The following is a 56345-nucleotide window of genomic DNA, read 5'->3' as shown; positions in this document are numbered from 1 at the left end:
GCGCGGTTCACTGTTTCTTGACCGATTGTCGGCATAAGGGATGTGCGATTATTGGGCCGCACTGACGGGTGTTTGATGGTTCCCTCCATGCTATTTAGAATCTGGTCCGCAGTTGCCGTGTTGACGGCTCTTGTTGCCATCAACCCTTTTGGCAGAGACGTCGCCGATCCGATCACGACTGGCACCATTGGGGTTGAGCAGCGATAGCGGTCGCTCGAGGCATCGAAAGCGCGTGTCTGCCGTTACCCCGCGCGTAAAAAGTTGTCCGCGCGCGGCTCAAAACCCGGTGCGATGCTCATTTACCGTCTTGCTTAAAATACTGACCACCGATCCTTTCATCATCCAGCGATCGCGATATATTTGTCGTTGGGGGGATCGAAACTTGGACAGATACACCATTCAACAGCAGGAAGACGGCAACTGGGCGGTCCTGGATCAGCAGAAGGGCGCGCTGATTGTTGACCCGATGATGACACAGACCACAACTCGTCTGAGCGCTCAGGCTCTCGCCGATCTCAAGAACGGCCTTCAGCCGCGCCGACAAGAGAAGATCCGGACACGGCTTGGCGCGATTGCGGACATCGTGAGAAGACTTCGCGCCCGCAGTGCCTAGCATTCCGGCCTGCCGCTCAGCCTGTGCCGCTTATCTTGTCACCCATGAGCGTGAACGCCCGTGCAGGCTTTGCCGATGGCGGCGATAACCCCAACCTCGGGCGCCCTAACGTCTCTCCCAGCCAAAGACACTGCGTCCGCCGAAATGCTCCGAATCGCGAAACTCGCCGGCAATGATCTCCTTAAGGTCGGGTCCGGTGACGTACTGCTCCATCTGTCGTGACTGGATATCCAGGCGTTTTAAAGCAGCCAGTTCCTCCTCGCGTCCGAGCTTGCCTTTGGAGATCGCCGATTTCATCACGCGGATGGTTTCGTCATATACCTTCAACGGCACGGGAAACGGATGACGATCCTTGCCGCCGTGGGCAAGCGAAAACCTGGCTGGATCGGAGAAGCGGCAGGGCGCACCGTGTACCACCTCCGCCACCATGGCCAGCGCCTTTACCGTGCGTGCCCCAACGCCCGGCACGAGCAGCAGATCCTGATAGTCTTTCGGGCCGCAATCGGCAGCAGCGGCCAGACTTCCATGCAGGCGCTTCATGACGATGTCGCCAGCGCGCACGTCGTGATGAGCCGGCATGACAAGATGCGGCAAGACCAGCTGATCGGCCACGACGGCTTCCCGCTCGGCGCTTTGGGCGAGTGCGCTTGCCTCCCGCGCGATGCCGTCGGGTCCGAGTGTTGCGAGGATGTCAAGTTGACCAAGCCGCGATCGATCTGCCCTCCGATCAGCGAGATTGATGATATTGCCCTGCCCACGCCCCTCGATCGCACGGTGGGGTGAATCGAGGAAATTCTCCAGGCCCTCCGACAGCCAATGATACCGCCTGGCCTGGCGCCTTTCATCATTCATCCCCTGCTGCACGACGACCCATTTGCCGTCATCGGCAACGATGAACCCATGCAGGTAAAGATCAAATCCGTCCTGAACGGCAGCGCTGTCCACCTTGGCGACCAAACGGCTGACGCCGGCAAGGCGAGTCCCATCGATCCCGACGCGATATCCGATATCGACCAGCTCTTCCGGCGTCTTGCGGGACTGGGCGCCTCGACCACCGCAAACATGCAGTCCCAATTCGCCCGACAGCGGTTTCAGGCCGCGCTTGAGAGCCCCGATCACGCTGGTGGTGATACCAGAGGAGTGCCAGTCCATTCCCATGACTGAACCGAAGGACTGGAACCAGAATGGGTGCGACAGGCGGCGGAGAAACTCGTCGCGGCCGTAGTGATGGACGATTGCCTCGGCGATGAGCGCGCCGAGCCTGGTCATTCGATCGCTGAGCCAAGGAGGAACCCGTCCGCCATGAAGCGGTAAGTCAGCACTGCCTGATCGTTTGGACATCTATTCGGTTACTCGTCTCGGTTCAGCTCGTTGCCTTGCGGCAGAGATTTGATTGCCAAGCCAGTTGTTTTTTCCGGGTCCGCACTTCCAGCATGTCGATCCGATGGGCACTATCGCCAGCATATTGCGGATTTTCCCGAAGGCGCGCAAGCAGGCGGCCCTACACGTTCGACTGCAGGAACATCCAATTTTCGGAGCAACCCACGCGTGTTCGTATGCCCTTTAGGGCAATATTAGAATTGCTACACATGTGGTAGCATCCAACGCTCGGGAGGGATTTAAACCTGATCTTTGCTTGGGGGCGCAACGGAACGGCCGTGAGGCTCCCGCAATTTGCATATTTGCCAAATCTTCATGTCAGGAGCCGCTCGTTCCTGTCGAACGTAACAATCATTCGAATGTAAGCGCACGCACCATTGCGTCATGCAGCCACCTCATACCCGCAGTCATAGGGAGGGGCACCTTTATGCCCTGAATGCTGTTCAAGAACGGAGGCAAGCATCATGAGTAGCATGAGAAACCTTTGCTTTGGTCTGTTGGCTTCGGCGCTGACGAGCGCACTGGCTGCGCCAGCAGTTGCACAGCAACAGCAGCCAAAACCCAACATCCTTGTCATCATGGGTGACGATGTCGGCTGGTTCAATATCGGGGCCTATCACCGGGGCATCATGTCGGGGAAGACGCCCAATCTCGACAAGCTGGCAGCCGACGGCATGATGTTTACCGACTATTACGCGGAGGCGAGTTGCACCGCCGGCCGGGCGAGTTTCATCACCGGCGAAATTCCGTTGCGCACCGGCCTGACGACCGTCGGTCAGGCGGGCGCAGACGTCGGCATGCCTGACAAGGCGGCAACGATTGCTGCCGCTCTCAAAACCGAGGGATACGCGACGGGGCAATTCGGCAAGAACCATCTCGGCGATTTGAACAAGTTTCTGCCGACACTGCATGGCTTCGACGAGTTCTTTGGCTACCTTTATCACCTCGATGCGATGTCAGACCCCTACTGGTATTCGTTTCCGAACGACCAATCGTACCGTGACAAAGTCGGGCCGCGCAACCTGGTCCACAGCTTTGCATCAGACACGGACGACACGAGCGAGCAACCGCGTTGGGGCAAGGTCGGCAAGCAGCGGATCGTAGACGAAGGTCCCTTAGCACCGTTCCCCGACATGTCCAACGTGCCGAACATGCACGATATTGCCCCCAAGGCCAAATACGACATGGGTACGTTCGACGAAGTGCTGGTCAAGGCTTCGTGCGATTTCATGGACAAGGCCAAGACTGACGGAAAACCGTTTTTCGTCTGGCACAACACGACGCGCATGCACGTCTGGACTTTTCTGTCGCCCAAATACCAAGCCCTCATGAACAGCGAGAGCAACTACGGGCTCGAAGAAGCTGGAATGGCGCAGCTCGATGACAGCGTCGGTGCGATCCTGAAATGCGTGGAGGACGCGGGAGAGACCGACAACACCATCGTCGTTTTCACCACCGACAATGGGGCGGAGGTGTTCACCTGGCCCGATGGCGGCATGACCCCGTTCAAGGGCACCAAGGGTACCGTGATGGAGGGTGGCTTCCGCGCACCGGCCATCATCCGCTGGCCGGGCAAGGTCAAGCCGGGTACGGTCGAGAACGGCATATTTTCGGCTCTGGATTGGTTCCCCACACTGGTGGCGGCTGCTGGCAATCCAAACATCACCGATGAACTTCTGAAGGGCACGAAGTTGGGTGATCAGACCTACAAGAACCATCTTGACGGCTACAACCAGTTGGACCTGTTGCAGGGCAATTCGCCATCCGCACGTCATGAATTCTTCTACTTCGGCGGCCCTTCTCTGGGGGCAGTTCGCATCGATGACTTCAAATTCCAGTTCTTGCAGCAGCCACAGGGCTGGCCCGGCGCAAAGGTCACGACGGACATGCCCACCATGGTCAATATCCGTCAGGACCCATTCGAGCGGACACCGTCGATTGGCCAGCAAAGCCTCAATGACCTTGGTGGAGGCTACATGAATGACTTCTTCGCTCGTGAGTTCTGGCGCTTCGTCAGTGTTCAGCAGGAAGTCGGCAAACTTGCGCTCACGGCAATAGACTATCCGCCGATGCAGGACCCGGCCTCGTTCAACCTCGAGGCCGTAAAGCGGCAGATCGAAGCAGCCATTAAGAACAAGCCGGGCAATTAGTCGAGCGCGCTCAAGACGACGGGTGGTCCGACGGCTGCCCGTCTTTTTTTGAAATGTCCGTCAAATCACGCGCGGCATTTATGGGTCCGCTAGGGCCAAAAGTGATCCGTCTATTCGTTCGTTATCAATGTAGCTCATCGTCAGCCACGTCTGCCCTCAGTAGCTGATCCATGCGAGACGTGACGTTTCATGACTCGTTCTGGAACATATGGCCTCTGGGAGAGTTCTCGCACGGCATAAACCGCCAAAGGAGGACGATATGGCAACCCAAAAGACGCTGGACGATCTTTTCCTCGATACGCTCAAAGATATCTACTACGCCGAGAAGCAAATTCTTCGAGCTCTTCCAAAGATGGCGCGCGCCGCGCAATCAGAGGAAGGAAAAGCCGGCTTCCAGAAGCATCGCGATGAGACACAAGGCCAGGTCGAGCGTCTGGAGCAGGTGTTCGACATGCTTGGCAAACCCGCCCGTGGCAAGACTTGCGAGGCTATTCAGGGCATTATCGCGGAAGGCGAGGATATTATGGAAGAGTTCAAAGGCTCTCCGGCGCTCGACGCGGGCCTCATCTCTTCCGCACAGGCCGTCGAGCACTATGAAATCGCCCGCTATGGCACGCTGATTGCCTGGGCCAATCAGCTCGGGCTCAAGAATGCGATCCCGCTCCTCAAGCAAAGCCTCGCCGAAGAGGAGGCGACCGACAAGAAGCTGACGCAGCTTGCCGTTACCGTCGCCAATGCGAAGGCGGCGTAGCGTTCGCAATGACAAGCGGCGGCCGCCAGCCCGGCGGCCGCCGCTCCCTCAACCGTTGGTAGCCTTCACCCGATACAATCGACTGTGGCGAGCCCCGATGCGCCGAAGACGCGTCACGGCCGCGACGCGTCTTCGAATACTCCATCACCTGACCGGCTCGCTTCTGCAGCAAATACGATCGTCAACGCATGTCCAAGCGTCAGCGTCGAGCTACACGCATGACAAGCGAAACAACAAAGAGGACGAGGAACACGAAAAACAGCACCTGGGCGATCGAAGCGGATGCTCCTGCTATTCCGCCAAATCCCAGAACGCCGGCAATCAGAGCTATCACCAGGAACACCAACGCATAGTAAAGCATTTTCACCTCCATCATTGCGTGGAATGACAACGATGGACCGCCTAATTGGTTCCAGATGCATCCTGCCGCGTCCGGTCGACATTGCGACAGAGACCAAGTTCGGCGACGGGTTGCATGTCTATTGTCCCCGGGGCCGAACACATGGCGCAACGCGACGGCCAGCTCTCGCATCAACCTCTGACCTCGCCGACAAGCTTCAGCGTATCGAGGCGATCGATGATCTGCTTTGCTCGCTCCTCCCCGAGCAGGTCGGGCACCGCTGACGGCCATAATTCAAGTGCGCGTTTTACGACCGTCGTCACCTCGCGGGTGATCCATTTGGAGTCGAGCCGGAGAAAACTTGCGACGCGTTCGAAACGATGGAGGTCCACGTTTTCGAAGTTTTGTGTTTTGACAAACCTGAGAGCCATTTTGTCTGCCGGCATGTAGAAGATTGTCGGCACGATATCGTAGGCCGGCGAGAGCCGGACCTCGCCTGGCTGCGGAAAGCAAAAAGACCAGTTTTTCAGATGATTGTCGCCGTTTCCAAGCAGGACATCGGCAACGACACGGCGAACAGCCTCCATGATGTCGTCGCGATGATCGGAGCTGAAGCGCCGAACCATATTTATGACGGTTTCTGTGGTTGCCAGCGTGTACTTCCGATCACCGATTGCGCCGAGGATCTGTCCCGCATCCTCGATGTGAATACGACCGCGGCCATCCTCAGTGCGATCAAAGCGATCGACGACGAGTACATTCTTACCATGCGCCAAGAGTTCAACCGGAACGCCTTGAATTGCCTCGCGAGGAACGAGACGGCAGTTGGCTGTCCTGACCCCGATCATTCCAGCCAGTTGCATAGCCGCATGTTCGGCTTCGGGGAGGCCAGGGAACCTGTCGCTCCCCACTTTTATGATGCAACGACCGGTATCGCCGCGACCGGGAACCGTCAGCCGCTCGCCCTGTGGGTTGGCCGTGAACTTCAGCTGAACGCCGGCGAGCGAGAATTTTATGGTCCCGTCTGGCAACGGTGCCTTAAAGCCGTGGACATTCTGGAGCGTGAGTGGGCCCGCAGAGGGCGGCACGCCGGTTTCCGGAACAATCAGGACGGCACCTGGCAGATCAGCGCCCAGTCGGGTCAGGACATCGAACTCGTCGTGGTCACCCGGCCCCATCTCGCTCAGGACCAGTTCTCGCAAAGCGCCTTCAGGCAATAATCCGGAAAACCACGGGGGCAAGGTGCCACGCAGTCCGATTTTATCTGCTCTGCTTGCGAGCCGATCGCGCGTGCGTTCATCATCATCAGGGTCGTACCAACCGAGGCTTAGAATCGGCCGCTTTGCGTCACGCAAATAGGTCTCGGCTACAACGAACGCGACGCCGCCGTCGGCATCGCGCGTCAAGGTCCCTGCCCTGATCGTACCGAGCGCGTGATCGAGAACATAGACACCGAGTATTGCTGGAACCTTCGCCATCACCTCTCCTCTTCATCGTCTTCACCAAGATCGACGAAAAGCTCATCGAATGCCGTTGTGACCTGTCGGGAGTGCCGGCTCTCCAAGGTCTGTTCGTCGATTAGCTGGCGCACTTCGTTCACGCGCGACCTTGGCACCAGCACCGGCACGAGGTCGAGGGCATCGCAAATTTCCGCAAAAAGGGTTAAGCGATCGCGTCCCAAGCGATTGTTTATTAGGTCACGTTCGAGCTCGGATATACGGGCTCGGTCGCGCCCGGTTCGCGTTCCGAGGTCAGGCTGAGTGATGCCGCGTCGCTTGCGAACTGAACGAAGTTGCGTGCCCAGAGTTGTGAAAATCGTGTCTATCATGCTGAATTCCGCTCATAGGAATAATCCGTGCGGAATATCGCACTTCCAGCACTGTAGGTGTCCAAACGGAATTCCGCAATAGTGCAGTTGTATGTGCGGAATTCCGCTTTTCGATGACGTGAACGGTGCAGGATTGCGACGAGAAGGCACGCTTATCCTGTCTTTCATCCAGTCGAGACGGTGCGTCGCCGATTGAGACGAATTGGGTTTGGGAGGATTGGAAATTGCGGCTCGGTTTTCGGCTGCTTTGTGCCGGTGCGGCGCTATTTGATGGTGTCGCGTTTGACCTCGCGGGCAGCCGGATATGACCTCGAATAAACGGACGCGCTACGCGCCATTTACGAGCCGAATTGCAACGATCGCTCTGATCTGAAGCTGGGCTCCCCATCGCTTGGCTGTGGAGGCTCGGCGGCCTGCAGATATGTGTTTGCTGGCGCGGTCAGGACGAACCAAAGGCTGGCGCCGATGAGAAACAAGCTGCCCGCAGGGTCATCGGATCGGCTAAGAATTGGCAGGCAGGCGGAGATCAGAAGGATCATCAAGCGTAGGGCCCACTCGGTTTCGCGTTTTCTCAATGCCAGTGTGGCAAGCGCAAGATAGGCGCGTGCGTTGTAAAGTTGGCCGCGGCGATTGGACATGAGTTTAAACGCTGAAGGCAGGGATAGCATGACCAAAGTGGCAGCACCCAGCACCAACCCGGTGCCAGAAAGAAATCGGACGCTCAGTGCCAGCAGCACAAACAGCACGGCAAGATTCCAGCTAGGACCAAGTCTCTCCGGGGATTGACCGGTGCGGACATGCCAAGCGCGCAGCGCGCTCGACGCTCCGTCAAGCAACGGTCGATCAACGTAGCGATTGATGAATTCCATGCGGCGCCCCCGTGGTTCAGGAAAGAAGCCAACAGCAGTAAATTTCGGCACGAGCGTGGCAGACCCAGAAAGAGATGAAATCGGCAGTCTCTGCACAGGTGGATTTTTCCAGCCTTGTCCCTCACTTCCGCTGCGCGCACCCTGGGTCACGGCATGCGCTACGGGCCTGAAACGCTCTGTCGTGTGGCTGTGTCCATTCCTTTGCTTTGAGGGCATCGTTCAAGCATGGAACCTTAGCGCTGCTTGTCGGTTTTTTCATCAAAGACTGAGGATCGAACGATGACAACACTCATTTTGGCTGCGCTGTTATTGGTCGTCGCCATCAACGGCAAGAGGTTGCTTTATATTTGCGTCGGTTATCTCGACTACTGGCTGGAAGCGCGACGCAACCTGGATGTTTTAAGGAGCGCTACAAGGCGCCGCCGAGATGGCCCTTAAGCGACGGACAGTGCATTGTCGCAACGGATTGACGCCGGCACGGGGAACCGTTGGCGTTCGTGTGAAACAAATTCTCTCGCTTCCGACACCGCGTGACTGAATTCTGTCGCTCGGGTCCTCCGCCGTGCCCGAACGCTCAGGAGGAATAGCCTCTCGGAACAAACACAGAAGAATTGTGTTCCTGTCGCGCCGATTAAATGCGGGGCTCTCATGGCACACGAACCTGTACACGACGTTGATCCCGGTGACTTCACGATGCTTGGCGCAACGCCGACTGAAGGCGGCGTTAACTTTGCGTTGTTTTCCGCCCATGCCGAGCGGGTGGAGCTTTGCCTCTTCGACGCAGACGGGCGCAAAGAAACGCGAATCTTGCTTCCCGAATACACCCATGAGATCTGGCATGGCCATATTCCAGGTTTGAAGCCGGGCGTGCTTTATGGCTACCGGGTCCACGGGCCCTACGAACCCGAAAACGGCCATCGCTTTAATCCCAACAAGCTGCTGCTCGATCCCTACGCGCGGGAGATCGTCGGCGAGGTGAATTGGGGCCAGACGACCTTCGCTTACGATCTGGAGAGCGAAGAGAAGGACCTGTCCTTCAACGACACAGACAGCGCTCCTGACATGCCGAAGTGTCGGGTCGTGGATGCGGCCGACTTCAGTGAAAAGGACACCAGACCGGGAACGCCCTGGTCACGCACCATTTTCTACGAGGCCCATGTCAACGGGATGACCAGGCTTCATCCGGCCATTCCGGAGGAACTGCGTGGAACATTCGAGGGCCTCGCGGAACGGGAGATCGTGCAGTATGTGAAGAGCCTTGGCGTGAGCTCGATCGAACTGTTGCCTGTCCACTATTTTCCAGACGACCCTCACCTCCTCGACAAGGGCCTGAGAAATTACTGGGGCTACAACACTATTGGTTTCTTCGCACCCGCGTCGAGATATTATGGTCCGCGCGGGCTTGCCGGATTTCGTGATATGGTCCGCTCCTTTCACGACGCCGGCATCGAAGTCATCCTCGACGTCGTCTACAATCACACTGCCGAGGGCAACGAACTTGGCCCGACCCTCTCCTTCAAGGGCATCGACAACTTCTCCTATTATCGGACTATGCCCGGCGAGCCGCGCTACTACATCAATGACACTGGCACCGGCAATACCGTGAATACGTCGCATCCGCGCGTTTTGCAGATGATCACGGACTCGCTTCGCTATTGGGCGGAGGTGATGAATGTTGATGGCTTTCGTTTCGACCTCGGCACCATACTCGGGCGCGAACCCGAGGGATTTGATCAGCGCGGCGGCTTCTTTGACGCTGTTGGTCAAGATCCCGTCCTTTCCCGCCTCAAGCTCATAGGCGAGCCCTGGGATATCGGTCCGGGCGGCTATCAGGTTGGAGGCTTCCCACCCGGCTGGTCGGAATGGAACGATAAATATCGTGACACGATGCGTGACTATTGGAAGGACGAGGACGGCATGGCCCGCGACTTTGCTGCCCGAATTCTTGGCTCCGGCGATATTTACGACTTTCGCGGGCGCAGGCCGTGGGCGAGCGTCAACTTCGTGACCGCACATGATGGCTTTACGTTGAATGACCTGGTTTCATATAACGACAAACACAACGAGGCGAACGGCGAGGACAATCAGGACGGCCATGACCACAATCGGAGCTTCAATTATGGCGCCGAGGGACCAACCGACGACGCTGGCATAAATATGGTCCGTGAGCGCCAGAAACGGAACTTTCTTGCCACGCTCCTTTTCTCCCATGGCGTGCCCATGCTGCTGGCCGGAGACGAGTTCGGCCGCAGCCAGATGGGCAACAACAACGGCTACTGCCAGGATAGCGAGGTCAGCTGGTTTCACTGGCAAGGCCTCCCAGACAGTGCAACCGAACTTCGGGAATTCACCGGCAGGCTGATCGCACTTCGCCAAAGCCAACCACTCCTGCGTCGAGAAAGCTGGCGCAATGGCATCGCCATTACCTGGCTGAACCCCACCGGCGGGGAGCAGACCGACGAGCACTGGGATGACGAGGGAAGCACGACACTCGGACTGCGGCTGTCGTGTGACGAACTGGTTGATGAGGAGGGATGGAATGACGTGCTATTCCTATTCAACCCACACGATGGCCAGGTGATCTTCCATCTGCCGCCTGTTGGAACCGGCTGGGTTCTTGAACTGACGACGTCCAATCCGGCCGTTGAGGCTGCCGACCTATCCCAAGCAGAGGACTATCCATTGGAGCCCCGCAGTCTCGCCCTGCTAAGGCCGAAGTGAGCGCTGCCCGCCGCAGTGAGTGATGCACCTCCGTTTCGCTTGCTTCGAGTAGAGCCTTTCTCGCCTTGCTGGTTTACAAGGCGATGTTGGCCGAGATTTCCCCGGCCGCCGACGTCCTGGTCATGGCAGGCGATCTGACGGATCTCGGCAAGCCGAAGGAAGCCGAACTGCTGGCGGCAAAATTGCGAAGCTGCACAATCCCCATCGTCGCCGTTCTCGGAAATCACGACCGCGAAAGCGGCATGGTCGACGAGGTATCGGCAGTGCTCATCGACGCATGCGTCAAACTCCTGAATGGCCAGCCCGTGGAGATCGACGGCGCGGCTTTCGTCGGGGTCAAGGGCTTTGCCGGCGGCCTTGGCCGCCATATGCTCGGATCATCCGGGGGAGCTGCCATCAAGGCCATGGTTGCCGAAAGCGTCGAGGAATCCATGCGGCTCAAAACGCCATGCGTCGCGTCAGATCAGACCGCGCGATGGTGGTTCTGCAGTATGCCCCGATTGTCGGGACCGTGGAGGGCGAACCCCAGGAAATCTATCCCTTTCTGGGCTCGTCCAGGCTGGCCGAAACCATTGACCGCCTCCATGTCGCGGCCGTCAGGACCGCAGCCTCTGCAAAGCAATGCGTACTGTAGCCGTGAAATGTTCGTTGACGGCAGCTTCGAGGAATTCTCTTTGGGAAAGCGCCTGCGTCTGTCGGCGAAGGCCAGACAATTTCGAAGCCTTTCATCGTCGCCTCATGATTGAAACCGATAGACGCCAGTGACAAGGTGCTCGAAGTCGCAGCCGGCCGCCGCGCTTGGCGCGATTTGAGCGGATGGACATTGAAGGGCGGTAATCGACCAGACTTTCCCCTTCGGCCTCGCGCTGAGCGAACGCTCACTGCCGACTTCCCGAAGGCGCTTGCAATTGCGTCCTGTTGCCGCCCGCGGTTTGCCAGGGGAGAACCAGGATAGTCGCTCGGAGCCGATTTTCCCATCTGCGGTCGGGAACTTTTGCAACAAACAGAAGTTGGATGACCTCAAGGAGCGGAGGAGGAAAGCGTCGTGAACTCATCCAAGCATCTCAAGTCCGACACGCCGAGCGACATTGATCTGGCCGACGATCCCGGGACAAGCGCTCTGGCGGCATCACATCGCCGCCTGAAGACGAAGAACTGCAAGGCGACAACACATTGAACGGTTTTGTTTCAAGCCGCCAGGACAAGCGAAGGGCAGAAGACATTGCCGATGATGCGTTCGGCGTTTCGCATGTCCAGAACAATCTGCGGGTCAAAAGCGGGGATGAAACCGTCGGCAACCCGAACATCTGAACTTGAGGAGCTTTGGCTCCTGCACCGGGAGATCGCAATGCCTTTCATATTGTCGAGCGCCGCCTTCGCGGATGGTTGCCCCATCCCTGAAAAGTACAGCCGCCTTGGCGAAAACATCGCGCCGCCGCTGTCCTGGAGCGGCGCACCTGACAACACACGAAGCTTCGCATTGGTGGTCGAAGACCCGGATGCGCCGAACGGGACCTTCAGACACTGGGGCGTGTTTAACATTCCGCCCGAGCGCAACGAGTTGCCGGAAAGTTCCGATACCGCACCTGGAGGTACCGCCCGCTTTTGCAACAACGATTTTGGTAACGCGCGATATGACGGTCCGCAGCCGCCAAAGGGTCACGGGACCCACCGCTATCAGTTCAAGCTTGCTGCGCTCGACGTCCTCAATCTTTCGATCCCGGCCCAAGCTGGCGCGAAAGCGATGTGGGAGGAGGCTGGGAAACATGCGATTGCCCAAGCGTCATTGACCGGGACCTTCGAGCAATCTTGAATGCCAGGATCGGATGAGAACACGGGATGGGTTGCAGTTGATTGGACCACATGAGCAAGAGGAGACAGGGCATTGTCTGAAATACCCTCGCTTTCACGAGGCGGCCAGGCCCAAGAGAGTGCCGTCGTGATAGAGTTCTATCATTCAGGCGATCAGGTCCCATGGTATCCGCAAGGCGCCAGGAAATGCAGCCGTCAGCGGCTTTCCAGAGGCCACCTGAAGGATAATCGTTTTATCCCGGTCGAGCTGGCAGATGTGCCCTGCGATGATGTTGCTGCGAGTTGCGTTAACGGCCATTCAGCATCCGATGGAGTACGATATGAAAGTCACATGGGACGATATCGAACGCGCGACGATCGAGGGCGTCTTCATCGTACACGGCAGGTCCATTGGCGTCAGCGGAACTGCAATTGACGTGTGGAAGCGACATCCTGAAGCAGTCTTCAACACAAGTGTACCCACTGATCGGGACACCGACACCATCGACCTTGTCCTTTCTGATTTCGAGTTACCAGGAGAGGAACAAGACAAAGTCGCACAGCCCTACCTTCGCTCTGCCTCGGATGAGTGAGCAAGGAGGGGCTGCTGCTTGGAGAAGGCGGGCACGTCACTCGTCTTTAGAAATCCGGTATGTGAAACGATTCCTGATTTGGGTGTTGAAAAAGCGCCCTTTCGAGAAGGCAGACCGAAACGCCGCATATGTTTCGGGAGGAACGTCCCGATAGTCGTAGCGGTTCTCGTTCGTGACTAGCCAGATCGAGAGCGTGCGGGTGGCTGGGTCATAATTAGCATTCCGGATCAAATGAGAAGGCATTGCTAACTCTTCGGTTTTCTTGGTGATCACGCACTTCAGTGGTCGAGCACAATGGATACCGCCTCGCAATCGGACTTGAAGTGGTTGATACTTGTCTCCTCGACGTCCTTTTTGGCCTGGCTTCCGTCATCCTGCTGCGCCTTGGACCTCCGCGATTGAATTCTTCGTGAGGGTTACCGCCGGCCTTTCCAAGAACCGCTCCAAGGCCATCCCAATAGCGTAGCGATCAACATTCGATGCATGTCGGCAACCGGTCTTCGGTAGCGAAACTCCTGGTACTCGATAACGGCTCGGAAGCGTATGAGTTCCGCCGCCGCTCTGGTGGGATAGACGGGCCGATATCCAAGTGCAGTTACACATTCTGTCAGCGAGGCGAGAGAGCGCCGTCTGCCGCCGGAAGGCGAATCTGAGAAGGTTGAACTGAAATAGAATTCCTATTGCGGTGTTTTGCTGGCACGTAGAGAAATGTTATTATCGGCTTAACAAAACCGTTCGTCCTCCCGCTCAAGAACAAGCATGCGCGCGGCAACGTCGCGCTGAGGGTGTCGGCCAAAACCGAGGCCCACCGGTCCATCCTGACCAACCTCGCACCGGATGGAGCTTGGATATCCAATGACGTGTTTGAACCACATGTCCGTGAATCAGCACGATCATCTAAGAGGAGCAGATTATGAATTTGGCGCGCAGCCGTGACCGGATGGTGGAGCAGCATGTTGTTCGCCGCGGCATCCATGATCGCAATGTTGCAAGGGCGATGCGCACCGTGCCGCGTGAAGCGTTCGTCGACCCAGGTTTCGAAGAGTTCGCTTACGAAGACACGCCTCTTGCGATCGGGCATGGTCAGACGATCTCGCAGCCCTTCATAGTGGCGCTGATGATCGAGAAGGCCGGTCTCGACGCCGGCGACAAGGTCCTGGAAGTCGGAACCGGCTCTGGGTATGCGGCTGCCGTTGTCAGCCGCATTGCCAGCGAGGTCTATACCATCGAGCGCCACGAATCCTTAGCGTTGCAAGCCAGAGAGCGGTTCGGCAAGCTAGGCTATGGCAACATCGACGTGCGTATCGGCGACGGCAGCAAGGGTTGGATCGAGGCCGCGCCCTTCGATGCAATTATCGTGTCGGCAGGCACGCCGACCATACCCTCGGCCCTCAAGGAACAGTTGGACCTTGGCGGACGGCTCCTCATCCCGGTGGGCGATGACAAGCAGCGGCTGAAGCGGTTCACCCGAATCGGTGCGGACGAATTTGAGGAGGAAGACCTCGGGGGTGTCTTGTTTGTTCCGCTGATCGGAGATGACGCCTGGAGCATCGTCCATCCGATGTACACTGAGGCGACCCGCTCGTGGCCGCCTGAGAAGACGCCGCAAGAACTAATCGCCAACGCGGCAGAGGAGTTCGCGTCGATCGAGCATCAAAGCTTCACGGACCTCTTTGATCGGTTCGGAGATCGCCGGATTGTGATGCTCGGTGAATCGACGCATGGCACGTCGGAATTCTACCGCGCCCGTGCCGCTGTCAGCCGCCATCTGATCGCGCATCATGGCTTCAACATGGTGGCGGTCGAAGCGGATTGGCCCGACGCTGCCGCCATCAATCGTTTGCTTGGTGGGAGAGAGGCCGTAGGCGATCCACCGTTTCAACGTTTTCCGACGTGGATGTGGCGAAATAAGGAGTTTTCCGAGTTCGTCGGTTGGATGGTGTCCGAAAACGAACGTCGGAAGCGCTCGAGCGAGACCCCCATCCGTTTTTACGGTCTCGATCTCTACAACATGTCAGCGTCGATCCGAGCTGTCCTCGAATACCTTGATCGCGTCGATCCGGAAGCGGCGTTGGTGGCCCGCGAACGGTATGGCTGTCTTAGCCCGTGGCAGAACAACCCGGCGACATATGGAAGAGCGGTTCTGAGCAATGCTCACAGATCGTGTGAGAAAGCCGTATTGAAGCAGTGCAAGGACCTCCTCGCGCAGTCGCTGGAGAACGCCGTTGGCGGCGGGGACGAATTCCTAGACGCGGCTCAGTCGGCGAGACTGCTGGCTGCGGCGGAACGATACTATCGCATCATGTATTACGGCGGTTCGGATGCCTGGAACCTACGCGATACTTACATGGCCGAGATGCTTCAGCATCTTATCGATTTCCACGGATCCGACGCTAAGATTGTCGTCTGGGCCCATAATTCCCATATTGGCGACGCCCGTTTCACTGAAATGGCATCGGCTCGCGACGAGATCAATCTTGGACAGCTCTGTCGGCAGCGCTTCGACGGAATGACCAGCCTGATAGGATTTGGTACGGATTCCGGCGAGGTCCTCGCAGCCACTGATTGGGACGGGCCAGCGCAGATTGCGACGATCAATCCGTCCCTGGTCGGTAGCTATGAGCGGCTATGTCATGAAAGTAAAAAAGCGCGTTTCCTACTCGACTTTGATCGCAACAAGGAGCTCCACGCGGGCCTGATCGACGACCGACTTCAGCGATTTATTGGTGTCATCTATCGTCCTGGATCAGAACGCCTAAGCCATTACATGCTGACATCGATGCCCCGGCAGTATGACGCCTTCGTCTGGTTTGACTATACGCGCGCAGTCAGCCGTCAGGATAATGAGATGGTTCGTGGCCGGGACGATGATACCTATCCCTTCGGTCTTTGATCCAAAACTACGCGCTCAGAAGGCCGTTGAACGCTAACGCAGGGGGAACCACAGCCGAGGGGCGCGTCGCCTTCTGTTTGAATCGCATGCGGGAACACGACCGGATTTCGAAGATCGTCGTTCCGGTGCCCCCGATCCAAGCGTCCCCGCGTTTTTGCGGTGAGGCTTGAGTATAGAATCCTATGGTATCGGACAGAGCTCCACTGCGAACTTGCTTGGGCAGGACAGTTTTGATCGCCGCATGCACAAGGCCGAGTGAGTGCTGGCCCGCCGCAGGTGAGTGATAGATCGAGACCCGTGAAAGGCGAACTCCGGGAAATCGATCCGTTAATGTGCGTCATTTGCCCTTGGAACAGGCGCGGCACTTCGCGCGTTAGGCGAGACATCCAAAGGCACAGGGAAAGCAAGGCAAGATGCTCGATTATCAATCCACGGGCGACGCCTCCCAAGCGGCTGATACGATGCAGGTCGTCACCTCCGCCATTCGACGTTTGCCGAGGGGAACATCTTCACATCCGATCATTCAACCTGGGCGCAATGCCTGGCGCGCCGGTGTCGCTGACAAGGCGGCGTTTCTTGTCGACGGCGCGGCCTATTTTTCCGCGCTTGATCAGGCGCTGAGACAGGCGCGGCACGAGATCTGGATCGTCGGCTGGGATTTCAATCCCGATATCCAGCTGAAGCCGCATCTGGGCTCGCAAACGCTCGGCGAACTGCTCTTGTCTATGGTGGAGGAAAACCCGCAGCTGCAGGTCAGGATTTTGGTTTGGGGCATGGGACCGATTTATTCCGGCAGGTCGTTGCGGCTGTTTCGCTCGAGTGCAGTTTCCATCCACCCGCGGATTTCGATGCGTTTCGACTTCCGCCATCCGCTTCGCGGGTGTCACCATCAAAAGCTCGTCTCGATAGACGGCAATCTTGCCTTCCTGGGCGGGATCGACCTTACGGCCAGGCGATGGGACGAGCCCGACCACGAAACTGCAAATCCCCTGAGGTGTTCGCCGGACGGCACGCCTTACGAACCTGTCCACGATATCCAGTGCGCTGTCTCCGGTGAGGTGGCCCTCATGATCGGGGACGTTGCGCGCAGGCGCTGGAAAAAGGCCACCGGCGAAATAGTTGCACCAATGGCGCACCCGCGCGCCTGCTGGCCTGCCTTGGTTCCAGACATGGTGGCGACGCCGGCTGCGATCGCCTTGACGGAACCGGGGCTGATCGGCAAGCGTGGCCGCTACGAGGCCTTCCGGCTTACGCGCGACGCCATCGCTGCGGCCGGCAAGCACATCTATATCGAAACGCAATACCTTGCATCCTTCGGTGTCGCCAGGGCGATTGCGAAGCGATTGAAGGATCCCGACGGACCTGAGATCGCCGTGGTGGTGACAAAGAGCTCGCACGGCTTCATCGAGAAGCTTGCGATGGGAAACAATCGCGACAGGCTGATCCGACGCTTGAAGCGCGTCGACCGCTATGATCGGCTGAGGGTGATGTACGCCGTTATTCAAAACGCAGATGGCGGCGAGCAGGATCTTGTCGTTCATTCGAAACTTATCATCGTCGACGACCGCTTCGTACGCATTGGATCGTCCAATCTCAACAACCGATCGGAAGGCCTGGACACTGAATGCGATCTCGCCCTCGAGGCTGATTGTGACGAACATCAACGCGCGATCAGCTGCCTGCGTCACCGGCTGATCGCCGAACATTTGGGCACCAGTCCAGCCCTCGTGGCCGAGACCGAGGTGTCACGACAATCAATGCTTGCTATGATCGCAGCGCTCAACAGAGGCGCGCGCGGCTTAAGACAGTTCGAGATCAACATCCATCGCGGTGATACACCCCCGTTTTTGGGAACCGCGCTTGTCGATCCCCGGCATCCATATTGGCCATTACAAAAGCTGCGTCTGCGTTTGGGACGGCTTTTGAGCGCGCTCCTTTGAGCGAGCGGCGCGGCGCGCGGAGGACCAATTCGCTTGCCGCAAAGACCGTCAGGCCGATCAAGAGCGGCAGCAAGAAGTAGATTACCCGGAACGCGACGAGCGCCCCGATAGAGGCTGCACCCGGCAAGACATGACTGACCGTGGCTTCCAGCACACCAAGGCCACCGGGCACATGGGTGACGAGGACGGCGATGTTGGCAAGCACGTAGGCCGTCGCCGTTTGAACGAAGCTTGAACCCAGGCTATCCGTCAGCACCTGATGCAGACAGGCGGCGACACAGATGAAATTCAGCGTGCCGATGATGATCTGTCCAATCGCAAGCTTGAGATCCGGCATCTCGAAGCGCCACTTCCACACATGCAGCGGAGCACGCAAAGTGCCGGCAAGGACAACGTAAAACACCGGAAACGCCAGACAAAGAAGGCCGAGCCAAAAGAGAGCGTCAGCGCCGACATGCAGCAATTTGCTTGCATTCCTGGGATTGCTCAGAAGCGCGATGCCGGCCAGGGTCGACAGCCCCATCCCGACCGTCACACCGCAAAACAGAATAACCTTGGCGACCTCTTCCGCGTTCAATCCCCAGCGCGCATAGTAGCGATAGCGCACGGCACCGCTGCTTAACGCCGCAACACCGAGGTTATGCCCGATCGAAAGACTGGTAAACGACGCTAGCGCTGCTTTCGGGTAGCTTAGCGGTTTGCCGGCGTAGCGCAAAGCCATCCAGTCAAAGCCGCTGAGGCACAGGTAGGAAAGAGCGCAAAAGCCAACAGCTAAAATCAATCGGGACGCCGAGATTGCCCCGAGCGAGAGCATGATCTCACCAAGCGAATACCGGCTGAAGACTTTGTAGAGCAAGTAGGTGGCGAGCAGCAGGCCTAGAATGAGGGCTGTGTTGATGAAAACTCGCCTGACCGACATGAAGGTTCTGCTTGGTGTTGATCCCTTTGCTAGTGGGAACGAAATAAGCCCAGGCGGGTTCCCCGCTGCATGAGCACAATCGCATCTGCCCTCTCGCCATCTGACCGGCGCGAGCTCAAGGTTCTCACCTACAATGTTCACAGCTGCGTCGGCACGGATCGGCGGATTGATCCGCATCGGATCGCGGCGGTCATCGCACGATCAGAGGCCGACATCATCGCGCTTCAGGAGCTCGATGTTGGACGAAAGCGGACAGGCGGGGTCGATCAGGCGGAAATGATCGCGACACTGCTGAAGATGGATGCCCATTTTCACCCGGCGCTGCATGTCGAGGAGGAACGCTACGGCGATGCGATCGTCACCGCGCTTCCGATGCGCCTGATGAGGGCTGCTCCCCTGCCGTCGATCGGCGAGACACGCGGTGCAATCTGGGTTGAGGTCGACGTCCACGGATGGCCCCTTAATGTGCTCAACACACACCTTGGCCTCAGAAACCGGGACCGCAACCGGCAAGTGGCCGAGCTGCTTAGCGACGACTGGATCGGAAACGCCCAATTCCAGGCCCTCCCGGCGATCGTCTGTGGGGACTTGAACGCCATTCCATCCTCGCCAGCTTACAAAGGCTTGACGAGATATTTTCGCGACGCCCAGCTGTTGGCAGGGACGAAGCCACGACCGACATTTCCATCGCGATATCCGCTGCTGCGCATCGATCATGTTTTTGTGTCAAAGGAACTGCATGTCGCTTCCGTGGCGATCGCGGCTGACCCACTGACGCGCCGAGCGTCGGACCATTTGCCGCTTCTGGTGAGGCTGGATTTGGGACGGCAGGTCTCGGACAACGGGTTGACCGGGAACGTGTCACGCTTTGAGCGCTAGCGTCCGGGTCACGACGCTGCGGCCATCGGCGTCCTCGCCAACATTGACTGCCCCCGCGAGATCCTCAAAAACCGCCCGATGCTCTCCAGGGCTTTCATACCACATTGTTTCATTTCTCAGACTGGAACTTTTGCCGGGGATCGGCAGTTGGCCATTGAATACAATGCTGCGGAGGATGCTTGATGCACTTCATGCGCAACATCGCAGCCGGTCTGGTTCTGCTTGTTACGACGAATGCTTTTGGTCAAAGCACGACAAAGCCGTTTCCAGAAGGATGTCAGGCTCCGTCGCAACAGGAATTGCAGAGAGGTTCACCTTCTCGCCGCGGCGGGGATGCAGATTTGTCCCGTTGCAATGGCGTGCTCATACCGCCAGCATCGGGCGACGAGGGTCTGGAGCAGCCGGCTCCTTCCACCGGTACGCTGCGCGTCATCCCTCCGAGCAAAGCTCCGGGTCAGCAGCACAATCTGCCTGAACCGCAGTAGGGTTGTGAACGGAACACGGAACAGGCGGTCAGAAGACAACTTGAGGCCAGACCTCGTTGGGCAACGTCTTATTGCCATCCCTGCGCGCGCCACTGCTCGGCGCGTTCATCGATATCAATGCTTCCCTTGTCAGCCAGGATCTTCAGGACCGCGTCATGTTGGGCTTGGTCCTTGACCTGCACGCTGACAAGAAACCCTCCGCGCCTAAGCGCTTCGGCATAGACGTTTCGTTGCTCCTGCGTGAAGAAGAATTTTTCGACTGCGTCCAGAAAGCCTCCATGATCCTTGGGAAGCGTATCGGTGCCATGTCCACGGGTGATGGTTACGGCATCGTTTGCAATTCCCGAGGCAATCACTTCTTCGGCGGCGTGCTCCGCATCCCGCTCGTCATCGAAAATTGCGCTAATTGTTTGTCCTGTCGGATCGACCATCGAGGTGCTCCTCTTGCGTTAAGATCCTAGCTGACGAGGCGATGATCTGTTCCCCTTCTGCTGGCCCGCATGGCCGTACTGAGGCGGGCGACAGCGATTTTTCGCTGTCCCTTGGTAGATCAAGAGCCCGCGTCAGTCGCGCTTGCAGCGCACCAGCCCTCACGCGTGTGCGACCGGGTCGTTGCGAGGTAATCTGTCGATCACCTCCATGACATGCTGAACGCTGACTGGTCGCCGCGAGCGAAACTTTATAGCACCGTCAGGGCTGACGAGTATGGCTTCGAATTCCTCAGGCGAAGGACCGTTAAGATCGGCGCGGATCTGGTCCGCGCTAATATCAGCAAGGGCTTCGAAACTGGAGAAAACGCCGCCGCCGGCGACACGCAAAAGCGCAATGTGCCGCGATGCCAGCGCTTCATGCTGGTTGGCAAGATATTCCTCCTGCAATTCGGGGAGGTCATCAGCCGAGCCCTCGAATAGAACAAGGACGTGGCACTTGTTGCGAAACGAGACAAGACTTGGGCATGGATCGTAGAGTGCCGGGGAAGCCCCTATGATCTCTTTGATGAACGACTTGAGCATGGCTCTGCTCCTGCTTCCATCCCGTCCCGTGTGGAAAGACGGAAGCTTTCGCTGCTACCGGCCCGCGCGCGGAATGTCGGGCACTGGAGTGATCTCGATCGGCGAAGGCCAGCGCAGCACGGTTGCGTGGCGTTAGTGCGAGACGCGCTCGGGCTTTCCGCGCCGTTTTGTCGAAGCGAACTCCTCGAGTTGCTTCTCGCTCATGGAGTCCACCATTTCTTTGGATGCCCCTTTGAGCCTGCTCTTCGGTGTTTGACCACGCTTTGCCGCAAGGGCGGCACCAGCGGCCTTCTGCTGCGCTTTGGATTTTGCGGGCATTTTTCTTCTCCTTTTTGTTATGCAAGGTAACTGTCCACGGCCGACAAAGTTCCTGCCTCAGGTGCGAGTGCATCGTGAATACAGACAGCGTCCGGTCGTGTTTCCTCGGATCGCTGAAGGGTCGAGGCGCTCTGATCAATTTCGAGGCATTTTTACCTGTTACCGCTCCAGGTTATGCATCAAGCGCGCAGTTCGCGACCAAACAAGAACGCCCGTGGCAACCGCAAAGGCCCTGGACGACCCCACCGCAAAGCAGCGCGAAGAGCATCGGGTTGGCCCGAGCGCTCCGTCTGTCGGTCAGAGCCTCGTGCGACGGCGTTCAGAGCTATCCTGGGAACCATCTGGAAACGACAACCGTTTCACTCACGCGACGCCACCGCACGAGCCACAGCGCAGCCGGCGGCCGCGCTTGATCCACCTCTCGGCAGTTATGCCACTTGCAACGCTATTCGACGGTCAAGGGTAATCTCATGGAAAATCAATCCGCCAATGTGGTACTTGCCACGCAAACCGCCTTTGATCAGGCCACTGCCCTTGCGGTAACATACGGCTTCTCGATCCTAGGCGCGATTGTGCTTCTCGTCGGCGGTTGGATCCTCTCGGGCGTGATCAGCCGTTCGGCCTTTCGCGTGATCTCGAGGATCCATGGAATCGATGAGACGCTGGCGCGCTTCTTCCAGAACCTTTTCCACTATGGACTGCTCATTTTGGTCTTCGTGACGGTGCTTGGGCAGTTTGGCGTTCAGACCGCCTCGATCATCGCTGCTCTGGGTGCTGCGGGGCTCGCCCTTGGCCTTGCACTGCAAGGTACGCTGCAAAACATTGCGGCAGGTATCATGCTTCTCGTCTTGCGGCCCTTCCGCGTTGGAGAATATATCGAGACGGCAAGTGTTAAAGGGTTCATCCGCGAGATAGGCCTCTTCGCCACCGAGATGAAGACGACCGACGGGTTATATCTCATGGCGCCCAATTCAACACTTTGGAACACCCCGATCGTCAATCACAGCCGCGAGGCAAATCGGCGCCAGGAACTGTCGGTTGCCATCGGCAATGAAGCGGACCTTGGGGCGGCAAAGCAGGCGGTTCTGGGGATCGTTTCATCCGACGAGAGAGTGAGGGCAGAGCCTGCCCCGCGGGTTTTCGCTGACGATCTGACAGCCGACCAGACCGTCCTGAAGGTCGAGTACTGGGTAAAGACGCGCGAATGGACCGAGACACGCCACGATGTCATCGATCGACTGAAGTCGGGCCTCGTCGACGAAGGCATTGCGATCAAGTAGCCGATCACTTGGAAAACATAACTGCCCGCGCGTCGGAGTTTCATCATGCGGTACCGACGAGGACACGGCATGTGGCCGGCTCGCACCTGACTGCGGCCGTGCGCGCTTGGTCTTTCAAGAGCCGATGAGGCGTTGATTTTGCCTCGATCCGGACGAGGCATTCGGTGCCTTCGCAACCAATTTGCGTACCGCCCGATCAAGTGCCGGCCAAGTCGGCGCCGGACGAGAGCCGGAGATCAATTCCGACGAGAGCCATCAGCCACCCGGTTGGCCTCGGCAAGCGACCCCCCCGTTCCCTCTATGGTTCGGTCTGTGGCGCGATGCGTTGCTTTCTCACCCCCGCCCCTATCTCTATCTTTTGGGGCTGATGATATGCGACGTCAGGAAAGGAACATAGGATGAGGCAGATTGTAATTTCGCTTCTTGCTGCAGCCGCCGTTGTTGGATGCACTCCCACAGAACAGGGTGCTGGAATCGGCGCTGCGACCGGCGCTGTTGTTGGAGGCGTCGCGACCGGCAATGTGCGAGGGGCTGCAATTGGTGCTGCCGTCGGAGGCGCCGCAGGTGCCGTTATCGGCAACGTCGCCGGTCAGCCTGGCCAGTGCTATTACCGCGACGCGTATGGCCGCAGATATGTCGCTGCCTGCCCGCGTTGATCCATTGAGGATGGTCTGATGGTGTCAAGCGAGCAGCTTAAAGCGGCAAGGGCCTTGCTGCGATGGAATCCAAGCCAGCTGGCCGAAGCGTCTGGCCTGTCTGTATCAGTCATCGACCGGCTGGAGAGCCAGCCGGGGGAACTGGTTAGCCCTTCCCCGGAAACCGAAGCGCTCGTTCGGGTCCTCGGGATAGCTGGTGTCATGTTCTTCGATGAGGGACCGGTCGACGGCGGACCCGGTGTCCGATTGCTCATCAAGCCCTCCGCGGCCATCGACATCAACGAGGACGAAACCGTCCAATATAAGGAGTATCTTGAAAATGACGCTCCTCCGGGCGCTGGCGGTTGAGAGACCGCTAAGCGCGGCTTGTCGCGTCGTGTCCCTGGAAGCGTCGATCGCGGATTTCTAAGCCCCGGTGCTGGCTGCGGCCGTCATGATCTTCGGAACAAAGAAAGTGCATGGCTGTTTCGCCTGGGCCGCTTTGCGACATTCTGACCAGGAGAGGAACGGCGCGCTTCAAAGGACTGCGCCTTTTCGGGTTGCGGGAGGGCTTCATGCAGGTGCCAACATCGACATATCGGCTGCAATTTCGGAACGGAATGACGTTCACAAATGCCTGTTCGATCATCCCCTATCTCAAGAGGATCGGCGTCAGTCACCTATACGCGTCCCCTCTCTTCATGGCGACGGAAGGATCGACCCACGGTTACGACATTGTGGACCAAAACAGAATTGATCCGGCGATCGGAGGAGCCGGCGGTTTTGAACGGCTGGTAGCCGCACTCAAAGCAGCCGAAATGCAGCTTATCCTCGACATTGTGCCCAATCACATGGCTGCCTCGCTTGAAAACCCTTGGTGGCGCAGCCTGCTCGAGCTCGGCCCCGATAGTCCCTACGCAACCTATTTCGATGTCGATTGGACGAGACCAATCACTCTTCCCGTTCTCGACGATCCATTTTCGCAAGCCCTGGCGTCTGGCACTATCGGACTTTCTGGCCCATCCGCAACTGGGACGTCCAGCCTTACGCATGGCATGCTCCCCTATCCGCTTCGGCCGGAGAGCGCTGCGCGGGTCATGGCTCTCGTAAGCTCGGGTCGTGCCTCCCTTGACGAACTTGCCGCCGATCACGCATTCATGGACGCTCTACACCGGGAGCAGCACTGGCACTTCATCCCGTGGAGGGACGCTCGACAGCGCATTAGCTACAGGCGGTTCTTTGAAGTCGCCGGCCTGGTCGGGCTTCGCGTCGAAGATCAAGACGTTTTCAACGAGACGCATCGGCTGATCATTGAACTTGTCCACTCAGGGAAGGTCCAGGGCCTTCGCGTTGATCACGTGGACGGCCTTTCCGATCCGGCGGACTATCTTGCAAAACTTCGGAAGGCTGTCGGTCGGAGCGCATATATAATCGTCGAGAAGATCCTTGCGCAAAACGAGACGATGCCGACGGCTTGGCCCGTGTCCGGCACAACCGGATATGAAGTCATTGCAAGCTTCGCAGACCTGTTCGTGGAGCGAGAGGGCCTTGAGCTGCTCGACAAGGCTTATCGAGCAGTGGCGCCGACACGCGTGGACTTTGACCTTGGCAGAAAAGAGGCAAAGCGCGCCATGGTGGAGTGCAACTTTGCCGGTGAGCGCGCCAGGCTGACCGATCTTGCTATGGCCGTGGGGCCCCAATTGCAGCGCGCCACCGCCGACGAGGCGATCGCCGGCATCCTGGTGGCGTTTCCAGTCTACCGAACCTACGGCGCGACAGGCCCGCTCGAGGGCACCGACCGGGTCATGTTTGAAAGCGTGCTCGCCGATGCGGCTAGGAACGCCGAAGAACCTGACGCTGTTTGGGTGATCGGTCGCGCGATCCTCGACCCCGATGACAACGCCAATGCTCTCGAACTTCGCAGGCGTTTGCAGCAGCTGAGCGGCCCGGTGATGGCAAAGGCGATGGAGGACACCCTGTTTTATCGCTACAATCGCTTGCTTGGGCTGAATGAAGTCGGCGGTGACCCGGACACGGTCGGCAGTGAGCCGGACGAATTTCATAGGGCGATGCGCCAACGTGCGATGCTGCAGCGGGGGCTGTCGGCAACCTCGACACATGACACCAAGCGTGGCGAAGATGCGCGCGCGCGCCTCTATGCCCTGACCGAACACGCTGCGGACTGGGTAGCCGGTTTCAATCGATGGCAACAGCTCAATCGGGCTTTCATTGTCGATACTGCGGACGGACCATGGCCCGAACCCAATACACAATGGATGCTCTACCAGGCTCTGGCGGGCATCTGGCCGCAGGATATCGAAGACATCAATGGCGTGTTGAGCGACCGTTTCAAGGACTACGCGCAAAAAGCCATCCGGGAGGCCAAGACATACACAGACTGGGGCGAACCAAATGAGCGCTATGAGACCGCGGTCCTCGACTTTGTAGGCGGGCTGTTGTGCAAGGAGAACCAAGCCTTTCGAAATGACTTCGATCACGCGATAAGGCGCGTCATTGCTGCCGGTCACATGAACAGCCTGGCCCAGACATTGCTCAAGCTAACCATCCCCGGCGTGCCTGACATCTACCAGGGATCGGAGGGACCGGAACTCAGCCTCGTCGATCCCGACAATCGCCGGCCTGTCGACTTCCACCGCTTGGAGGTGATGTTATCGTCGAAAGCCGCGGACGGTGGAGATGTCTGGCAGAAAAAGCAGACATTGATCGCAACAGGCCTGACGCTTCGTCAGGCGCGGCCCGAACTCTATGATCGCGGCGACTACCTGCCCCTTAACGTACGAGGGCAAAGGCACCGGCATATCGTCGCGTTCGCCCGTCATGACAAGCGGCAGTTTTCCATAACGATCGTTCCCCGACTGATTTCGCGGCACATCGATGCGATCACATTGCGCACGAAACCTGGCTATTGGGGTGATACCCTGATTGAGCTGCCCGCCCAGCTCAACGCGGCGCGCCGAGATATCCTGGCCGACAGCGCGGTTGACAGAGGGCCTGCAATCGACATCGAGACTGCATTTCGAACACAGCCCTTCGCCCTCTTGATATCGGCGGACTGAAGATTGCGGCAACCGTCATTGCGCGACTTGACGTTCCGGCGCCAATGGCTCGTCTTCGAGTGTCCAGCACACGTACCACGGTGGAAGGAGGTCGCCAGCCTGTTGTGTTCTCCAGATGAGTGAACCAGACTGTGGCAAATCCGTCGCGACGGGCGCGTGCGATAGATTGGCAATGAGGCGCAGCTTTCTCCCCTCCCCGAGATCCCAATGGACGTCGATCAACTGCCTTGAAGAACCGATGTGTCCGCCCGAGCGCATCGTGTCCAACAGCGGGACGATGTGAGCCCGGCGCACCGTGATGAGATGGCGATAGAGTTCGAGAAACTCTCTATGTCCCAGCTGCTCGCGCCTATTCCAATCGAGCTTGGCAGATAGGAATGTCGTTTCATCCGTCGGATCAGGAAGCGTGTCGGCGCCTTCCTCGTCAAAGCCAGGCAGTCGGTGCAACTCCTCGCGCCGCCCCTTGCGCACGGTCGCATTCAGCTCATCGTTGAAATCGCAGAAATAGGGAAAATCGGCCTCGCTTTTCCATTCTTCTCCCATGAAAATCATCGGCACCTGAGGGCAAAGAAGGTAGACGCTGGCGATCGCTTCGAGAGCCGGCTGCGGCGTGATTTTATGAAGGCGGTCGCCACGGGCGCGGTTGCCGACCTGGTCATGGTTCTGAATGAAAGCCACGAAGGCGGTGGGCGGCAGATGGTCGCTCGGCTGGCCACGGGCGGCCCCCTTGTAAGGCATCGTTTCGCCCTGGTAGATGAAGCCTTCCGCGATCGCCCGTGCTACGACGGACGGGGACGTTGAATAATCGGCGTAATATCCGAACGCCTCACCGCTCGCAGCGCGATGGAGCGCGTGATGAATGTCGTCGTTCCACTGGGCAGTGTAGAGAAGCGGCTTGCCATCCTCATCGCGTTCGAGCAGTGAAGCGGCATTGTCTTCATTTTCGACGATCAGATGGCAATGGCGCCCTCGCGTTGCCCGCCTGATCGTGCGGGCCATGTGGGCAAGCAAATGCTCGCCACTCTCATCCTTGATCGCATGCACAGCATCAAACCGGAGCCCATCGGCTCGGAATTCCTCCAGCCAGTAAAGGGCATTCTCGACGACGAACCTGCGGACCAGGTCGGAATCCTCGTCGTCGTAGTTGATGGCTTGCCCCCATGGCGTCTTGTGGTGGCGGTTAAACAGGGGGACATAAGATGGCAGATAGTTTCCCTCCGGTCCGAAGTGGTTGTAGACGACGTCGAGAAAAACGGAGATCCGCCGCTGATGGGCAGCATCGATAAAGGCCTTTAGATCCTCCGGGCGCCCGTAGCTGCTGTCAAGTGCGTAGGGAAGCACGCCGTCATAGCCCCAACCGCGGCGTCCGGGAAAGTCGTTGACTGGCATGAGTTGGATCGCCGTGACGCCAAGTCGTTCGAGATGGTCAAGCCGCTGCGTCGCAGCCGCCAGCGTGCCGGCTTGCGTGAAGGTTCCGATATGCATTTCATAGAGGATCGTTTCGCTCCATGGACGGCCGCGCCAGGCCCCGTCCACCCAGCTGTAGCGGCTCCCGTCGACGACTTCACTCGGCCCGTGCACGTCATCAGGCTGATAGCGAGAGGCGGGATCGGGGATTTCCTGTCCATCAGCAAGGACGAATCGATAAAGCGAGCCATGCCTCGCATCCCCGGATAGGAACGTGAACCAGCCGCCAGGCTCAGCCAACATCTCGCAGGGTGGACGATCGCCGATAATGATCCAGACAGCGGGCTGCAGGGGAGCCCAGAGGCGGAAGCGCACACCTTCATCCATGATCTGCGGGCCGAAGCTGAACATTGCGGACGCTCAAAGGTTTCGGGTTTGGTCAAAACCGTCGTTTGTCCAACAAGTTCCCTGCTGCTGCCTTTCGCTGCGCCGAGACAGCGTCTCGGCTATCGAAGGCCCACAGGGCACGCCGGACGGTTTGTGGTCTCTCGCACGCCGCGTTTCAGCATGGAGTGACACCGCAAAATCGCGCAACGGGTCGCAATGCCACCGCTGGCTTTGGTCCGTAATTGCATTCACCAATAGACCGGCTATCCAGCGCTGGCGGCGCACAAACAGAAACACTGCGAAGCATCAGCATCGCATAGAAATTAGAGAGTTTTGTGTGTCATCGCATCGCGTGCCTCTTGCACCTGCGCGCGCCATTGCTTGACCAATTCCCGCCTCTTGCCGGGATAGCGATCGGCCAGGAGTGCTGCTTCAAGGATACGATCGGCGCGAAACATCCGGAAATCCTGCCGCAATTCGCACCATCCGGCGATGATCCGCCTGGAATCGAAGAAGGCGACCGCAATCGGCCATATGATGCGATCACTGTCGGCGTCTTTAGCGTCTCTGTACACGATCCGGAGCTTCATCTGCTGCTGCATTGCCTGACGGAGGACCTTGAGGTCGATTGCCGGCGCCTGCAGTGAAGGGAAACCGATATGGAAATCGTTATCGATCAGCCTATGGCGGAGTTCCGACGGGAGCACTGCCTCGATCTTGGAAAGCGCGTCCTGTGCCGCCGAACCTAGATCCGCATCCGTGTGGCGAGTGACCCATTGCACCCCAAGCGTGATCGCCTTGATCTCCCTTCCGAGAACATGAGCGGTGGCAGCATGAAACCCGGCTTCAACACGTAGCCGAAGCCGGTTTCGCCTTCGATCTCCGCGCCCATCGACTGTAGAAGCGAGATATCCCGGTAGATCGTCCGCAAGGAAACGCCCGTTTCCTGCGCGAGATGGTTTCCAGAGACCGCTTGCCGATGGCGGCGGAGAATCTGGAGAATTTCGAACAATCTCTGGCTTTGCAGCATGGCCATATCCTAGCACAGGTTCTGCCCGATCTGCCGTCGATGGGCTTGGGCGTGTCCGGCTTTAATTCATACGGACCAGAACCTTCCCGTTGCTCTTGTGACCACGTCCAGAATCGTCAGCATCCGGATCGCGTCGCTCAGCGGCACGATCTCGGAGATCGGAAGCCGAAGCTTGTCTTCGCCGGCAGCACGAGCAAGCCCGTCCAGGATGTCGGCCCTCGGAGTGCAGATGATGGGCTCGAGTCTGCGGCTGAAGATTGCGCGAACGAATTTGCCCGGCGTCGGATTGATGTCGAGGAACACGCCACCCGCGCGCAGGAGGCCAAGGCCGGTCTTAACCTTCATCGTGCCGGCCGTGTCGTAGACGACATCGACGCGATCGCCCATCTTCGACAGATCGGTCGTCCGATAGTCGAAAAGAGGATGGACGCCGCGATCGCGGGCACCTGGCACAGAGCTGCGCTGCAGCTCCCGAAACCGTCGCCCCGAGCATCTGCGCGAGTTGAACAGTCGCCTCACCGACAGCGCCAGCGCAGCCGTTGATGCATACATGTTTGCCCGCCCTTAGCTTTGCCTTGTCGATGAGGCCGTTCCAAGCTGTGACGCCCGGCGTTGTCGGCCGATCGCGGCCGACGGGATGAGCAGGAGCTTGTCGGCTCCGGCAAAAGGACGGGCGAGCGTTTCAGGTCGGTCATAATCTGCCTCGCGGACTTGCACTCGTTTGGTGGCCATATCGGACGCTTTGTCCGGATCGCGCACGGCTGCTACGATCTCGTCTGCCGCCACGCCGCAACGCGGCAGTGCTTCAACCACGAGCCGCCCATGGCAGCCCGTTGCTGTGATGGTGATTATTTGACGAAACTCGTGGCAGCTGCGGTCAGTGCGGCTTGACCGTCGCCATGTACTCCGCGAAGGGCGCGGAGTCGTAGATCACGTCGGTGGAGGCGATCTTCCCGCCATTGACCGTGATGAGCTCGACAGTCACCGCGCGCGGAACCGGATGGGTATCGGCCTCATAGATGATGACGGCCTGATCATCATCACCGTAGACCGCGAGAATGTTCACGCTTTTGATCATGCGCGCAAAGCCCTCGTGGAAGCCGCGAAACGCCTGCGCGCCGGTCAGTTTGCCCATTGGAGACGTGCAGACGACATCCTGGGCCGACACTTTGAGAATAGTCTCAAGGTCCCTGCTGGCGATCGCTTCGATATAGGTGCAAGCGATTGCTGTGGCCTGCCCGGTGTATTCAACCATGGTCATGTCCTTTCGTTGGTGATGTCTGGCTGGAACAGTCTTACCAAGGACTAGTGACACCACATGTCAGCATTAAACGTTGCATGGTAGCGGCCGAAATATCACTCTAGCAAAACATGTAATAGTGGCCCGAGTGGTCGAGCATGTAGATCGGTAGTCGCTGATTGCGTCGCCCAGCAAGCGATATCGCTCCTCGACTACGAGGCGCAACAGATTCGACAGTCATGAAAGTCCTTCCGGCATGGATCGCGGTGCGATGCGTTTCGCGCTATTTGGGCTTCCCATCGCCAAGTGCAGGCGATCCGGTGAGTTGGTTCAATTGATCCCCCACATTTGGCCGCTCCGGCGCCTTTGCCTGCAACCGAGCCTGGCGGAGGCGCTCAGTCTTCTGCTGCCGCTTTCGACGCTCCTCTTCCACCGCCTCCCTGGCGACGCGCTCAGTTTCCTCGAAAGCCGCCCGGCGTTGCTCGCCGGTTGTCTTGCTATGTTTCCTTCCCATCGACTTTGCCGACCTCACGTTGCTGTGCCTTGTCAATCTCATCGAGCGGGTCAGGGGTCGGTCTTCGTCGAGTAGATCGATCGACATGACGGTCAACCGCTCGTTCACAAGACGGTTTCCACTATCTCCGCGAGAGCGGTCCGAGTTCTTCGATCAATAACGCACAGCGATTCAAACGGTTCACGGCGGGCGCGCGTTGTACGATTGTGAACAATACGACCCGGTTCCGCATGCGCCGCTCGGCGTCGAACCAAGTTGGAAAACTCGAAATCCTGCAGGGGGCTGCGAGCGGGACACAAACGCTACCGTGCCTGGAGAGTTCCAGGCGCGTTCGAATGGCCGTCAATATCCGCCGACGATTGGCAGGATTTCGCCGGTGATGTAGCTCGACATTTGCGGCGACGCGAGGAAAACGTATGCTGGGGCGATTTCCTCAGGCTGTGCGGCTCGCTTCATCGGCGTCTGAGATCCGAACGTTTCCACATCTTCCGCTTCTTTGTCCGAAGGGTTGAGCGGCGTCCAGACAGGCCCTGGTGCGACGGCGTTCACGCGGATGCCCTTAGGCACGAGCTGACTGGCAAGCGCTCGCGTAAAGGCGTGTATACCACCTTTTGTCATTGAGTAGTCGAGCAGCTGCTTCGATCCCTCGAGACCCGTGACCGATCCCGTGTTGATGATCGCTGAGCCGTTCTTGAGATGCGGGATTGCCGCTTTCGCCATGTAGAAATAGCCATACAGGTTCGTCTTCAGGGTTTCGTCGAAATGTTCATCGCTGAGGTCTTCGATGTTGTGCGTATGAACCTGGAAGGCAGCGTTGTTGACGAGGATATCGAGATGTCCGAGTTGCATGACGGTCTTCTCTACGGCTGTCCGGCAAAAGCTAGCATTCTTGACGTCACCGCGAATGACGAAGCACTTCCGGCCTTCCTTCTCGACCGCCGCTTTGGTTTCTTCGGCATCTTTGGCTTCCTCGAGGTGGACGATGACGATGTCAGCGCCTTCGCGGGCGAACAGAACTGCCACCGATCGTCCGATGCCGGAATCGCCGCCGGTGATCAGCGCGACTTTGTCCTTCAGCTTTTCCGATCCCTTATAGAAGGGCGCGTCGTACATCGGAGCCAGTGGAAGATCGGCTTCCGAGCCTGGTTTGGCTTGATGGATCTTCGGAAATGGCGGCTCCGGATAGCGCCGGGCTCCGGCTTGCATGGCGCCGGACGGTTTTGATTTTCCCTTCTTGTCGGCCTGTTCAACTTCCTTCTGGATCTCTCGCTGTTTCTGGGCAGTGTGTTTCGGTGACATGTAATCCTCCTTGGTTTGAGAAGGTAGAACTCTGATCGGCCCGAAAAGTTTGCAGTGGTTTGCGCCTATCGAGGCGCACGGCAGGGCATCAAATGTGGTCTCGTCCAATCGGCTTGGATAGATCACCGATGGTCCTGTATTTCGAGTTTGGATGTCGCGGGTCGCAATGCAGAAGACCTTCGCTGCGTGTCGGGGCCTGAAAGTAAGCCACAAAAATTCCGGTACGCGTCAAGCGTCGCCCAGCGATAACGAGACATCCAACAGTGAGGAACCCGGGGCGGCTCTCACGAGCAGCACGAAAAGGCCGGTCAGCAAAGCCAACGAACAGCAATCAAAATGCTCGCCGCCGAAGCGGGCTTTTCTCGTACCATCAACGACGCCGGGAACGGTATTCCGATTGACCTGCTTCGCTCAGCCACTTCTCCGTTTCCATGATCTGGACCTGCACCGAAAAGCGATCTCCGAGCAGTTCCAAGGAGGCGTCATGCGTCTGGTCGGCACTGCTGCAGACGGCATCTTTCAGCAGGATGACACGATAGCCGAAATCGACGGCTCCGAGCGCGGCGGCGAGAACGCAAACATCGGTCTCTCCTCCGGAGATGACAACAGATCCGACGTTGTCGCCCGAAAGCGCCGCCTTAAGGCGCCCGTCGATCCATGGTGAATACGTGCGCTTGTCGAAGACACGGGCGGGTGGAACCAGCTTTCGCAAAGAAGGCACGATATCTACGAGTTCCGGGGGCAGATATTCGCTCGTCATTACCTTCCATTTCTCGTAATAGGTCTTCCACATCCCCGGCATCGCATCTGCCGACGCAGGCGGGATGAACCTCGTAAAGATCGTCCGTTCGGGAAAGCGAGATGACAGCTCGATGATCTGAGGTGACACTTCTGCCATCCAAGGTACATGCCACGGGGTGTTCTCCGCGAACATCCGCTGCATGTCGACGCAGAGGTGGATCCAATTTCCCACGCGCATCAGGCGCCCCCGACAGGACGGGATTTGAGCCAGCGCAATGTCCTGATCTCCTCGTCGTCCATCCAGCGCAACAGACGCTCGCTCGTGGTTTTCCTCATTTTGAGAATATCGCCGAGACGACCGGCCCGATAGTCATCGAAAACCGCCGGATGAATGTAGGATGTTCTGCAGACGGATCTCGTGTTAACAAGCTTGGCCGCGACAGTATCGATCACTTCGTTGAGCTGGCGCGCGATGGCACGTTCTGACGTTGCAACGTCGAGCAGAGCGAGCGCCGATGCTGCCATACAGGTGGCACCCCATGTCCGAAATTGGCATGAGCTGAAATCGTCACCTGCAACGTCGCGAATGTAGGCGTTCACGTCTTGTGAGGAAATCTGCCGACAACCGCCGTCGTCGCAAATATATTTGAAGAGCTTCTGGCCTGGCAGTTCCTGAAGCTTACGCACGACGTTGGCGATACGACGGTCGGAATGCACGAGATTCCACTCTTTTCCGGATTTGCCCCTGAACCGAAACCTTACGCTGGGGCCGTCGATCTTGACGTGGCGATTGCGGAGCGTCGTCAGGCCGTAGGAACCGTTGGTATCCGCATAGTTGGCGTTGCCGATGCGGATGTACAAGTTGTCTAGCATCCAAACGATGGTGGCCAGCGCTTTGTCCATTGTCAGCCCCCGCGCTCGCAGATCGATATCGACGCGCTCGCGAATATCGGGTAGCCGCGAGCCGAAGTCGGCGAGACACTCAAACTTGGCGCGTCCGCGTTCGGCATGCCAGTCGGTATGATAGCGGTATTGTTTGCGATCACGCGCATCGATACCCACCGCCTGCAGATGCGACAGAGGATTGGTAGAGATAACCACGTCGCGATAGGCTGGCGGGATTGCAAGCGCGTTTAGGCGTGCGACTTCGTTCTTGTCGGTGATCCGACGTCCATCCGGCATGTAGTAGAGGAAGCCCCGCTTGCCTTGCTTGCGGGTGATGCCGCGCTCCAGCGACGGCATGTACACCAAGCCGGTGCAGAGTTTCACTTCCTCTCCCGCTGCGTCGATGAGGTGTTTGTCGAGGACCTGGTTCATGCGCGCAAAACACGGAAAACGCTTTAAGGTTCCACGCCGACAAGTGCTTCGCCCCTCCGTGCGCCGGTCGAGCCAGTTCAGCGGTTTTCACAAGCTTCATATCTTCCGATCACTTCGCACCGTGCGGCGAGGATCTCGGACAACGGCGCGGTCGAGCCGTAGGCGCTGGCGCTCGCCGGCGACAGTGCAGTCTTCACTTTGCTAAAGTGAAGGGATGGGGTTGCGGCTCATCGGAGGCCTTGACGCGCGGCAGAATGTAGGCGGCAGCGACGGCCAGCAGGATGACCGCAACTGATGTAGCGATCAGAGCTAACCTCATAAAGCGTCCTCCTTTCATGGACTATACTACTCTCGTGCGACAGTCCAAGCTCCGCCGAATCGGTTTTCGCGTCGCTTTGCTCAACCTAATGCCTAGTGTTCGTGAACGCCGCCGGTGTACAAGCCGCGTGGGATGACCCGATACGGGATGGCGCAGACTCCGCCGTCGGGATCTCGCGCGGGTCACGAGCGGGACAGCCGCGCCTGGCCATCTCAGTTCAGGCGGATCCAAGTCTGTGTCTTGCACAATACTCTCGTTGCGCAGCCCCGAAGTTTGAGGCTATTTCCCGACAAGACGAGCCTGCCGCTATAGATTGTCTTTGTCCTCGGATCTGTGAGCCGGCCGGTATATGTATCGCCCGTACCTGAGAAAAAACCGATCTGCTGTCCCGCATATCGCCCGCTCTTCGCCACGATGCAATAATTCGGTCCGCAATGGTGAATCGCCGACGTCTCGCCGTTTTCCGTTTTCCAGGTTCCCACCACTGTATCGGCACCACTTGCGGCGCTGGCTATTGATATGAAGACTGTTGCAAAAACAGACCTGATCGTCATGTGGAAACTCCACTATGGCTCCGTCGTCGCGCCATTACGAAGACCGGCAGGGACACGAGCTGCACAACTGCGGCAAATACAACGAGGGCGACACCCAACCAACCATCCTACACCGTATCCAATGTAGAAAAGCCCGAATGCAAAGTTGCGTCTTCCTTCAGGCAGAACACTGGCAATGAGTACTTTAAGCAACGTATCCTGCGTCGCATACCCGACTCCCCACAGCACCATGCCGCCAAGCGCCACGAAAAAATTTCCCAGGAAGACGAAGGGTGCAAACATAGAAGAGAGAAACACTGCGACAAGGACCACGGGCAGTCCGATCTGACCGTATAGCCTGCCGGCAATCAGGCTTGTTACCACACCACACACTGTTGAGAATGCGAGAACACGGGGATCCAATGCTGCGTGACGATCCCAGTGCTCGACAGGTGATATGAGATGAGTTCAAAACTCATCAAGCCGGCGGCGAAGAAGGAACCGGCAAGCATGTAGAGCAGTAGGACGACGTGAACCCCGTCGTCGGCGCCGTTTGGCCTTCCTCGAGACGGGACGGGAGTGGGAAACTCACCCGCGCAACGGTCAGAGCGGCAAGCGCCATCACAGCAGAAATTGCCAGCAGCGCATATGCGGTCTGGTAGTTCCCCTTCAGGAAAAGCACGAGCGCAATGGAGAGGGGGCCGATGGTGGCGCCGATTTCATCGAGCGCCGTGTTCACTCCGTATACCCATCCTTTGCCATGCTTGGCTGTCGTGTAGGAAAGCGTTGCTTCGACTGTCGGCTTTCGCGTCGCCCGTCCGACGCGCTCAGCAATGACAAGTGCAGCCGCACTCTGCCAGTTTCCCGCCAGCGCCATTGCCGGGACGGCGAGCAGGTTGATGGCGTAGCCGATGAAGGTGACAAGCCAATACCTGCCGGTCTTGTCCGCAACATAGCCCGCGACGGACCGCAGGCTGTAACCGAGGAACTCCCCCACGCCCGCGACGATGCTGATGATGGCGGCGCTGGCACCGACTGTGCCCATGAACGTACCGTTGATGCTTGCCCCACCCTCGTAGGTCGTGTCGCTGAAAAGATTGACGGCGCCCATGATCAGCACGAACCTGAATGCGGGGGAGTCGGAGAGAGCGAGGGTTGGTTTGGCCATGGTGCCGCTACCTCAACAGTTTCGCGCAACAAGAGAGCGAAGCGACCTTCGAGTTCTAACCGGAAGAAGATTGGCCAAGTTGAACATCATTCCACGTTTAACGTGACCGCCAAGTCCGAGTTGCCTGAAATAGTGGTGCGATGCAGGCATTTTGCCGAATCCCATCCTCGACGAACTAGCGGATGGCTGTGCTGCGTATCGGCGTCACACTTGCTCGAAGGCCTCATCGAGCAAGTGTCCGGGCCGATTTAGTGCGACATCAGGACCGGCATTGAAATGTTATTCAGCAGATCACGCGTCGCACCGCCGAACATATCTTCGAAAAGCGGCGAGTGGCCATAGGCGCCGCAGACGATAAGATCTGCGTTCTCACGGTCGAGGCCGGCAAATAACGCGCTGGTGAAATCGTTGTCCCCCGTGTTCCGCCATCCTGCCAGGGCTACCCCAACTCCATGCTGTTCGAGATGACCCTTTATCTCCTGGACGTCAGCATTTTTGTCGCTGTAGTTGCTCGCAAACACGAACAGAAAGACTTTGCGCGCGGCCCTGAGAATCGGCATTGCGTCGTGAACGGCCCTGGTTGACTCGCGGCTGAAATTCCAGGCGATGACCACCTGCTCGCCGATGGCGTCTTCTCCTGTCCAGCCCGTTGGAAGGACCAACATGGGAACCCCGGCTGTCATCAAAATTTCTTTGGGGATTGCTGAATTGGACAGATGGCGGTGGTCCGGATGCGGCTGTGTCGTTACCAGAAGGTCCGCGCAATGGGAAAAAAGCTGCTCTGCGCTATGAGCCTCCGGCCGTGCCGCGTGATATTGGAAGCCAAGGCCAGCCTTCTGAACCGCGGCCTTGAATTCATCTTCGATCGCGAGCGCCTGATCGCGGCTCTCCCCCTTCAGTGCTTCTTTCGTGCTGACGTCGACGCCGATCAGCCTGGCTTGGTGCTTGGCGGCGATATTGATGGCGGTGCGCACACGGGCCGAGGAATCTGCTCCCGCGTCCAAATAGACAACGATATCTCTGTAGGCCATAACTTCCTCCATTCGCGGACACACAGGGCCGAGCGTTTCACCTGCTCGCTTCTCTGTCGTAGGAGTCATCCAGCAGAATCGCAGTAAAGGCGAACCTCATCACCTTGAGCAGTTAATGTCCCTTGACGCTGCAGGTTCCGGACGACTGCAAAGAATTAAGTTGTAGCGATCCCTTTCTGGAAAGACACGGCATTGGGAAACAGACAGGGGTGATAGGCGCCGTCCGGCGCGCCAGCTTATGGTCGCCCGGCAGAAGCGTCACTTCGTATACTTCCTCGCGGGGCGGACAGCTTCGACGAAATCCGCTGGCAATCACCGCTGTCACCGTCTCCGTTGCAACAGAACAGCTCGCAGGTGAAGCCAGACGGCGCTTTATGGGCGTGGACGGCAGTGGCAAACGCCGTCACGATCACGACAAGTGTCATTTGCATGGCATCCTCGCTTTCATGTGCGTCGTGGAACGCGGCAGCGTCCACGATCCGGACAGGATTCGTCACTGCCTTCCGTCGAACGGGTCGGCCAGCGCCGCCACCGGGCGACTGATCGGATACTTGATGACGGAGACCTTCTCCGCGAGCTTGACGTCGCCGTTTTCCGTGAGAAGTGCACGGAAGCTCGGATGCATGCCTCCATCCTGGTAGGCGAGCGGCGTGAAGCTTTTGGCGGCAAGTTCCTGGTATTTCCGATCGTCGGCGGATGCCTTCGCGACGACTGCGGGGTCGGATTGATCGATGCGTTCCGGACATGCTGCGAGCGGATCGCCAGCGTCGCCGTCCTTGAATTCGGCGTCGAAGACGTACTTCCTGCCACAGGCGGCAACCTTGGGCTCGTGTCGCCGAACTTCGAAGATGTCGTAGCCTTGCTTGAGGGTCTTCCAGAAGGCGAAATTCGGGTCGTCGCGATGTGTTGCCAGGTTCTGCGGCGTCATGCGAAACGGATAGGCCTGGACCTGGAACGCCTGCCGTCCGCCTTTCAAGGCCTTCTCAGCCACGGCGTAGATTTCACCGACGCCCTGATCGGTCACCGCAAAGCAGCCCGACGACGAGCAGGCGCCATGCACCATCAGGGCTTCGCCGGAATAGCCAAGCGCGGCCTCCAGACGGTTCGGATAGCCGAGATTGAAGGAGAGATAGAACTGAGACTTCGGATTGAGGCCTCCGATGGAAACGCTATAGAATCCTTCGGGGGCCTGTCGGTCGCCGGTCTTCGTCTTCGGGCCGAGCTTGCCGGACCAGCGGCACATCGGATAGACCTTGAGCAACGCGTACTTGCCACTGCCGTCGACTTTCCAGACCTCCAGTTCGCTTTCCATCTTGAAAATGCGAACGAGGACAGGACTTTCCGGCTTCATGCCTTTGGCCCGCATGCTGGCCACCAGCTTCGACGGTATGTCGTGAGAAGCCATGCCGAGATCGTTGAGCGACTGCACGCACCCGCTCAAGACCATGGCGACGACGGCCAGCGCCACCCGGCGAAGGCGACGCCGGACCCGGTCGATTTGATTCAAGGTATTCAGCAACGAAGATAAACCACTGACGCGGTTTGCAAACATCGACACGCGCAAAGTCATGCCCTTCCCTTTAGTCTGAAATTCGAGCGAACGGAGATCAGTCGGAAGCGATGGGGGGACGCTGCTCGACAGGTTCGAGAGCGCCGGCAAACGCAACGGAAGCGATACCGGGAAACGCAACGGCATCGGGCTGCGAATAAAGGACTTCGGGAGCTTCTGCGACGATGCCGTCCTGCTGGCAGTGCGATCCCGAAACAGATCGGCCGTCACCGCGATGGTGTCCGTCGGAGGTCGAACTGACACTGACGACAACCGGGTCGGCGTGGGCACGATCGACAGATGCCGCGATGCAGGGTGCGGCAAGCGAACCCAGCAGCATCATGGTCGCGACAAGGACGTTGATCAGTAGGCGCATCGACTCGTTCTTGGGCAGGAGCATTCCTGCTTCAGTGGCGTCATAATGGTGACGTTCGCCTTTCCGGTCAACGAGAAGGCCCTAGTTTCCAATCTCAAGCTCTCTTGACCTTCCATGGCGGCAAGCCTCAACCGTCCGGATCGCGCAGCACGCTCGCAAATGCCACTTCGCGCACGAGATTGCCGGCGTCATCGAGGATGGCCATGGTGTGCCGGAGTATATCCCGCCCTTTCCGCGCCACGGCCACCCGCGTCCCTCGGGGTCGTCGATGACCTCGCCTCCAGCGCTCCCATATCGAAAGAAGAAGCGCATCCCGAAAACCCCTAGCATTGGACGAACCTCCGGATCGGCTGGCTGTTTCCTGGGACGCGAAACCTTCCGGTTAAAGAAGCGTTACCTTTTGTCTGCTCTTGCGAGAACTCGAGATGTCAATGATGCATGATGGGTTTCAAAACCGTGTCCTGCGCTCTCTTCCGGAACGCGAGTTAAACGTGCTCTCTCCGAACCTGATTTCTTGGAAGTGGAGTGACGGGGACGTCATATTCCGTGCAGGGCAAACAACCGACGTCGTGTTTCTACCGGACAACGGCATTCTCGCTCTTTTTGCTCGCGCGGGCGTCAAGAGCCTCGCGGTCGGCGCCGTCGGCAAGGAGGGCATGCTCGACGCGGCCGCGGTCGTGCTGGACACAAGACCGCGTTTCGACGTCGTCGCACTGACGCCGGGAAGCGGCCACCAGATCGAAATGGAACCGTTCCGGGAGCTTGCCGAGAGCAGCCAGGCTCTTCAGAAGTCCCTGCTTGCAATCGCTGCCACGATGCAGGACGTGATTGCGTCTACTGCAGTCGCCAACGGTCATGGTTCCATCGAGCAGAGACTGGCTCGCTGGATCCTGATGTGCCAAGACCGCGTTGGCGACGTCTTTAGGATTTCCCACCGGGTTCTGGCGGAGGCCTTGGGCAGCCGGCGACCTGGAGTGACCGTGGCGCTTCACGCGCTGGAAGGAGATGGTCTAATCCGGTCCCGTCGGTTGGAGATCGAAGTTCGCGATCGGCGCGGACTCGAGATGGCGGCGGGCGCATTCTACGACGGCGCCGAGGCCGCGAGTGCGCATCCTAGGCAGGCTGGCGGCCAGGTAAGTTCGCACGGCCTATCATAAAGGGAAGCAAGCTGAAGAAGCCCGCTATTCCGCGACTGCCACCGGCTTCGCTTGTGGCATTTGAGACTAACCCTTGGGTCGTGCCATGGCCCAAGGGTGACCTTCAACAATCGATTTCGCTGCCGAACAGCGCTGCCTACTTCTCGTGTCGACTGAAATATGCCCTTGCGGGTGCGGCCACACCGGAATGGGCGTCACGTGCAAAATGGTACAGCTCGTTGTTGAACCTAATGGGGTTTTCCAGAAAAGGTGCGTGGCCCGTCGCGGAATACCACGATGCTGTGGCGCCAGGACATAATGCCAAAAGGCGCCGCCCCATCGCCGGCAGGACTACAGTGTCCTCTTGGCCCTGGGTCATAAGGACCGGCACTGCAAGTGTGGTCAGTACCTCGTCGGAATCGATCTCGCGGGCCAGCAGAGCAGCCCGGATCTTCGCTGGCACGGCCATATTCCAGCAAATTGCCATCTCGAATACCTCGGAAGGCAGTTGCGAATATGTGCACCCGCGCACGAAATTGCGGATTGCTTCGATGTTGCTAGGCAAGTCGTCGCTCGTGGCACCAATGACATGATCGAGGAAACCCGAGCCGATCATGGTGCCGAACGCCGCCTTATTCAGCGTGATCGCCCCGCCCACGAAGTTGATGGCCGCAACATGAGCGATTCCATAGGCGCGGAGATAGTCGCAGATGATGAAGCCGGCATAGGACCAGCCCACAAGGACCGGACTCCTGAGATCAAGTTGATCTATGACAGCGGCGATATCGTCTGCCCAAAGCTGCGGTTCAGTATAATGTTCCGCTTCAAGGGGGGCGTCCGACATGCCGTGACCGCGCAGGTCCAGAGCTACGAGGCGAAAGTCGTCCGCAAGCGTGCTTTCATACTGGTTTTTCCAGCACAGATGGTTCTGCGACCACCCGTGGATGAAGAAGATCGACGGCGCATCTTCGTTTCCCCACTCGCGAACGTGCAGTCGCAATCCTCCACCGCCGGTTACATGGTGAACCTTCATCGTCATGCCTCCCTGTGAGCGTCGAATACAGTAGGAAGCATGCTATTACGCGCGCGTGAGAAAGAGCGTGGGAGGAACCGTTGAAAATGCGGGGCTAATCGTTGAAAGAGCGCCGCAGCCGAGGTGCGATAGCGCTTCAACGAGAGGCGCGGACATCTTGCTCAGCAGATAGCGGCTCGGAGGCAATCAGGTGCACGTCAAGGCGCAACAACCTGCGGCTACGTTGTTTCGGCGACGAACCGCCTTACTTCACGAACAAACTGGTCAAAGGCGGGTTCGTTGCTAAGGAGGACGTGGTTGGCGCTATCGAGATCGACAAATCGAGCCCCATGGATGCCGGTTGCAAACTCCCTTCCGCACTGAAAGGGAACGGCAGCGTCTTTTCTTGCGTGCAAGACCAGTGTCGGAACCGTCACCTGCGACAGGACGTCCGAAACGTCGATTTCCCCGAATGCCTCGTGCAGGCGACCGGCGTTGCCAGGCGACACCGAAATGCGCTGCAGTTCGTCAAACCAATGCATCTGCACCTGGTCGCCCCCTGGAATAAACATTGCTGTGAACAGATGCCGAAAAACCGGATTGTTCTGGCCCCATCCTTCCCGGATCAGTGCGGTCATTGCCTCATGGGTGGCTACCTCATGGCTGTCGCTTCGCTTCCGCCAGCCTTTTACAAATCCTCCGTAAAGGATAAGCCCTGAGACCCGTTCAGGATGTCGGACGGCATAGGCAACAGAGACGGCGCAGCTTTGCGATACACCCAGAAGTGTGAACCGGTCGAGTCCCGCCGCATCGACGACGCTCTCCAAGTCTGCAATCATCGCCGTAAACGAGATATCCTCGGCAACCCAGTCCGAAAGACCGGTGCCACGTTCGTCATAGCGTATGAGCATCGTTTTTTCCGAAAGGGCGTCGATCCAATGCCTCCACACCGGACTTTCCCAATCATACTGGAGATGCGACATCCAATGTGCGGCTCGCACGATCGGTGATCCGTGTCCACACACCGCGTAAGCAATCGTTACCCGGTCGGCGGTCTTGCAGAAGCGAATTTCCTGCGATCTCTTGCTGGACGTCAACGGTGGCGTTGGGAAATCCGATTCAAAAATCCGGGAGACGAGACCCGATCCTGGCCGGGAAAGCCGATGTGACTGGTTCGGAGCGGCGCCAGAAAACGGGATCGGCTCGGTCCCGGAGATTGAAGGCTCCGACCACTGCTCGGGCACATCGACGTCGGCAATCTCTTCGGTAAGTCTGTTGAGCACCAGGCAATGAACGTGCACTTGCTCGGGACTGTCTCGAAGGCGGCGGATGAGGGCGCGCAGAATTGCCATGTGCAGCCGAAGCGCTATATCTCGGTGATATAGCCGCCACGCTTCAAAGCTTGGGCAGTGCGGCAGGCAGAGGCCTTCGAGAAATTCACCGCGAAATGTCGTCGCAAGCGACTCCAATGCCTCCGTATCCAAGACGTGGAGATCAGCGGGTCGAAGGGAGGCCATGCCTCTGAAGTCCAAATCAACCGCCTGGGGCGTGAGGAAAACGGAATGGTGGTCCGCATGCAGACACTCATGACCTTCGGTATTCACGATTGGCCTGAGTTTGTGGAGGCTCCACCTTAATGAAGCCCGAGGGTCGTCTGGAATTTCCCAGAACATCTTGCAAAGATGATCGCGACGCTGGGGTCTTCCGATGACGGCCAAATAGCCAAGAAGAGCGCGCGTCTTCTTCGACTGCGGCAGTGGCAGAAGCTGTCCATTCTGCCTGACGTTGAGTTCGCCCAATACCTGAATTGTTAGCTGGCCGACCATGGTACACCGGCTTGACGATAGTGTTCAGACGACAGCTTAGAACAATGCAGCTCAAGACGAAATCGGCTCTGGTTGCCGTTAGGCAATTAGCGGCAGGACCGCCATATGGGACGGACATTCCGGCTCGGCAACCTGGCGCTTGTGAAGGCCCTCGGTCTACTTTCAGGGCGCAAGCTCGCAAAAGCAGACAATGAAACAGGGCAGCCCCTACGCACGGCCTTGCGAAATTGGCCACCGTGCTATCACGACCTTTGATCAAGAAGCGGGCGTTCGCGATCTGCGCCCAGCCATGAAAGTAGTTCAAGACTGATGTCGGTTTCCGCGAGGCTCATTCGTCGTCACGATAGGAAGCCGAAGAAAATCGCCCAAGCAAGGAAACGGATGCGATGACAATCACTATCACAGCATTTGAGCGATCGCCCGACGGCGGCAAGGGACTGGCGCGCGATACGCGCGTTCGCTGGGCGCTCGAAGAAGTGGGGCAGCCTTATCAGGTTCGTCTTGTTTCCTTCGCAGAGATGAAGGCGCCTGACCATCTGGCCATCCATCCCTTCGGCCAGATCCCCACCTATGAGGAAGGTTCTCTCTCGCTGTTCGAGACCGGCTCGATCGTCTTTCATCTTGCTGAGCAGCACGCGGGCCTGCTGCCGAAGGATCGCGATGCCAGAGCGCGCGATCACGTGGATGTTTGCCGCACTTAACACCGTCGAGCCGCCGGTCCTCGAATTAACGACGGCAATGATATTCGAAGGTGACAGGTCTTGGAGCAAGGAGCGCTTGCCATTGGTAAAGGACCGTGTTCGCGCTCGGCTGGACAAACTCTCGGCTCACTTAGGCGTCGCAGACTGGCTCGATGATGCGTTCAGCGCGGGCGATCTATTGATGGTATCAGTGCTGCTGCGACTAAGAATGTCAGGCATTTTGGACGAATATCAAAACTTGGCTGCCTATGTCGCTCGGGGGGAAGCTCGGCCCGCTTATATCCGGGCTTTCGCCGCGCAATTTGCGATCAACGCCGCATCAACCAGCTGCATTGGCTCGTAAAGCTGAGCCGATAGCAGGTTTGAAGTCAGCATGCGGCCGGGCATTTGACCAATGCTCGGCGCTTCCAGCTTGACCGCTTTTGACGTCAACGTCGGCAAGATAAAAACGGCGACGATTGGATCGTTTACCGACAGGCGGCATTCATATTGCGCCGAGTTCTGATTCGGGCTGGACATGAGCCGATATGACCTGACCGACTTCGAGGCGCGTGATCCGTCCGTTGCTACCCAAATCGCGACTGTACCTCACGGAATATAGAAAACCGCTCGGAGGTATCTCTCGTTGTGCAGGTACTCCAGCAGCTCACATAGCGGGATCAGTGCTACCAAGAAGAGTGCGTCACGGAACGCGGTATACAAAGCGGAAGTGCGGAATGTGACTTCTGCGTCGATCTTCATCAATAGCGGATTCGGCACGAAGAATGGAGTTCGTGCTGCATAGTCATCATAGGCAGAGCCGAATTTTGAGCTCAGATATTCGCTTTCGCGCCGCGCTGTGTAGGCGAACAATAAAAAGAAAATTGGCACAAAAATGGCTGTGATCAATGCGGAACCGATCATCAATCCCACGCCCAGGATCGCCAGCATTGACGACACGTAAAGCGGATTCCTGGTTATCGAATACGGACCGGTGGTTATCAGGTGTCGGTTCTTACGATGGCCGATATACAGGGTTGACCACAGGCGGCCCAATACACCCGCGATGACGAGAACCACGCCAATGTTCTCAAACAGTTCATGCAACGCTGTTCCTGCATAAAGCGGACGAGAAAGGGATACGAGTACAAAAAAGGCCGTCGCTGTGAGCCAAAGCCCGCCGATGCGTCTTTTCTGAGAGAATGGTTTTTTTGTACTCGGCGCATCCATTAGAACGTCCCCTCTACCTTACGTCCCAGGTTGCCGTTTGCCGTTTGCCGTTTGCCGTTTGCCGTTGAAGTGATCACCGATCGACAACTATCAGCAAACTACAAGGGTCGCGATTTCACGAAGCCCATTCGACTTGCGTTGAAGGCCAAAACGTAGGGCAATCCGCGATTGCAGCCGGCACATGCTTGCAACAAAGAGTCAATTTGAAATGACCGAAAGTCAATACGAACCGAAATACAAATGTGGAGAGACGTCAATCGGCCGAATTAGGTACGAAGCCGCAGGCTCGATGAGGGAGACATGGCAATGGAGCGGTCACGGGCCGAAGGTGAAAGAGCGGTTGCTACCGCAGCAAGGATTCGAGCCTACCGCTCGGGAAGCCTCGCGCATGGCCGAGGACTATTATGATCGGCTGACGGCCCACAACAGGCTGCACACATGAGACATTTGCTTGACGCAACGGAGCAATCCGTCGCCACGGAAAATTGGTATGCGGCTCTGATGCTCGCTTTAACGCTTCCGGACATTTGCTCGAAGGCAGACGGGAACGGGGAGAAGCGCTACGTCACCTGGGCAAGACAATGGGTTGAACCCGGCTTTACTTTTGACATTCTCGTACATGGGAATCAGGAGGCAAAAGAGGCGAGACTAGAGCTCTTGAGCCTCCTTCGGCTGTCGGACCGCACAGAAGAACAGATACCGCGGATGTCTGAGCTCAGCACCGTCATGGAAGAAACGAAGGGTGATCCCTTCGTCGTCACGATTTCTAACCGCTGAAGATTTGTACGCACTGCGGTGCGCCTGCTGTCACGCCGGGGGCCATGATATCTCAGAACAAATCGCTAAGAATGTCCTGTCGAGGGTCCCTACTGCGGCGGACGAATTAGTTGCTGATCGGAAGTAGGTCAGCATGCAGTAATCTCCAGGTTGCCGGTTCAGTGTCCGGCGCGCTTGTTGGTGGTCGCGAAGATCGCTGAGGTTGTGACAACTATGCAACGCGGTTTCTAATATAAGCCACATCGAATGTCTTTGTGGTCGAATTCGCGTGTTCGGCGAGCGTCAGAGTCCTAAGTTCGTTCGACTGGCTCTCTTTCTACGAGGAAACCGTACATGCGTCGCACTCATCTTCTACTGGTCGCTCTTCTGTCCACCGTGTCCTTCACCGCGGCGCAGGCCGCCGATCTGGTTGCCCCAACCGAACAGCCGATCAACCCGGTAGTTCTGCCGTCGACGTCGGGGTTTTATATCGGCTCCACGAGCTCGGTGAACTTCCTCGACGACACCGGCTTCGACGTGTTCGGCGTCCGAGTGTCGACCGACTACGATGCTGGTTTCTACACCTCGCTTCGCGCCGGCTATGATTTCGGCGCGGCCGGCTGGGTGTCTCCACGGCTCGAACTCGAACTCGGTTATGGGACCGCGTCGGTCGACGAACATAGCGTTGCAGGTATCGGCAGCATCGCGTCCATCGACTCTTTTGGTGACGCGCGACAATTCCAAGGCTACGTCAACGGCTACATTGATGTCCCGTTGACAAGCGCCATCAAGCCATTTGTCGGCGGCGGCGTCGGCTTCATGAATCTGGAACTCCGCAAGCAGGGTGTCGCGGGTGTAGCCACGTTGATGGACGACAGCGACACGGCATTTGCCTATCATCTCGACGCCGGTGTCGGCATCGACATCCAGGGGCTGGGACTATTCACCAACACGTCACTATTCCAGAACACCACCTTCGAAGTCGGCTATCGCTACACGGCGGCTGACGATTTCGACTTCACTGCTCGCGATGGCACCTCATCAAGCACGGATTTCACCAGTAACTCCGTTACGTTAGGCTTCCGCAAAAAGTTCTGACAGCTTTCCCAGCCTCCGCATGCAAACGCGGAGGCTCTCCCAAGGCGATCCCTCAGCGGGGAGGTGGTGAGAGCGTAGGTCGATAAAAGGGTATACCGAATAATTTGTCGGGCTAGACTAGTTTTAGCGTTTTCGTGGTTCGAATCATATCAAGCGGCCTCGGCGAGCTTGTATGACCAGGAATGACGGGATGGCGATTGACGTCTTCGATACCGGCCATAATGCGTTCCTTGAGCTCATGTTTTGAGGTCACCCGGATGTGACGCGGGACGGAGCGGGCGAACTTGGAGAAAAAGCCCTCGATCAGGTTGAGCCAGGAGCCGTGTTTGGGCGTGAAGGTAAATTCGAAGCGGCCTGCCGGTCGTTTATCGAGCCAGGCTCTGGTTTCTTTCGAGATGTGTGCGGAATGATTATCGAGGATCAACTTGATGGCGGTGCCGGCCGGATAGGCGGCATCGAGCAGCCTGAGGAATTCGATGAACTCGCGGCTGCGGTGGCGGTGCTTGACGAGCGCGTGGACCTTGCCTGTCAGCAGGTCAATTCCAGCCAACAGGCTGAGCGTGCCATGCCGTCTATACTCAAAATCGCGCGCAAAGGTCGAATGGACGCCTGGCACGAGCGGCAAATCCGGCGCCGTCGTCGAGGTTCTTCCGCCGGCCCTCATATTTTACGGGCGGCGCAAGACAAGGCTCTATGCGAGCCGGCATCGGATCAACGGGGAGTTTCGGCTAGGAAGGGTCACGCGGTTTTCATGCACGGGAACGGAGGGGCGCATCGGCTTCGCTGAGGAGAGGTTTTGGAGTCTTCCGAGGAGCTTTTATCATCCCCTCATTCCATCAGGCATTTCTTCCAGAGTCCACATTGCACTCGCGATCCTCGCCTCGGCCTACAACTGCGCCTCGACATGCGATCCAAGAAATTCCCAGCGAAGTCCAAAGGTCGCGAGCAAGATCATACACCTGTAAAACAGCACAATCGTGGTCTTGCGAGCCCTCTCATCTATCCGTCTGCCTTTCATGGGCTAACTCGACAGCCCTTGGCTCTCAACTCTCGGCCGTTCATGAGGTCGACCAAGTCTTTGGCCTCATCAGCGGTCAAACAGTCCAAGGGAACGCCTTCGACAATTTCAGGACAACCGGTGAAGGTATCTATGACGGACCATTTCCCGTCGTAGACCAGACTTTCCTCAACCTGATACCTCAGGTGGGTTCTCTCGCAAGGCATCATCACGTCGCCTCCCCACGTCCGAGCTGGAGACCCCAAGCGCCGTCCGACGGCACGCTTGGAGGTCTCCTGCCGGGGAAGCTTCCGGCGGGTCTTGGCTTGCAACGCAGCCCGCGTGGTCGGAAGTCTCCCTTTGGTCCCCTCGCCTTAAAGATTACGCTCTCCATAGAGGATGGCTAGTCGGACCAAAGTCCGAGGTGCTAATTTAGCTGCCTCAAAACCAGCAACGTTGTCTTGCACCTGACGCAATCCCTTGCCGGAAGCTTCGCGCCGTTCGTCCAAGCGCGATCTCAGCAATCAATCTCGGCTGCACCCAAACGAGGATCGTGCGCTGCCCCCCATACTGGACGTGTGGAGAAATGGTCCTGGACTGTGCGTCGGCAACAGACAGGATCTAACCCGCCAATGCCACTGCATCAGCGCCCGCGGGAATGCGCAGCGGGCTGAACGGCTCGGTCGCGGCGCGCCATACGGCTTCGGCGACGTCCAAGGGCCGCGTGGCGGCGGATGATCGCTGCTGCTCCCATCCTGCAAAAACGCTCTGCACCAGGCCAGAATATGCCTCGGGGAAGCCGCCCCGGCTATGGACACTCGACCGCGCAGTCTCGCTGAAGCGAGTCTCAGGAGCCCGTCCCGGTATCACGAGGTGCGCGCGTATATCGAAGGCGGCGAGTTCCAGTGCGAGCACTTCGGTGAAGGCGTTCACGGCCGCCTTGCTGGCGGTGTAAACGGAGAGCAACGGAAGCGGCTTCAAGGTCACGCTCGATGTCACGTTCACGATGATGCCGCCCTTGCGCTGCCGGAACTGGGGCAGTACCGCTTGCGTCATCGCCATCGTGCCGAGTGTGTTCGTCTCGAAGATGTGGCGCAGGGTATCCATTGAGGTGCCTTCGAGGGCATTCAGCCAGCCGATCCCCGCATTGTTGACCAGCATGTCGATTGGGCCGGCATCTTCGATGGCGCGGCGAATGCTTTCGGGTTCGGTAACGTCGAGAGCCAGTATCCTCAGGTTCTCGGAGGAAGGCAAGATGTCCTCGCGCGGCGTGCGCATGGTCGCGATAACCTTCCAAGCGCGATCGAGAAAGCATCTGGCGATTTCCAGGCCGAATCCGGACGAGCAACCGGTGATGAGAACAGTTTTCATGGAGTGTCCTTTCTGTTTTTTGTCTCCCCGGAAACTAGACCGCGCCCGCCGTACTTTCTATAATTGAAAGTCCAGTTATCGTTTTCAAGAGTCCGGAAATGACCGATCCTCTCGCAGAAGTAGTGACACTGCTGCAGCCGAGCGCGCCGCTGTCGAAGCTCGTCAGCGGCGCGGGTGCCTGGCGCGTCCATCGTTTGGAATCGGGTCAGCCGTTCTACTGCATGGTACTGGAAGGGTCTTCTCGTCTCACTATCGAGGGACAGGAGCCGATCGAGCTTCGCGAGAGCGATTTTGTCCTCATCCCGGCGGCCTATGGTTTCACCATGTCGAGCCTTGAACCGGAGACATCGGGCGGCATCGATCCATTCGGCGTTAGGCAAATGGCCGGTGAAGTAAGGCATGGCAATCCCGACGGGCCGCCCAATGCCCGGTTATTGGTCGGCCATTTCGCATTCGGCTCGCCGGATGCGCCCTTACTGGTATCGCTGCTTCCGCAGTTCATTCATGTTCACGGCGAGGCGAGGTTCGCCACCATCGTTCAACTGGTCGGCGACGAAGCGCGTGCATTACGGCCCGCGCGGGATATGATCCTCGCACATTTGATGGAGGTCCTGCTCGTCGAGGCTCTCCGCTCGACGGCTGGCACCAAGGCCCCGCCCGGTCTCTTGCGCGGGCTGGCAGACACGCGGCTAGCTGCTGCAATTCGCCTTATGCACGAAAATCCCACGAGAGACTGGACCGTCGAGCAACTGGCGAAAGGGGCCGCGCTTTCTCGCTCGGCCTTTTTCGAGCGATTTCGCCGCGCCATGGGCGTCGCCCCCATGGAGTACCTGCTCTCGTGGCGGATGGCGCTGGCCAAGAACCTTCTACGGCGAAACGAAGGTGGCATGAAGGAAATCGCCGATCGCGTCGGCTATGGTTCGGCCAGTGCCTTCAGCGTCGCGTTCACGCGCTTTGTCGGAGTGGCGCCGACGCGCTATCTGCAAGAGGTCGCACCTAGTTAAGGTCGACTTGCTTATGGAATGACGGCTTTGCACCCAAGCGGAAGCTGCTGAAGCCCCTGTGGTCGCGGTCCCAACGTCGCGACCTGACAGCTCGATTTCAGCTACCGGCGGGTTACAATGGCTTCGAAAGCAGCCCCGTTGCCAGGGAACGGAAAGCCTCCACGGCCTTCGGCAGCACATCCTGCGCGTTTTCGCTTGCGGCGACCCAGAGAGCGGCATTTAGCGCCGCACCGCTGAGAAGGCGGGCAACGACCTCCGCGTCAAGCGGCTTGAGGATGTCCTGTGCAATCAGCCGCTCCACCGCTCTCTTGGTGACTTGCAGGCAACTGTTCTGGCTAGGCCATTTCGAAGGATCACCCAACACCGCAGGTCCATCAAGCAGAACAATGCGTTGGACTTCGGGGTCAAGCGCCATCTCAATATAGGCGGCGCCCTCGGCCAACAGCCCTAGCCAGTCGCTGCCGGTACGGGCGCCGATCTCCTGCGCGCGCGACGCCATTTCCGAGTCGATTTGCTCGACAACCGCCGCAAGCAGCCCCTGCTTGTCTCCGAAGTTGTGGTAAAGCGCACCGCGTGTCAGACCGGCTTCGGCGGTCAACTCGTCCATGGAAGCCGCAGAATATCCCTTTTCGGCGAAGGCTTTTCTTGCCGCCGCGATCAACTTGCCTCGGTTTTCTTCCTTTGTTTCGCTGCGTCGTTTCGCCATTTCATCTCCTAGTTCACATACGCGGCGTATATTAACTTGACATACGGCTCGTATGTGAATATTTAACATACATACCGTATACTAAATGCAGCGCAGGCTTGTGAAGCATCGCCCCGCGCTCATCGGTTCCAGATTCTAAGAAGGAAATCAGAATGACCCAGCGCGAAGCAATCTTTCCTGCAGACAGGCACGCACTTTATGAGGAGCATGGCTATTCTGCAGCGATCCGATCCGGTGATCTTCTGTTCGTGTCCGGGCAGGTCGGCAGCTCGTGCCGACGGAACGCCAGAACCCGATTTCGAGCGCCAGGTTCGGCTGGCATTCGAAAACCTCAAGTCGACGCTGAGCGCAGCCGGCTGCACGATGGACGATATCGTGGACGTGACCACCTTCCACACTGATCCTGAAAACCAGTTCGAAACCATTATGGCTGTCAAGCAACAGATTTTCAGCAAGCCGCCCTACCCCAATTGGACTGCACTCGGGGTAAATTGGCTCGCCGGCTTCGACTTCGAGATAAAGGTCGTCGCCCGTATTCCAGCAAATACCTGATGCCGCCAGACGTCCGGCGTCGGGGGAAACGGCCGTCTCCTGTCACACGAGCATTCCCATAACCGTGCGCTTGCGGCGGAATTTGCGAGGCCCCCGATGACCCGTTGTTCGCCCTCGCCATGCATTCCCTCAAGCACGACGCCGCTCTTTGTGAGCTTGAGCACCTCCTCCACCCGAGGAGGCAAGCGCCGCAAAAGGCCCCCTTTCTTTTTGCTGGGTACTCAGATTATTAGTTCCAAACTTTTTTTGGTTGGCTAATATGCCGCCCATGGCAGCCGAACGGTGCGACTTAACAGGGCGCAGCGGGGACCGAGCATCCTGTATGGGACGAAATCTCGAATGCCAGAGGGAGGGAAGCCTAGGGCTCTCTGGAGGCAACACCTAAGCTTCCCTTCCGCCGCCATCAATCCTATCTGCCGAACGCCCCAAGCGCCTGTTCGATACCATCGATCAGAACCCAGAAGCAGATACGGTCAGTGCGGACGACGACCCGATCGTGGATGTTGCGCGCGCCGTTAACAATTGGCCGCGCGCGGAAACGCTTCGAGAACCTGAACAGAGATGATCCAGAGCGTCGAGGGAATCATGGGCGGCGAGCCAGTTTACGGGCGTTCCCGTGAGGGTGATTGGGGCGATCAAGGCGCAGGGTGCAAGTACCGACACGGCGCAGGGTGCAAGTACCGAGGAAATTGTCGGGGGCTATCCGTCGCTTACCGCGCGAATGGTGGAACTTGCCGAAATCTGGGCTGCGGCTCACCCGGGGGCGGCCGCAAGCTGTCGGAGTTGGGCCTGACCGTGAAATCCACGAAGCGTTTGCGTCTTCGAAGCGAAGCCCCTTCCGAAACTATCCAAAAGGATAGTGCGAATATTCTCACGCACGATTCACTTTCTGGTGCGGCAGTGCTTTTCTATAAGCGCCTAAAAAAGGAGTTTCCCATGGAAACCCAGACATATAGCGTTCACAAGAACCTCAAAGAGGAAGCCACCGGGCGGGAAGCCGTGGTCAACGGATTTGTCTTGGACATGCTCACTGCCGAAGAGGCCGAGGAATTGGCCGGCGCGTTGAACCGAGATGAAGAGCAAGCGTTTCTATTGGTCGCCTGAAGTGACGAAACGGGCGCGCCATAATCGGCCCAGAAGGGTGGCAGCCTCCCTGGGCTTTCCCCTGCCGTTTAACCGACTGGCATGACGTTCTTTCCCAGTTTTTCGTCGACCTTACCGAGGCGGCCGCATAACAGCGAGGACATTTGAGTTTTTGACCTCAAATGTTCCCGCACGGTTGATCCGTCAGTCGGCTTTTTCGAAAGTCGGGCGATAGACGCCTCCGATCTCGAACTCGTCGATTGCTGCCCGGTTGGTAATGGTCATGGAAAGCTCGCCTTGCGGCGTCCACTTCGACCAGTCGCCATTGCCCTCGGGCAGATCCTGTAGATAGTCGCCGAAAGCAGCGTTCATCTTCACTTCGACGTTGACGTCGGCTGGGGAGTTGGTTGCGCGATGGTTGATTTCGTTCACATAGAACATTGCCTGTACGCTCATGCGTCTTCTCCTTTGTTGGTCCGGATGCCGCCGGGCTCGGATACCAGAAGACCCGCCTCGGAGAACCTGTGGTGGTCAGAAACCCAGATTTTGCTTGCTATTCAGCGACTAATGACTGCTAGCTCTCCTTTCACTAGGAGAGCTAGCAAATGGCCAAAGGTCAGGTACGCGGCAACAAGGAAGCCAGGAAACCTAAGAAGGACAAGGCCGCTACAAAAAGCGCCTCACCCACATTGGGTTCTCAGGTCAAGGACACCGTTAAGAAGTGAACCCGGGCAGGCGACGGTCAAACGCCTGCCCCAGGGAGCGCCCACCATATCCCTTATCCCGGCGGCTGGGATGACTGGCAGCTGGGCAGAGCGGCCACCCAGTCTTACCGCAGCCATCCTATTTGCAACGATGCCAGACCGAACGTTACCGCTACCAAGGCGAGATAGACGGCCCATGCAGCAGCGTTCCGGACAGGGCGAGGTAGGCGAGCCAGACGATTTTGCAGGCGATATGCAGCGCCTGATCCTGGGCGAAATTTGTCCTTCCGCGCACCTTCGCCTCGTCGATGAACGTATGAGCCAGCCATTCTGCTAACCCGAGCCATATGTTCGCTGTGACCACAGCCACGCCGCGATAAGGTGATAAATGCGCAACGGGCCGGATTGTTTCGCATCTGATCCCTGTCCCGGGGCTGATAGGACCGGCAGACGGCAAGAACTATCGCCGCACTGTCTTTGAGAGCAGTATCTCCTCGGTGCAGTGCCCCGATCGCCAAGCCGACAGCGGAGGAAATGATGAACGACGACGAGATAGAACGGCTCGCCAAATCTGTATGGGAGCGCGAGAACCACTCTAAACCGTGGGCGACGCCCACCTCTCCCCGCGTGCTCAGCCAGGACGTCGATACCAGCGCCACGGAAGAGGAGCGCAAGCTCTACCGAGATCGGATCCGGCACGGCGATCGCTAAGCGGGGTTAAAGTTCTGCCAAGAGTTTTCTCTGGTAGCTGCTGAACCCACAGGACCGCCGTACCTCTTGAACCCTTCCAAACCTCCTGCGTTTTAAAGCGCGAAGAGCGTTTTTCGTCCCGGAGGAATGACATGAGGCTTGTGCAATTGACCTTGATTGGGCAGGCGGCGATGCCTGTCTTCATAAACCCGGATCAGGTGGTGTCGTTGGTGGCGCTTCCGGACCGAACGCAGATCGTCACGACGGCAACCAGCGCCCACGGAGCGTCGATTGTCTACGATGTGACGGAGCTGGCTGCGGAAGTCATACGACGGCTGACGACAAATGCCGCTGTCGCCCCACCAGGGCGAGCCTGAGGCAAAGAAAGCCCGCCGACCCGCTAAGGCGGCGGGTTAGAAGCCTATCGAATTGCGATTGAGAACCTAGCGAGAACGGTCCGGTTCGGTCTCGTCAAAATTGACATCCCAATCCTTTTCTGGCCCCTCAGTTCCGGGCGGAGTGCGGTTGCCGGTGACATCTTCGGACCCGGTGATCACAGTAGGCTTCGCACTCGCGACTCCACTGCTTTCCCCACTGCTTTCCCCGTCGGCGCGCGATTTTGCAAACTGGCCCTTCGCGTCCTCTTTAGTCTTGAGGGCGTCAGACGGCCGGCGTAGTTCCGGATCCTGGTTGTTTTCGCCCACAGCGTCTCGATCGACATCCGGATCATCTTTTGCAGGAAGGTAACCGCGTGGCCGGTTCTTCTTGGGGCCTTCCCAGCGTGGCGACTGATCAGTTGTGCCAGGTGCGCCGGCTTTTGGTGAGTTCATACCCATCGTTTGATCTCCTTTTCTGGAGGTCAAAGCTTTGTGGCGTTGAAAAGTTCCTCTGGTCTTGTTCGGGAAAGCGAAGCTTCCGATTGTTGCCCTACGGACCCGAAGGCGGGGCTCTCACAAGGTCTTTGCGCCACCCTTAACCGACCACGGCTATCTTCGGCGGCCGTCGCCTACCACGAATGTCGCAGCCGCAATGCCGCCGCGCTTGCTCGAATTGGTGCCGGGGCTACCCTCCCGGCTTGACCGCCGGCGCTGGTTGCTTGCGGATCCAGCGCTTCTGATGTCGGGGGCGCAGCCGTTTCCCCTGGTATTCTATGCCACGTTAGACCGGTTTCGTGGGCGTCTGTTCGCTCTCGGTGGCCCTTCGATTGGCGAGCAACGAATCCAAAGCCCTATGTTCCGGGCCGAACGGCCGCTGGTTCAAAAATGAGGTCACCGCAGTTGTGGTTTCATGACCGCCCGACGATGGGTTGCCCCGGTGAACAACAACTTCTTTGTTGGATACATTGTCGATGCCTAGAAACCACCGATCACCATTTGTGCTGGACGCAAATTCTCTTAGATTTTCCAAGTTAATACTCCTTCTAAAGATAGAAATAGAGCGTGGAACTGGAATTACGATGAAATACTTCGCTTCGGCTGCATGGATTGCCGCTCCTGGACATGCCGGGTTTCGATTACTCTTCGCGAAGCGAGAGCAGGTCGACGTGCGGCTTACTAGCTCAGACCGCTGAACGATCCATGCACCAAGCCACGCCCATCCAGAACACACTTGGCACGGTGTTTCGGGCGGTGGTGTCCGAGGTGGTCGTCAGGGCGCTTCTGCCGTTTCCCGAGCTTCGGCTCATCGAACTTCACCCGCTCGTAGGGGATCGACTTCAGAAGGTGAGTGATGCAGTTGATGCGCGCCGACTTCCTGTCGTTCGAGTTCACGATCCACCAGGGCGCGTGTAGCGAGTCGGTCGCGCGGATCATCTCGTCATAGGCCTTGGTGTAATCCCACCAGCGATGATAGCTCTCGAGATCCATCGCCCTCCCGACGGGAGATGTGGTGGGCCTCCAGACGGCAGGGGCGGTGGACCGCCGGGCGGCGGTGCAAACTGACCGAAGGCAGCGTTCCGACGTCCAACTCTGCAGCGAGAACAACGAGGTTGAACATTTGGCGGTCGCCGTGACATGCCTTCAGCATCGAGTGGTGTTGCCCGAGCACGTGTTCTTGGAGGCGGTCCGCGGCATTGAGGCTATCGGTAGATACGGCGGGGAAGCGCACATCGGTTT

Annotated in this window: 55 protein-coding genes and 8 pseudogenes (1 of these 63 running past the window's edge); 26 read left to right on the top strand and 37 right to left on the bottom strand. The window is 58.1% G+C overall.

Annotation, left to right across the window (positions count from 1 at the left end; translation table 11 throughout):
* Window positions 1-382: 382 nt before the first annotated feature.
* Window positions 383-613 (top strand): hypothetical protein, encoded by a 231-nt coding sequence (locus LPU83_RS68400; RefSeq protein WP_024316312.1) that lies wholly within the window; start codon window positions 383-385, stop codon window positions 611-613.
* Window positions 614-718: 105 nt separating this feature from the next.
* Here the strand turns inward: LPU83_RS68400 and LPU83_RS68395 are convergent, their stop codons facing one another.
* Window positions 719-1954, bottom strand: coding sequence for a DUF763 domain-containing protein (locus tag LPU83_RS68395; protein WP_024316313.1), 1236 nt, complete (start codon window positions 1952-1954; stop codon window positions 719-721).
* Between the two features lie 503 nt (window positions 1955-2457).
* Between LPU83_RS68395 and LPU83_RS68390 the strand changes: the two genes are divergently transcribed.
* On the top strand, window positions 2458-4143 hold the full coding sequence (locus tag LPU83_RS68390; RefSeq protein WP_024316314.1) for an arylsulfatase: 1686 nt from the start codon (window positions 2458-2460) through the stop codon (window positions 4141-4143).
* 259 nt (window positions 4144-4402) lie between these two features.
* Window positions 4403-4894, top strand: coding sequence for a YciE/YciF ferroxidase family protein (locus tag LPU83_RS68385; RefSeq protein WP_024316315.1), 492 nt, complete (start codon window positions 4403-4405; stop codon window positions 4892-4894).
* Between the two features lie 199 nt (window positions 4895-5093).
* On the opposite strand, the gene LPU83_RS68380 is transcribed toward LPU83_RS68385, so the two are convergent.
* The 4 genes from LPU83_RS68380 to LPU83_RS68365 all read right to left on the bottom strand — a co-directional run bounded on the left by LPU83_RS68380 (window position 5094) and on the right by LPU83_RS68365 (window position 8081).
* A complete protein-coding gene (locus LPU83_RS68380; RefSeq protein ID WP_024316316.1) occupies window positions 5094-5255 on the bottom strand; it encodes a DUF1328 domain-containing protein in 162 nt (53 codons plus the stop codon).
* 170 nt (window positions 5256-5425) lie between these two features.
* Entirely contained in the window at window positions 5426-6712 is a 1287-nt protein-coding gene (locus LPU83_RS68375; protein WP_024316317.1) for a type II toxin-antitoxin system HipA family toxin, read from the bottom strand.
* Window positions 6712-7062: a helix-turn-helix domain-containing protein gene (locus tag LPU83_RS68370; RefSeq protein WP_024316318.1), complete on the bottom strand. Its 351-nt coding sequence runs from the start codon at window positions 7060-7062 to the stop codon at window positions 6712-6714. Before LPU83_RS68370 ends, LPU83_RS68375 begins: the two co-directional genes overlap by 1 nt.
* Window positions 7063-7400: 338 nt before the next feature.
* Entirely contained in the window at window positions 7401-8081 is a 681-nt protein-coding gene (locus LPU83_RS68365; protein WP_309475091.1) for a hypothetical protein, read from the bottom strand.
* A 129-nt stretch (window positions 8082-8210) separates the two neighbouring features.
* Here LPU83_RS68365 and LPU83_RS73310 point away from each other — a divergent pair, with 129 nt between their 5' ends.
* The 6 genes and pseudogenes from LPU83_RS73310 to LPU83_RS68345 all read left to right on the top strand — a co-directional run bounded on the left by LPU83_RS73310 (window position 8211) and on the right by LPU83_RS68345 (window position 12465).
* Window positions 8211-8369: a hypothetical protein gene (locus LPU83_RS73310; RefSeq protein WP_167546231.1), complete on the top strand. Its 159-nt coding sequence runs from the start codon at window positions 8211-8213 to the stop codon at window positions 8367-8369.
* A 210-nt stretch (window positions 8370-8579) separates the two neighbouring features.
* Window positions 8580-10652, top strand: coding sequence for a glycogen debranching protein GlgX (glgX, locus tag LPU83_RS68360; RefSeq protein WP_024316320.1), 2073 nt, complete (start codon window positions 8580-8582; stop codon window positions 10650-10652).
* Between the two features lie 83 nt (window positions 10653-10735).
* A pseudogene (locus tag LPU83_RS68355) lies at window positions 10736-11250 on the top strand (metallophosphoesterase family protein); the annotation flags it as partial.
* A gap of 447 nt (window positions 11251-11697) precedes the next feature.
* The gene (locus LPU83_RS75255) at window positions 11698-11829 is read left to right on the top strand and encodes a hypothetical protein (protein ID WP_258579344.1); all 132 of its coding nucleotides are present in this window, start codon (window positions 11698-11700) and stop codon (window positions 11827-11829) included.
* Entirely contained in the window at window positions 11826-11963 is a 138-nt protein-coding gene (locus LPU83_RS68350; protein ID WP_082321346.1) for a BON domain-containing protein, read from the top strand. Before LPU83_RS75255 ends, LPU83_RS68350 begins: the two co-directional genes overlap by 4 nt.
* Window positions 11964-12000: 37 nt before the next feature.
* Window positions 12001-12465, top strand: a complete 465-nt coding sequence (locus LPU83_RS68345) for a YbhB/YbcL family Raf kinase inhibitor-like protein (RefSeq protein ID WP_024316321.1) — start codon at window positions 12001-12003, stop codon at window positions 12463-12465.
* 144 nt (window positions 12466-12609) lie between these two features.
* Here the strand turns inward: LPU83_RS68345 and LPU83_RS68340 are convergent, their stop codons facing one another.
* Window positions 12610-12762, bottom strand: a complete 153-nt coding sequence (locus tag LPU83_RS68340; protein WP_157997397.1) for a hypothetical protein — start codon at window positions 12760-12762, stop codon at window positions 12610-12612.
* Between the two features lie 22 nt (window positions 12763-12784).
* On the opposite strand from LPU83_RS68340, the gene LPU83_RS68335 reads away from it, so the two are divergent.
* The gene (locus LPU83_RS68335) at window positions 12785-13036 is read left to right on the top strand and encodes a hypothetical protein (protein WP_141652577.1); all 252 of its coding nucleotides are present in this window, start codon (window positions 12785-12787) and stop codon (window positions 13034-13036) included.
* Between the two features lie 36 nt (window positions 13037-13072).
* On the opposite strand, the gene LPU83_RS68330 is transcribed toward LPU83_RS68335, so the two are convergent.
* Window positions 13073-13279, bottom strand: coding sequence for a KTSC domain-containing protein (locus tag LPU83_RS68330; RefSeq protein WP_082321345.1), 207 nt, complete (start codon window positions 13277-13279; stop codon window positions 13073-13075).
* A 667-nt stretch (window positions 13280-13946) separates the two neighbouring features.
* Here LPU83_RS68330 and LPU83_RS68325 point away from each other — a divergent pair.
* Window positions 13947-15929, top strand: coding sequence for a protein-L-isoaspartate(D-aspartate) O-methyltransferase (locus tag LPU83_RS68325; protein ID WP_024316323.1), 1983 nt, complete (start codon window positions 13947-13949; stop codon window positions 15927-15929).
* Between the two features lie 413 nt (window positions 15930-16342).
* A pseudogene (locus LPU83_RS75510) lies at window positions 16343-17515 on the top strand (phospholipase D-like domain-containing protein); the annotation flags it as partial.
* A 229-nt stretch (window positions 17516-17744) separates the two neighbouring features.
* Here the strand turns inward: LPU83_RS75510 and LPU83_RS68315 are convergent.
* The gene (locus tag LPU83_RS68315) at window positions 17745-18788 is read right to left on the bottom strand and encodes a lysylphosphatidylglycerol synthase domain-containing protein (RefSeq protein WP_024316325.1); all 1044 of its coding nucleotides are present in this window, start codon (window positions 18786-18788) and stop codon (window positions 17745-17747) included.
* A 69-nt stretch (window positions 18789-18857) separates the two neighbouring features.
* On the opposite strand from LPU83_RS68315, the gene LPU83_RS68310 reads away from it, so the two are divergent.
* A complete protein-coding gene (locus LPU83_RS68310; RefSeq protein WP_024316326.1) occupies window positions 18858-19667 on the top strand; it encodes an endonuclease/exonuclease/phosphatase family protein in 810 nt (269 codons plus the stop codon).
* A gap of 553 nt (window positions 19668-20220) precedes the next feature.
* Here LPU83_RS68310 and LPU83_RS68305 read toward each other — a convergent pair.
* The 3 genes from LPU83_RS68305 to LPU83_RS68295 all read right to left on the bottom strand — a co-directional run bounded on the left by LPU83_RS68305 (window position 20221) and on the right by LPU83_RS68295 (window position 21483).
* Window positions 20221-20583, bottom strand: coding sequence for a hypothetical protein (locus LPU83_RS68305; protein WP_024316328.1), 363 nt, complete (start codon window positions 20581-20583; stop codon window positions 20221-20223).
* 159 nt (window positions 20584-20742) lie between these two features.
* On the bottom strand, window positions 20743-21165 hold the full coding sequence (locus LPU83_RS68300; RefSeq protein ID WP_024316329.1) for a DUF4174 domain-containing protein: 423 nt from the start codon (window positions 21163-21165) through the stop codon (window positions 20743-20745).
* A gap of 132 nt (window positions 21166-21297) precedes the next feature.
* Window positions 21298-21483, bottom strand: coding sequence for a DUF3008 family protein (locus LPU83_RS68295; RefSeq protein WP_024316330.1), 186 nt, complete (start codon window positions 21481-21483; stop codon window positions 21298-21300).
* A gap of 470 nt (window positions 21484-21953) precedes the next feature.
* Between LPU83_RS68295 and LPU83_RS68290 the strand changes: the two genes are divergently transcribed.
* The 4 genes from LPU83_RS68290 to treY all read left to right on the top strand — a co-directional run bounded on the left by LPU83_RS68290 (window position 21954) and on the right by treY (window position 26475).
* Entirely contained in the window at window positions 21954-22763 is an 810-nt protein-coding gene (locus LPU83_RS68290) for a mechanosensitive ion channel family protein (protein WP_024316331.1), read from the top strand.
* Window positions 22764-23161: 398 nt separating this feature from the next.
* On the top strand, window positions 23162-23419 hold the full coding sequence (locus tag LPU83_RS68285; RefSeq protein WP_024316332.1) for a YMGG-like glycine zipper-containing protein: 258 nt from the start codon (window positions 23162-23164) through the stop codon (window positions 23417-23419).
* 18 nt (window positions 23420-23437) lie between these two features.
* A complete protein-coding gene (locus LPU83_RS68280; RefSeq protein ID WP_051166696.1) occupies window positions 23438-23767 on the top strand; it encodes a helix-turn-helix domain-containing protein in 330 nt (109 codons plus the stop codon).
* A gap of 206 nt (window positions 23768-23973) precedes the next feature.
* Window positions 23974-26475: a malto-oligosyltrehalose synthase gene (gene treY / locus LPU83_RS68275; protein WP_024316334.1), complete on the top strand. Its 2502-nt coding sequence runs from the start codon at window positions 23974-23976 to the stop codon at window positions 26473-26475.
* Window positions 26476-26490: 15 nt separating this feature from the next.
* On the opposite strand, the gene treZ is transcribed toward treY, so the two are convergent.
* The 16 genes and pseudogenes from treZ to LPU83_RS68205 form a co-directional block, all read right to left on the bottom strand.
* Complete coding sequence (gene treZ, locus LPU83_RS68270; protein WP_024316335.1) at window positions 26491-28293, bottom strand: malto-oligosyltrehalose trehalohydrolase; 1803 nt, start codon at window positions 28291-28293, stop codon at window positions 26491-26493.
* Between the two features lie 299 nt (window positions 28294-28592).
* Window positions 28593-29299, bottom strand: a pseudogene (locus LPU83_RS68265) (helix-turn-helix transcriptional regulator).
* 61 nt (window positions 29300-29360) lie between these two features.
* A pseudogene (locus tag LPU83_RS68260) lies at window positions 29361-29912 on the bottom strand (zinc-binding dehydrogenase); the annotation flags it as partial.
* Window positions 29864-30085 (bottom strand): Rossmann-fold NAD(P)-binding domain-containing protein, encoded by a 222-nt coding sequence (locus LPU83_RS68255; protein ID WP_245272556.1) that lies wholly within the window; start codon window positions 30083-30085, stop codon window positions 29864-29866. The gene LPU83_RS68255 and the pseudogene LPU83_RS68260, both read right to left, overlap by 49 nt.
* A 91-nt stretch (window positions 30086-30176) precedes the next feature.
* Window positions 30177-30560 carry a nuclear transport factor 2 family protein gene (locus LPU83_RS68250; protein ID WP_029710189.1) on the bottom strand — a complete coding sequence of 128 codons (384 nt, stop codon included), beginning with the start codon at window positions 30558-30560 and terminating at the stop codon, window positions 30177-30179.
* Window positions 30561-30822: 262 nt separating this feature from the next.
* Entirely contained in the window at window positions 30823-31161 is a 339-nt protein-coding gene (locus LPU83_RS68245) for a hypothetical protein (RefSeq protein ID WP_037070886.1), read from the bottom strand.
* 234 nt (window positions 31162-31395) lie between these two features.
* On the bottom strand, window positions 31396-32352 hold the full coding sequence (locus LPU83_RS68240; RefSeq protein ID WP_024316339.1) for an SDR family oxidoreductase: 957 nt from the start codon (window positions 32350-32352) through the stop codon (window positions 31396-31398).
* Between the two features lie 370 nt (window positions 32353-32722).
* A complete protein-coding gene (locus LPU83_RS68235; RefSeq protein ID WP_024316340.1) occupies window positions 32723-33331 on the bottom strand; it encodes a cysteine hydrolase family protein in 609 nt (202 codons plus the stop codon).
* Window positions 33331-34410: a DNA topoisomerase IB gene (locus LPU83_RS68230; protein WP_024316341.1), complete on the bottom strand. Its 1080-nt coding sequence runs from the start codon at window positions 34408-34410 to the stop codon at window positions 33331-33333. Before LPU83_RS68230 ends, LPU83_RS68235 begins: the two co-directional genes overlap by 1 nt.
* Window positions 34411-34603: 193 nt before the next feature.
* Window positions 34604-34729, bottom strand: a complete 126-nt coding sequence (locus LPU83_RS75250; RefSeq protein WP_258579343.1) for a hypothetical protein — start codon at window positions 34727-34729, stop codon at window positions 34604-34606.
* Between the two features lie 212 nt (window positions 34730-34941).
* Entirely contained in the window at window positions 34942-35283 is a 342-nt protein-coding gene (locus LPU83_RS68225) for a DUF2147 domain-containing protein (protein WP_024316342.1), read from the bottom strand.
* Between the two features lie 12 nt (window positions 35284-35295).
* Window positions 35296-35646: an MFS transporter gene (locus LPU83_RS75505; RefSeq protein ID WP_331000937.1), complete on the bottom strand. Its 351-nt coding sequence runs from the start codon at window positions 35644-35646 to the stop codon at window positions 35296-35298.
* A gap of 94 nt (window positions 35647-35740) precedes the next feature.
* Complete coding sequence (locus tag LPU83_RS74905; RefSeq protein WP_051166698.1) at window positions 35741-36430, bottom strand: MFS transporter; 690 nt, start codon at window positions 36428-36430, stop codon at window positions 35741-35743.
* A 248-nt stretch (window positions 36431-36678) separates the two neighbouring features.
* On the bottom strand, window positions 36679-37404 hold the full coding sequence (locus LPU83_RS68215; protein ID WP_231052148.1) for a universal stress protein: 726 nt from the start codon (window positions 37402-37404) through the stop codon (window positions 36679-36681).
* Window positions 37405-37954: 550 nt separating this feature from the next.
* Window positions 37955-39013, bottom strand: coding sequence for a hypothetical protein (locus tag LPU83_RS68210; RefSeq protein ID WP_029710190.1), 1059 nt, complete (start codon window positions 39011-39013; stop codon window positions 37955-37957).
* 55 nt (window positions 39014-39068) lie between these two features.
* Window positions 39069-39410, bottom strand: coding sequence for a hypothetical protein (locus LPU83_RS68205; protein WP_024316345.1), 342 nt, complete (start codon window positions 39408-39410; stop codon window positions 39069-39071).
* A gap of 401 nt (window positions 39411-39811) precedes the next feature.
* Here LPU83_RS68205 and LPU83_RS68200 point away from each other — a divergent pair, with 401 nt between their 5' ends.
* Window positions 39812-40543 (top strand): Crp/Fnr family transcriptional regulator, encoded by a 732-nt coding sequence (locus LPU83_RS68200; RefSeq protein WP_051166699.1) that lies wholly within the window; start codon window positions 39812-39814, stop codon window positions 40541-40543.
* A gap of 136 nt (window positions 40544-40679) precedes the next feature.
* On the opposite strand, the gene LPU83_RS68195 is transcribed toward LPU83_RS68200, so the two are convergent.
* Window positions 40680-41561: an alpha/beta fold hydrolase gene (locus LPU83_RS68195; protein ID WP_231052147.1), complete on the bottom strand. Its 882-nt coding sequence runs from the start codon at window positions 41559-41561 to the stop codon at window positions 40680-40682.
* Window positions 41562-41773: 212 nt separating this feature from the next.
* Window positions 41774-42445, bottom strand: coding sequence for an alpha/beta fold hydrolase (locus tag LPU83_RS68190; RefSeq protein ID WP_231052146.1), 672 nt, complete (start codon window positions 42443-42445; stop codon window positions 41774-41776).
* A gap of 1301 nt (window positions 42446-43746) precedes the next feature.
* Here LPU83_RS68190 and LPU83_RS68185 point away from each other — a divergent pair.
* Window positions 43747-44404, top strand: a pseudogene (locus LPU83_RS68185) (glutathione S-transferase family protein).
* A 245-nt stretch (window positions 44405-44649) separates the two neighbouring features.
* Here the strand turns inward: LPU83_RS68185 and LPU83_RS68180 are convergent.
* Window positions 44650-45270, bottom strand: coding sequence for a methyltransferase family protein (locus tag LPU83_RS68180; protein WP_024316349.1), 621 nt, complete (start codon window positions 45268-45270; stop codon window positions 44650-44652).
* Between the two features lie 438 nt (window positions 45271-45708).
* Between LPU83_RS68180 and LPU83_RS68175 the strand changes: the two genes are divergently transcribed.
* Together LPU83_RS68175 and LPU83_RS68170 are read left to right on the top strand one after the other, a co-directional pair.
* Window positions 45709-46047 carry a hypothetical protein gene (locus LPU83_RS68175; protein WP_024316351.1) on the top strand — a complete coding sequence of 113 codons (339 nt, stop codon included), beginning with the start codon at window positions 45709-45711 and terminating at the stop codon, window positions 46045-46047.
* A gap of 333 nt (window positions 46048-46380) precedes the next feature.
* Window positions 46381-47124 (top strand): outer membrane protein, encoded by a 744-nt coding sequence (locus LPU83_RS68170; RefSeq protein ID WP_024316352.1) that lies wholly within the window; start codon window positions 46381-46383, stop codon window positions 47122-47124.
* A gap of 112 nt (window positions 47125-47236) precedes the next feature.
* Here LPU83_RS68170 and LPU83_RS68165 read toward each other — a convergent pair.
* Both LPU83_RS68165 and LPU83_RS68160 read right to left on the bottom strand, forming a co-directional pair.
* Window positions 47237-47764 (bottom strand): annotated as a pseudogene (locus tag LPU83_RS68165) (IS630 family transposase); the annotation flags it as partial.
* Between the two features lie 978 nt (window positions 47765-48742).
* On the bottom strand, window positions 48743-49492 hold the full coding sequence (locus LPU83_RS68160) for an SDR family oxidoreductase (protein ID WP_024316354.1): 750 nt from the start codon (window positions 49490-49492) through the stop codon (window positions 48743-48745).
* 98 nt (window positions 49493-49590) lie between these two features.
* Here LPU83_RS68160 and LPU83_RS68155 point away from each other — a divergent pair, with 98 nt between their 5' ends.
* On the top strand, window positions 49591-50496 hold the full coding sequence (locus tag LPU83_RS68155) for an AraC family transcriptional regulator (protein WP_029710196.1): 906 nt from the start codon (window positions 49591-49593) through the stop codon (window positions 50494-50496).
* A gap of 112 nt (window positions 50497-50608) precedes the next feature.
* Here the strand turns inward: LPU83_RS68155 and LPU83_RS68150 are convergent, their stop codons facing one another.
* Window positions 50609-51202 carry a TetR/AcrR family transcriptional regulator gene (locus LPU83_RS68150; RefSeq protein WP_024317895.1) on the bottom strand — a complete coding sequence of 198 codons (594 nt, stop codon included), beginning with the start codon at window positions 51200-51202 and terminating at the stop codon, window positions 50609-50611.
* 152 nt (window positions 51203-51354) lie between these two features.
* Between LPU83_RS68150 and LPU83_RS68145 the strand changes: the two are divergent.
* Both LPU83_RS68145 and LPU83_RS74900 read left to right on the top strand, forming a co-directional pair.
* Window positions 51355-51754 (top strand): annotated as a pseudogene (locus LPU83_RS68145) (RidA family protein).
* 403 nt (window positions 51755-52157) lie between these two features.
* Window positions 52158-52597 (top strand): annotated as a pseudogene (locus tag LPU83_RS74900) (DUF433 domain-containing protein); the annotation flags it as partial.
* Window positions 52598-53041: 444 nt separating this feature from the next.
* Here the strand turns inward: LPU83_RS74900 and LPU83_RS68135 are convergent.
* The gene (locus tag LPU83_RS68135) at window positions 53042-53293 is read right to left on the bottom strand and encodes a hypothetical protein (RefSeq protein ID WP_024317894.1); all 252 of its coding nucleotides are present in this window, start codon (window positions 53291-53293) and stop codon (window positions 53042-53044) included.
* A gap of 785 nt (window positions 53294-54078) precedes the next feature.
* Here LPU83_RS68135 and LPU83_RS68130 point away from each other — a divergent pair.
* A complete protein-coding gene (locus LPU83_RS68130) occupies window positions 54079-54252 on the top strand; it encodes a hypothetical protein (RefSeq protein ID WP_157997396.1) in 174 nt (57 codons plus the stop codon).
* Between the two features lie 131 nt (window positions 54253-54383).
* The gene (locus LPU83_RS68125) at window positions 54384-54608 is read left to right on the top strand and encodes a hypothetical protein (RefSeq protein WP_024317892.1); all 225 of its coding nucleotides are present in this window, start codon (window positions 54384-54386) and stop codon (window positions 54606-54608) included.
* 66 nt (window positions 54609-54674) lie between these two features.
* Here LPU83_RS68125 and LPU83_RS68120 read toward each other — a convergent pair whose 3' ends face one another.
* The 3 genes from LPU83_RS68120 to LPU83_RS68110 form a co-directional block, all read right to left on the bottom strand.
* Window positions 54675-54935 (bottom strand): hypothetical protein, encoded by a 261-nt coding sequence (locus LPU83_RS68120; protein ID WP_082321386.1) that lies wholly within the window; start codon window positions 54933-54935, stop codon window positions 54675-54677.
* A gap of 849 nt (window positions 54936-55784) precedes the next feature.
* Window positions 55785-56096, bottom strand: coding sequence for a polyphosphate kinase 2 family protein (locus LPU83_RS68115; RefSeq protein ID WP_024317890.1), 312 nt, complete (start codon window positions 56094-56096; stop codon window positions 55785-55787).
* Window positions 56047-56345, bottom strand: the 3' portion of a protein-coding gene (locus LPU83_RS68110; protein ID WP_082321340.1) for a TetR/AcrR family transcriptional regulator. 211 nt of this gene lie beyond the right edge of the window; 299 of the gene's 510 nt are visible here — the last part of the coding sequence; its start codon lies off the right edge, out of view — the gene reads right to left on this strand; the stop codon is at window positions 56047-56049. Before LPU83_RS68110 ends, LPU83_RS68115 begins: the two co-directional genes overlap by 50 nt.

The sequence above is a fragment of the Rhizobium favelukesii genome, assembly GCF_000577275.2.
GTDB classification, from domain to species: domain Bacteria; phylum Pseudomonadota; class Alphaproteobacteria; order Rhizobiales; family Rhizobiaceae; genus Rhizobium; species Rhizobium favelukesii.
The sequence above is the reverse complement of the archived record's forward strand: the minus strand, read 5'-3'. Positions and strand labels throughout refer to the sequence as shown.

Bases quoted from the DNA above. Each gene is read 5' to 3' on its own strand.
- LPU83_RS68395 (WP_024316313.1), bottom strand. From the start codon at position 1,954: ATGTCCAAACGATCAGGCAGTGCTGACTTACCGCTTCATGGCGGACGG.
- LPU83_RS68390 (WP_024316314.1), top strand. From the start codon at position 2,458: ATGAGTAGCATGAGAAACCTTTGCTTTGGTCTGTTGGCTTCGGCGCTG.
- LPU83_RS68385 (WP_024316315.1), top strand. From the start codon at position 4,403: ATGGCAACCCAAAAGACGCTGGACGATCTTTTCCTCGATACGCTCAAA.
- LPU83_RS68380 (WP_024316316.1), bottom strand. From the start codon at position 5,255: ATGCTTTACTATGCGTTGGTGTTCCTGGTGATAGCTCTGATTGCCGGC.
- LPU83_RS68375 (WP_024316317.1), bottom strand. From the start codon at position 6,712: ATGGCGAAGGTTCCAGCAATACTCGGTGTCTATGTTCTCGATCACGCG.
- LPU83_RS68370 (WP_024316318.1), bottom strand. From the start codon at position 7,062: ATGATAGACACGATTTTCACAACTCTGGGCACGCAACTTCGTTCAGTT.
- LPU83_RS73310 (WP_167546231.1), top strand. From the start codon at position 8,211: ATGACAACACTCATTTTGGCTGCGCTGTTATTGGTCGTCGCCATCAAC.
- glgX (WP_024316320.1), top strand. From the start codon at position 8,580: ATGGCACACGAACCTGTACACGACGTTGATCCCGGTGACTTCACGATG.
- LPU83_RS68345 (WP_024316321.1), top strand. From the start codon at position 12,001: ATGCCTTTCATATTGTCGAGCGCCGCCTTCGCGGATGGTTGCCCCATC.
- LPU83_RS68340 (WP_157997397.1), bottom strand. From the start codon at position 12,762: ATGGCCGTTAACGCAACTCGCAGCAACATCATCGCAGGGCACATCTGC.
- LPU83_RS68335 (WP_141652577.1), top strand. From the start codon at position 12,785: ATGAAAGTCACATGGGACGATATCGAACGCGCGACGATCGAGGGCGTC.
- LPU83_RS68330 (WP_082321345.1), bottom strand. From the start codon at position 13,279: ATGCCTTCTCATTTGATCCGGAATGCTAATTATGACCCAGCCACCCGC.
- LPU83_RS68315 (WP_024316325.1), bottom strand. From the start codon at position 18,788: ATGTCGGTCAGGCGAGTTTTCATCAACACAGCCCTCATTCTAGGCCTG.
- LPU83_RS68310 (WP_024316326.1), top strand. From the start codon at position 18,858: ATGAGCACAATCGCATCTGCCCTCTCGCCATCTGACCGGCGCGAGCTC.
- LPU83_RS68305 (WP_024316328.1), bottom strand. From the start codon at position 20,583: ATGGTCGATCCGACAGGACAAACAATTAGCGCAATTTTCGATGACGAG.
- LPU83_RS68300 (WP_024316329.1), bottom strand. From the start codon at position 21,165: ATGCTCAAGTCGTTCATCAAAGAGATCATAGGGGCTTCCCCGGCACTC.
- LPU83_RS68295 (WP_024316330.1), bottom strand. From the start codon at position 21,483: ATGCCCGCAAAATCCAAAGCGCAGCAGAAGGCCGCTGGTGCCGCCCTT.
- LPU83_RS68290 (WP_024316331.1), top strand. From the start codon at position 21,954: ATGGAAAATCAATCCGCCAATGTGGTACTTGCCACGCAAACCGCCTTT.
- LPU83_RS68285 (WP_024316332.1), top strand. From the start codon at position 23,162: ATGAGGCAGATTGTAATTTCGCTTCTTGCTGCAGCCGCCGTTGTTGGA.
- LPU83_RS68280 (WP_051166696.1), top strand. From the start codon at position 23,438: ATGGTGTCAAGCGAGCAGCTTAAAGCGGCAAGGGCCTTGCTGCGATGG.
- treY (WP_024316334.1), top strand. From the start codon at position 23,974: ATGCAGGTGCCAACATCGACATATCGGCTGCAATTTCGGAACGGAATG.
- treZ (WP_024316335.1), bottom strand. From the start codon at position 28,293: ATGTTCAGCTTCGGCCCGCAGATCATGGATGAAGGTGTGCGCTTCCGC.
- LPU83_RS68250 (WP_029710189.1), bottom strand. From the start codon at position 30,560: ATGACCATGGTTGAATACACCGGGCAGGCCACAGCAATCGCTTGCACC.
- LPU83_RS68240 (WP_024316339.1), bottom strand. From the start codon at position 32,352: ATGTCACCGAAACACACTGCCCAGAAACAGCGAGAGATCCAGAAGGAA.
- LPU83_RS68235 (WP_024316340.1), bottom strand. From the start codon at position 33,331: ATGCGCGTGGGAAATTGGATCCACCTCTGCGTCGACATGCAGCGGATG.
- LPU83_RS68230 (WP_024316341.1), bottom strand. From the start codon at position 34,410: ATGAACCAGGTCCTCGACAAACACCTCATCGACGCAGCGGGAGAGGAA.
- LPU83_RS75250 (WP_258579343.1), bottom strand. From the start codon at position 34,729: ATGAGGTTAGCTCTGATCGCTACATCAGTTGCGGTCATCCTGCTGGCC.
- LPU83_RS68225 (WP_024316342.1), bottom strand. From the start codon at position 35,283: ATGACGATCAGGTCTGTTTTTGCAACAGTCTTCATATCAATAGCCAGC.
- LPU83_RS74905 (WP_051166698.1), bottom strand. From the start codon at position 36,430: ATGGCCAAACCAACCCTCGCTCTCTCCGACTCCCCCGCATTCAGGTTC.
- LPU83_RS68210 (WP_029710190.1), bottom strand. From the start codon at position 39,013: ATGTTTGCAAACCGCGTCAGTGGTTTATCTTCGTTGCTGAATACCTTG.
- LPU83_RS68205 (WP_024316345.1), bottom strand. From the start codon at position 39,410: ATGCTCCTGCCCAAGAACGAGTCGATGCGCCTACTGATCAACGTCCTT.
- LPU83_RS68200 (WP_051166699.1), top strand. From the start codon at position 39,812: ATGTCAATGATGCATGATGGGTTTCAAAACCGTGTCCTGCGCTCTCTT.
- LPU83_RS68195 (WP_231052147.1), bottom strand. From the start codon at position 41,561: ATGACGATGAAGGTTCACCATGTAACCGGCGGTGGAGGATTGCGACTG.
- LPU83_RS68190 (WP_231052146.1), bottom strand. From the start codon at position 42,445: ATGCTCATACGCTATGACGAACGTGGCACCGGTCTTTCGGACTGGGTT.
- LPU83_RS68180 (WP_024316349.1), bottom strand. From the start codon at position 45,270: ATGGATGCGCCGAGTACAAAAAAACCATTCTCTCAGAAAAGACGCATC.
- LPU83_RS68175 (WP_024316351.1), top strand. From the start codon at position 45,709: ATGAGACATTTGCTTGACGCAACGGAGCAATCCGTCGCCACGGAAAAT.
- LPU83_RS68170 (WP_024316352.1), top strand. From the start codon at position 46,381: ATGCGTCGCACTCATCTTCTACTGGTCGCTCTTCTGTCCACCGTGTCC.
- LPU83_RS68160 (WP_024316354.1), bottom strand. From the start codon at position 49,492: ATGAAAACTGTTCTCATCACCGGTTGCTCGTCCGGATTCGGCCTGGAA.
- LPU83_RS68155 (WP_029710196.1), top strand. From the start codon at position 49,591: ATGACCGATCCTCTCGCAGAAGTAGTGACACTGCTGCAGCCGAGCGCG.
- LPU83_RS68150 (WP_024317895.1), bottom strand. From the start codon at position 51,202: ATGGCGAAACGACGCAGCGAAACAAAGGAAGAAAACCGAGGCAAGTTG.
- LPU83_RS68135 (WP_024317894.1), bottom strand. From the start codon at position 53,293: ATGAGCGTACAGGCAATGTTCTATGTGAACGAAATCAACCATCGCGCA.
- LPU83_RS68130 (WP_157997396.1), top strand. From the start codon at position 54,079: ATGAACGACGACGAGATAGAACGGCTCGCCAAATCTGTATGGGAGCGC.
- LPU83_RS68125 (WP_024317892.1), top strand. From the start codon at position 54,384: ATGAGGCTTGTGCAATTGACCTTGATTGGGCAGGCGGCGATGCCTGTC.
- LPU83_RS68115 (WP_024317890.1), bottom strand. From the start codon at position 56,096: ATGGATCTCGAGAGCTATCATCGCTGGTGGGATTACACCAAGGCCTAT.